41 protein-coding genes are annotated in these 43,898 nt (G+C 38.5%); 12 read left to right on the top strand and 29 right to left on the bottom strand.

Annotated features, from left to right (window positions below):
- Positions 1-252: 252 nt before the first annotated feature.
- The 4 genes from M5A78_RS22025 to M5A78_RS22010 form a co-directional block, all read right to left on the bottom strand.
- On the bottom strand, positions 253-3,597 hold the full coding sequence (locus M5A78_RS22025) for a DEAD/DEAH box helicase family protein (RefSeq protein ID WP_248737430.1): 3,345 nt from the start codon (positions 3,595-3,597) through the stop codon (positions 253-255).
- Positions 3,598-3,640: 43 nt separating this feature from the next.
- Complete coding sequence (locus M5A78_RS22020; RefSeq protein ID WP_248737429.1) at positions 3,641-4,762, bottom strand: restriction endonuclease subunit S; 1,122 nt, start codon at positions 4,760-4,762, stop codon at positions 3,641-3,643.
- Positions 4,759-6,225 carry a type I restriction-modification system subunit M gene (locus M5A78_RS22015; protein ID WP_248737428.1) on the bottom strand — a complete coding sequence of 489 codons (1,467 nt, stop codon included), beginning with the start codon at positions 6,223-6,225 and terminating at the stop codon, positions 4,759-4,761. Before M5A78_RS22015 ends, M5A78_RS22020 begins: the two co-directional genes overlap by 4 nt.
- A gap of 96 nt (positions 6,226-6,321) precedes the next feature.
- Positions 6,322-8,610 carry an AAA family ATPase gene (locus M5A78_RS22010; RefSeq protein WP_248737427.1) on the bottom strand — a complete coding sequence of 763 codons (2,289 nt, stop codon included), beginning with the start codon at positions 8,608-8,610 and terminating at the stop codon, positions 6,322-6,324.
- A gap of 401 nt (positions 8,611-9,011) precedes the next feature.
- Here M5A78_RS22010 and M5A78_RS22005 point away from each other — a divergent pair, with 401 nt between their 5' ends.
- The 7 genes from M5A78_RS22005 to M5A78_RS21975 all read left to right on the top strand — a co-directional run bounded on the left by M5A78_RS22005 (position 9,012) and on the right by M5A78_RS21975 (position 14,406).
- Positions 9,012-9,173 carry a hypothetical protein gene (locus tag M5A78_RS22005; protein WP_248737426.1) on the top strand — a complete coding sequence of 54 codons (162 nt, stop codon included), beginning with the start codon at positions 9,012-9,014 and terminating at the stop codon, positions 9,171-9,173.
- Between the two features lie 141 nt (positions 9,174-9,314).
- Positions 9,315-9,455, top strand: coding sequence for a hypothetical protein (locus M5A78_RS22000; RefSeq protein ID WP_248737425.1), 141 nt, complete (start codon positions 9,315-9,317; stop codon positions 9,453-9,455).
- A gap of 68 nt (positions 9,456-9,523) precedes the next feature.
- A complete protein-coding gene (locus M5A78_RS21995; protein ID WP_248737424.1) occupies positions 9,524-9,703 on the top strand; it encodes a hypothetical protein in 180 nt (59 codons plus the stop codon).
- Complete coding sequence (locus M5A78_RS21990) at positions 9,687-10,184, top strand: recombinase family protein (RefSeq protein ID WP_248737423.1); 498 nt, start codon at positions 9,687-9,689, stop codon at positions 10,182-10,184. Before M5A78_RS21995 ends, M5A78_RS21990 begins: the two co-directional genes overlap by 17 nt.
- An 81-nt stretch (positions 10,185-10,265) precedes the next feature.
- Positions 10,266-11,096, top strand: coding sequence for a hypothetical protein (locus M5A78_RS21985; RefSeq protein ID WP_248737422.1), 831 nt, complete (start codon positions 10,266-10,268; stop codon positions 11,094-11,096).
- Positions 11,093-12,565: a recombinase family protein gene (locus tag M5A78_RS21980; protein WP_248737421.1), complete on the top strand. Its 1,473-nt coding sequence runs from the start codon at positions 11,093-11,095 to the stop codon at positions 12,563-12,565. Before M5A78_RS21985 ends, M5A78_RS21980 begins: the two co-directional genes overlap by 4 nt.
- Before the next feature lie 248 nt (positions 12,566-12,813).
- Entirely contained in the window at positions 12,814-14,406 is a 1,593-nt protein-coding gene (locus tag M5A78_RS21975) for a recombinase family protein (RefSeq protein WP_248737420.1), read from the top strand.
- A gap of 16 nt (positions 14,407-14,422) precedes the next feature.
- Here the strand turns inward: M5A78_RS21975 and rlmD are convergent, their stop codons facing one another.
- The 5 genes from rlmD to M5A78_RS21950 all read right to left on the bottom strand — a co-directional run bounded on the left by rlmD (position 14,423) and on the right by M5A78_RS21950 (position 19,822).
- Positions 14,423-15,802, bottom strand: coding sequence for a 23S rRNA (uracil(1939)-C(5))-methyltransferase RlmD (rlmD, locus tag M5A78_RS21970; RefSeq protein WP_248737419.1), 1,380 nt, complete (start codon positions 15,800-15,802; stop codon positions 14,423-14,425).
- A gap of 757 nt (positions 15,803-16,559) precedes the next feature.
- Entirely contained in the window at positions 16,560-18,023 is a 1,464-nt protein-coding gene (locus tag M5A78_RS21965; RefSeq protein WP_248737418.1) for a nicotinate phosphoribosyltransferase, read from the bottom strand.
- A 64-nt stretch (positions 18,024-18,087) separates the two neighbouring features.
- On the bottom strand, positions 18,088-18,633 hold the full coding sequence (locus M5A78_RS21960; RefSeq protein ID WP_248737417.1) for a cysteine hydrolase family protein: 546 nt from the start codon (positions 18,631-18,633) through the stop codon (positions 18,088-18,090).
- Between the two features lie 174 nt (positions 18,634-18,807).
- Entirely contained in the window at positions 18,808-19,407 is a 600-nt protein-coding gene (locus tag M5A78_RS21955; protein ID WP_248737416.1) for a PspA/IM30 family protein, read from the bottom strand.
- 1 nt (position 19,408) lies between these two features.
- Positions 19,409-19,822 carry a hypothetical protein gene (locus M5A78_RS21950; RefSeq protein ID WP_248737415.1) on the bottom strand — a complete coding sequence of 138 codons (414 nt, stop codon included), beginning with the start codon at positions 19,820-19,822 and terminating at the stop codon, positions 19,409-19,411.
- Positions 19,823-19,901: 79 nt separating this feature from the next.
- Here M5A78_RS21950 and M5A78_RS24755 point away from each other — a divergent pair, with 79 nt between their 5' ends.
- Positions 19,902-20,036: a hypothetical protein gene (locus tag M5A78_RS24755; RefSeq protein ID WP_264760478.1), complete on the top strand. Its 135-nt coding sequence runs from the start codon at positions 19,902-19,904 to the stop codon at positions 20,034-20,036.
- A gap of 31 nt (positions 20,037-20,067) precedes the next feature.
- Here the strand turns inward: M5A78_RS24755 and M5A78_RS21945 are convergent, their stop codons facing one another.
- The 6 genes from M5A78_RS21945 to M5A78_RS21920 form a co-directional block, all read right to left on the bottom strand.
- Complete coding sequence (locus tag M5A78_RS21945; RefSeq protein WP_248737414.1) at positions 20,068-20,880, bottom strand: VOC family protein; 813 nt, start codon at positions 20,878-20,880, stop codon at positions 20,068-20,070.
- A 315-nt stretch (positions 20,881-21,195) separates the two neighbouring features.
- Entirely contained in the window at positions 21,196-21,945 is a 750-nt protein-coding gene (gene sdhB, locus M5A78_RS21940) for a succinate dehydrogenase iron-sulfur subunit (RefSeq protein WP_248737433.1), read from the bottom strand.
- A gap of 2 nt (positions 21,946-21,947) precedes the next feature.
- The gene (gene sdhA / locus M5A78_RS21935) at positions 21,948-23,711 is read right to left on the bottom strand and encodes a succinate dehydrogenase flavoprotein subunit (RefSeq protein ID WP_248737413.1); all 1,764 of its coding nucleotides are present in this window, start codon (positions 23,709-23,711) and stop codon (positions 21,948-21,950) included.
- Positions 23,712-23,735: 24 nt separating this feature from the next.
- Positions 23,736-24,350: a succinate dehydrogenase cytochrome b558 subunit gene (locus M5A78_RS21930; RefSeq protein ID WP_248737412.1), complete on the bottom strand. Its 615-nt coding sequence runs from the start codon at positions 24,348-24,350 to the stop codon at positions 23,736-23,738.
- A gap of 75 nt (positions 24,351-24,425) precedes the next feature.
- Positions 24,426-25,889: an aspartate ammonia-lyase gene (gene aspA / locus M5A78_RS21925; protein ID WP_248737411.1), complete on the bottom strand. Its 1,464-nt coding sequence runs from the start codon at positions 25,887-25,889 to the stop codon at positions 24,426-24,428.
- Between the two features lie 103 nt (positions 25,890-25,992).
- Entirely contained in the window at positions 25,993-27,306 is a 1,314-nt protein-coding gene (locus M5A78_RS21920) for an anaerobic C4-dicarboxylate transporter family protein (protein WP_248737410.1), read from the bottom strand.
- Positions 27,307-27,688: 382 nt separating this feature from the next.
- On the opposite strand from M5A78_RS21920, the gene M5A78_RS21915 reads away from it, so the two are divergent.
- Entirely contained in the window at positions 27,689-28,957 is a 1,269-nt protein-coding gene (locus M5A78_RS21915; protein WP_248737409.1) for a sensor histidine kinase, read from the top strand.
- Between the two features lie 5 nt (positions 28,958-28,962).
- Complete coding sequence (locus tag M5A78_RS21910) at positions 28,963-29,877, top strand: response regulator (RefSeq protein ID WP_248737408.1); 915 nt, start codon at positions 28,963-28,965, stop codon at positions 29,875-29,877.
- 384 nt (positions 29,878-30,261) lie between these two features.
- Here M5A78_RS21910 and M5A78_RS21905 read toward each other — a convergent pair whose 3' ends face one another.
- From M5A78_RS21905 to M5A78_RS21880, 6 genes are all read right to left on the bottom strand, one after another.
- Positions 30,262-31,203, bottom strand: a complete 942-nt coding sequence (locus tag M5A78_RS21905) for a diacylglycerol kinase (RefSeq protein WP_248737432.1) — start codon at positions 31,201-31,203, stop codon at positions 30,262-30,264.
- A gap of 164 nt (positions 31,204-31,367) precedes the next feature.
- Positions 31,368-32,291 carry a hypothetical protein gene (locus M5A78_RS21900; RefSeq protein ID WP_248737407.1) on the bottom strand — a complete coding sequence of 308 codons (924 nt, stop codon included), beginning with the start codon at positions 32,289-32,291 and terminating at the stop codon, positions 31,368-31,370.
- A gap of 84 nt (positions 32,292-32,375) precedes the next feature.
- Complete coding sequence (locus tag M5A78_RS21895) at positions 32,376-33,455, bottom strand: hypothetical protein (RefSeq protein ID WP_248737406.1); 1,080 nt, start codon at positions 33,453-33,455, stop codon at positions 32,376-32,378.
- Positions 33,452-33,988, bottom strand: coding sequence for an anti-sigma factor family protein (locus tag M5A78_RS21890; RefSeq protein WP_248737405.1), 537 nt, complete (start codon positions 33,986-33,988; stop codon positions 33,452-33,454). Before M5A78_RS21890 ends, M5A78_RS21895 begins: the two co-directional genes overlap by 4 nt.
- Positions 33,985-34,503 carry a sigma-70 family RNA polymerase sigma factor gene (locus tag M5A78_RS21885; RefSeq protein ID WP_248737404.1) on the bottom strand — a complete coding sequence of 173 codons (519 nt, stop codon included), beginning with the start codon at positions 34,501-34,503 and terminating at the stop codon, positions 33,985-33,987. Before M5A78_RS21885 ends, M5A78_RS21890 begins: the two co-directional genes overlap by 4 nt.
- Positions 34,504-34,700: 197 nt before the next feature.
- Entirely contained in the window at positions 34,701-35,483 is a 783-nt protein-coding gene (locus M5A78_RS21880) for a class I SAM-dependent methyltransferase (protein ID WP_248737403.1), read from the bottom strand.
- 111 nt (positions 35,484-35,594) lie between these two features.
- Here M5A78_RS21880 and plsY point away from each other — a divergent pair, with 111 nt between their 5' ends.
- Positions 35,595-36,215: a glycerol-3-phosphate 1-O-acyltransferase PlsY gene (gene plsY / locus M5A78_RS21875; protein WP_248737402.1), complete on the top strand. Its 621-nt coding sequence runs from the start codon at positions 35,595-35,597 to the stop codon at positions 36,213-36,215.
- A 257-nt stretch (positions 36,216-36,472) separates the two neighbouring features.
- On the opposite strand, the gene M5A78_RS21870 is transcribed toward plsY, so the two are convergent.
- Entirely contained in the window at positions 36,473-37,027 is a 555-nt protein-coding gene (locus M5A78_RS21870) for a thioredoxin family protein (protein WP_248737401.1), read from the bottom strand.
- Between the two features lie 79 nt (positions 37,028-37,106).
- Entirely contained in the window at positions 37,107-37,643 is a 537-nt protein-coding gene (locus tag M5A78_RS21865) for a DUF1697 domain-containing protein (protein ID WP_248737400.1), read from the bottom strand.
- A gap of 311 nt (positions 37,644-37,954) precedes the next feature.
- On the opposite strand from M5A78_RS21865, the gene M5A78_RS21860 reads away from it, so the two are divergent.
- A complete protein-coding gene (locus M5A78_RS21860; protein ID WP_248737399.1) occupies positions 37,955-38,386 on the top strand; it encodes a VOC family protein in 432 nt (143 codons plus the stop codon).
- Positions 38,387-38,410: 24 nt separating this feature from the next.
- On the opposite strand, the gene M5A78_RS21855 is transcribed toward M5A78_RS21860, so the two are convergent.
- The 6 genes from M5A78_RS21855 to M5A78_RS21830 form a co-directional block, all read right to left on the bottom strand.
- Positions 38,411-38,959: a GNAT family N-acetyltransferase gene (locus tag M5A78_RS21855; RefSeq protein WP_248737431.1), complete on the bottom strand. Its 549-nt coding sequence runs from the start codon at positions 38,957-38,959 to the stop codon at positions 38,411-38,413.
- Positions 38,960-39,505: 546 nt separating this feature from the next.
- Positions 39,506-40,933, bottom strand: coding sequence for an Asp-tRNA(Asn)/Glu-tRNA(Gln) amidotransferase subunit GatB (gene gatB / locus M5A78_RS21850; protein ID WP_248737398.1), 1,428 nt, complete (start codon positions 40,931-40,933; stop codon positions 39,506-39,508).
- A gap of 12 nt (positions 40,934-40,945) precedes the next feature.
- Positions 40,946-42,403, bottom strand: coding sequence for an Asp-tRNA(Asn)/Glu-tRNA(Gln) amidotransferase subunit GatA (gene gatA / locus M5A78_RS21845; protein ID WP_248737397.1), 1,458 nt, complete (start codon positions 42,401-42,403; stop codon positions 40,946-40,948).
- A 4-nt stretch (positions 42,404-42,407) separates the two neighbouring features.
- The gene (gene gatC, locus M5A78_RS21840; RefSeq protein ID WP_248737396.1) at positions 42,408-42,707 is read right to left on the bottom strand and encodes an Asp-tRNA(Asn)/Glu-tRNA(Gln) amidotransferase subunit GatC; all 300 of its coding nucleotides are present in this window, start codon (positions 42,705-42,707) and stop codon (positions 42,408-42,410) included.
- Positions 42,708-42,988: 281 nt separating this feature from the next.
- Complete coding sequence (locus tag M5A78_RS21835) at positions 42,989-43,429, bottom strand: transposase (protein WP_248737395.1); 441 nt, start codon at positions 43,427-43,429, stop codon at positions 42,989-42,991.
- A gap of 3 nt (positions 43,430-43,432) precedes the next feature.
- Positions 43,433-43,898, bottom strand: a 466-nt coding sequence (locus M5A78_RS21830; RefSeq protein WP_248737394.1) for a transposase, incomplete at its 5' end; no start/stop codon positions are given.

The raw sequence follows: 43,898 nt of genomic DNA, 5'->3' as shown, positions 1-43,898 counted from the left end.
TTCATCTGTGTATTTTTAGTTAGCATTTCATCCACCCCATTAAAATCTCTGTACCTTAATTATACAAAAAAGACCGCCGGCAAACCCGAATATTTTCGGATTTGTCGACAGTCTGAAATAACTACCTCAAGTAGGTAGTTATTTTATTTTTGTTAAGTAGAGAGAGTCAACCCTCCTCCATATTTACATTTGTTACGTAAAAAAGGACCAAACTCGGTCCATTTTTATATTCAATTATTATGAAAATTCTACTTAAGCCCCTTCATACTCCTCAACATTCCGGTTAATCATATCAATTACACGAATGATGCCACGCACATTATCCAGATTATCTCTAAATAATTCAGTTACACTTCCCAAAGAACGAAAAGGATCTTCTTGCAATATTTTCTTCTCAAGGGTTCCGTTCTTAACGACATAATCGATGATGAGTTTTACAAATCGCAATTGATTAACGTTTAGTTTTTCTTCGTTAAGGAACTCTGAAAATGCCTCATTTGCTGCTTGCTGATCTAGACCTACTATTTGTCTTACGAGTTTTGTAATTGGAGTATCGCCAAATTCTTTTTTGTAATCATCCTGTGTACCTAGTTCAGCCCAAAGGACTCCTTCAAGAGTTTGCACTTCTTGTTTGGTTAACGGCTTGTTATGACGCAGCTTATAGATGGCTGTTTGATCTAAGTGTTCCTTTAAATATTGATTAACCTTCTTCCGGTAATTTTGCAGATCATTTGAACCGTAAAATGGTGTATCTTCTTTACCGATAACTGTAAAGATGTCGGTAAAATTCGTGTAGTAATCTTTTTGATTCTCTCTCTCTAAAAACTTAACGAGCTCACGAATCGCTTCACGCACTTCATCAAGTTCAAATATATTTGCTTCTTCCCAGAATGTCTCGGATTGAACTTTTATTAATATATCCCGCTTCGCATTAATTTGCGGAATGGTGCTTAGTTTAGATAATTCTTCTGCTGTCTGCACAACACTTTTTATTGGCCTAGTTGCATTCTTTGCTGTTAGCTTTGCAAGTTCAATGGAGTACATTACACTGTCAAACCGTTTCGCAAGTTCATCATCCACAATGGAAATAATTAATGGAGAAATATGCTCCTGAATCTCACTTACATTTGTGACAGTAAGTGCTTGCCAATTCGAACGATTTTTATATTTATGGACAAATTGTAAATGCATCCTTACCTGAAAATTCTCATCATTTAACCGATGAATCTCCTGATGCACGCCATCAATTAAATCGTTTCGGTGTCGAATATACGGTTCGTCCTGAAAATCAAGTGCTTGAAGTTCTTTAATAATGTCTACTTTTAAATTAAAAATTCGTTCGGTTAACCCTACTGAAAGTTTTCCTTCAATTCCTTTTTGATTCTCTCGGAAAAACTCAAAATTTCTTAAATAGTCAAATATTAAAAAGTACTTTTTATCTTCCCCAATTCCAAATAGATCTGGACAAAGACGAGTACCACGGCCTATCATCTGCCAAAATTTCGACTTAGAACGAACCTTTTTGAAAAATACTAGATTGACGACTTCAGGAATATCGACTCCGGTATCTAACATATCCACGGATACGGCAATTTGCGGAAACTTATCCTTTGTTGAAAAATCATCAATAAGAGTCTGGACATAATCCACTTTATAATCAATTTGACGAGCAAACTTTCCGTTATACTGCGGGTAAATATGATTAAAACGTTCTACGATACGCTTAGCGTGTTTGGAATTATTAGCAAAGATAATCGTTTTACCTAGCTTATCTCCACCCTCTACCTTGATACCATTTCCCATCAGGTCATTTAAAACTTGATCAATCGTATTGTCATTAAACAACCATTGATTAATAGCCGAGTTACTGATTTCTTCGCCTTCCACCTCATCAATAGTATCTTCATATTGTTCTTTTTCTTCATCGGACAATTCATCGTAACGCACTCCATCGTCCAAGATTTTTGAAGTGGTTTCAATTGTACGATATTCAACAAGATAACCATCTTTTACTGCTAGTTCAAGTTCATAGGCATATGTTGGGGCACCTGTTTCTAAACCAAAGATATCATAAGTATTTTTATCAATCTCATCTTTGGGCGTAGCCGTTAATCCTAATATAATACCATCAAAATATTCAAAGATTGCACGGAACTTTTTGTAGATACTACGATGGCTTTCATCGACAATGATCAAATCAAAATGGCCAACAGTAAACAGTTTATTACCGTCTTTTCGTTTCGTATCATCAATCGCATTCATCATTGTTGGGTATGTTGAGAATACCATTCGGCTTAATTCAGGATTGTCTTTGTTATCAAGTAAATTACATAATGTCATACTTGAAAGTAGATTATTAAAGTTTTTCTTAGCTTGTAATACAAGAGCAGTTCTGTCCGCTAAAAACAAGACATTTTTAACCCAATTATGCCTTACTAAGACATCAACTAAAGAAACAGCAGTTCTTGTTTTTCCACTTCCAGTTGCCATAACAAGAAGTGCCTTTCTTTGCCTGGCTTGGATGGCTTCACAAACAGAAAGAATCGCTTCCTTTTGATAGTAACGATTCGAAATCTCGTCATTAATTTCAATATCAATTAATGGTCTTTGAATCGTCCGTCGGTCAATTAGTAATTGGAGGTCCGCCTTCGTATAAAAACCGGAAACTTTCCTTTCCGGATAATTCATATCATCCCAAAGACGAATATCAAATCCATTCGTAAAGAAAATTACAGGTCGTTGTCCGTGCATTTGTTCAATGCAATCTGCATATAATTTTGCCTGTTGTTTTCCCTTGTTAGCATCATACGAAGTTTTCTTTGCTTCAACTACTGCTATTATCTTACCATTGTCCCCAAGTAGAACATAATCAACAAATCCAATACCTTGATTATTGGGCATACCCGTTACTTGATACTCTACAAGAACGTCACGTCCAAACTCCCACCCTGCTAATTTAAGCTCCAGATCAATATAAATTTTTCGGGTGTTATACTCTGATAGCTCATCTACTTGGAAATCGTATTGTTCTGTATTTTCTAAACGTTTTTCAGTTAAAACCTTCCGTAGCTTTTCATTTTCTCGCATCAAGTCTTCAAGTTTGCGATCCTTCGAGCTTAACTTCTCATACAACTCTTTATATTCTTCAGGTCTTTTTCTTGGCTCTTCTCCACTCAAAAGAACTTCTTCTTTGAATTCTGACTCTGAATAATTATCAGAATAACAATAATCTAACCAATCAATAAATTGATGAAGATTGTGTAATGCTAGTACTACTTCATCTCTTGTAATAGCTGAATTGGTGTGTACTGCAACATTGCCTAATTTAATGATGTATTTCATTAAAGGAAAAAGATCTTCATCTATCATTTCCCTAAATGTTGGCTCGTGAATCAAACTCGATAAATTATCCTGATAAGGTACTTTTAATTCACTATCTGATGTATATAACCATTTAACTGAAAGCTCTAATGCACGACGAGTCAAAATCGCACAAGTAGCAGGGCTCACTTGAAGGCTTTTCTCCGCCTCCAAGCAAGCATTTGCAAAAGTATTAAATTGAGCTTTTTCTTTTAAAAACTCAAAATTGCTAAACAAATGGCTCCCCCCTAATGAGTGTCTAGTTACTTCAATTAACCAGCTAATCGTTAAATAATTCTCCTGTGAAAGCACGTTGTAAAAAAGAGTTGTAAATTTTTTCAAATTCTATTAGAGAGGTTTCTAAAGTACATAGTTGTTCCTCAATATGCTTTACAATATTTCTAAAACCTTCTTGGAGCACTCTAGGTGGACACATTACTGGTATTTTATCAAGATTAGCTCGATTTAACTTATATTGATCAATTCCAGTTACATAATTCTTTATACTTATATTATCTATATATGTTTCTAAATATCGTAAATCGCATTTTCCATTATCAGAAATTATATGAGCGTGGTTATTTACCCAAAATTTACCGGAAACTAAAAAAGCAATTGGTTTATTTCTACTTTCTAGAGCTTTTCCATCCTCAGAGATTAATAAATATTCCCCATTTAACTTGTAATCATTTATAAAGTCAACTATTCCTGTTGCTCCATAATAGGGGTAAATCCCAGATATCTTTTTCCTATCAGCATCTTTGATTGGAACCCTTTTTGAATTCTCATTATCTACAATTTCACCCAAAAGTTTTATATCCCATTTCATTGGATTAATTGTTGGGTTTCCAAACATTTCAAAAAAAACACTGCGTTTCAAGGAAGATAAAGCTTCTATTTGTGATTTACGACTATCAATAAGGAAATGAGCACTTTCTAATATTTCTACAATTTGTTTTTGCCTTACTAATGAAGGTAAATATATTTCCAAATTTTCCAGGTCTTGTTTATTAAATCCAGCTTGAGCTGCTCTTGTACCAACGTTCTTTACAAAGTTTTGAAATATATTGGATTTCAAATAATAGTATAGATATCTTTTAGTGATTTTCTGCTCATCAGGAATAGTCTTAATTATTGCAACATTATAAGCTCCTTTTCGACCGGTTAATATTTTTCCAATCGAGGCACCATATCTTGCTATCAATATGTCATCTTCTTCACAAGTCTTTAAATTTGATTTAAGTGGAACATACTCATTTTCATTTCTTTCTTGTGTAAAATCCCTTATTTGCAACATTTGAATATACCCATCTTTATATTTAGTTATCCATTCACTTTTAGGAGGTTGGGTACCTCCTTGGAAGTCACAAACTGATACTAAAGAAACAATAGCGTTGCTCACTTAATCAATCTCTCCATTTCTTCCAAACCCTTCAATATTCCTTTTTCTAATATAATTATTTTTTCTAATATAACTTCTGGTTTTTCATATTCAACTACTTCATACTCAATCTCTTTATATTTATTAATAGATAAGTCGTATCCATTATTACGAATTTCGTCCACTGAAACAAAAAAGGATTGATCTGTACGTTTCCTGCTCTTTTCACCTTCTAAGTTATGAAATCTTTCTAAAATTTCAGGAATATCATTTGCATCAATTGGATTACGTTTATCGTCTAAAGAGAATCCATCCGCTTTCATATCATAAAACCAAACGTTATCTGTACCTCCAGATCCTGTCTTTGTAAAAATCATTATTGCTGTAGAGACTCCAGCATAAGGTTTAAAGACTCCTGATGGCATCGAGATAATTGCTTCCAGTTTGTGATCATCTACGATTTCTTTACGAATGGATTTGTGTGCATTTGAACTCCCAAATAAAACGCCATCAGGAACTATCGACGCACAGCGTCCTCCTTTTTTTAGCATTCTTAAGAATAAAGCTAAGAATAATAGTTCTGTTTTCTTTGTTTTGGTCACTTTTAAAAGATCAGCAGACACTGATTCATAATCTAAAGATCCTTTAAATGGCGGATTAGCTAGAACCAGTGTATATTGTTCAGTATCTTTATTTTGTTCAGAAAGGCTGTCACGATAATCAATGTTGGGATTATCTACACCGTGAAGCATCATATTCATTGCACCAATACGCAACATTGTTCCATCCATCTCAAATCCGTGGAACATTGTTTGATTGAAATGCTCTCTAAGGCTCTGAATAAGGAACATATCATTATGATTTTCTTTTAAATACTCACCGGATGCAACAAGAAACCCTGCTGATCCAGCTGCCGGGTCCACAATTATATCCTCTGGTGTCGGCTTCATAAGCCGAACAATCATTTCAATAATATGACGCGGAGTTCTAAATTGTCCGTTCGTTCCTGCTGTCGAAAGTTTCGATAACAAGTACTCATATAAATCCCCTAAAGTATCCTTATTTCCGGTAGAGCTACTAGTTTGTAATAACCCGTTAATTCCAGCAACCACTCTTGCTAATAAAGAAGCAGTTGGTATAACAAAAATAGCATCTCTCATAAATTTTGAATAAACAGTTTGTTTCCCACCTAAATTTTTAATAAATGGAAATACTTCTTCGGATACTACTTTAAACATTTCCTCCGGACCCATATTTGAGAAGATAGACCAACGTAACTGCGGTTTATCTTTTGGAAAGATTCCTTCGAAGTCTAAACCTAATAATTCTGCATCCATCTCTTTTTTCTTTTCATTATCATCTAGCGTTTTAATATACAAAAGATACGTAAACTGCTCTATCACAGTTAACGGATTAGTTATACCTCCAGTCCAGAATGTTTCCCACACTCTATCAACTTTGTTTTTTAATTCGCCTGTAATCATCTGTACACCTCAAAATGTTATGTTTATGACTATTATACTATATAATGACCCTTATTGATTTTCCCAAATTTAACAAATAGGAATCTTTAAAAGGATTTATACCTGTTCACTTCCACTAGCAACTTGCTTCATAGCGATTTCAATCTCTGCTAGGGCTCCCTGTTCCTCTGCCATTTCTTCTGCTTCTCCATTTTTATCAATATGAATTGACTCATATTGATAATCACTCATCATCATATCAAAATGAGCTTTATGATCCTGAATATAAAATATCTTCTTAAAAACTTCGAAGTACCTATCCGCTACTTCTTCGTTACCTTCTACATACAAGTCCTCACTTATATAATGTGAACCATCATTTATCCACGAAATCAAGGAGCGGCATATCACTTTTTCTTCATATTCAAATTTATCTTCTAATTCATCGATATTTATATTTCCGAAGAACTTAAAATAATTTTCTAGAATTCTCCGCATAACATTTTGAATTGAGACTATACTTTGGTACTCTCTTATTTTTAATTCCTTCCAAAGCAATTCATAGGAGGTCTTAATTGGGTTTTCTTGATACCTTTGAATGTAGGATTTATTATTTCTCTTTCTAACAATCCAGAAGCTTCCTTCCCCGTAACTTTTCTTTCCTTGATTGAAAGTAATTTCTTTATGGAAATAAATATTATGCGTAAAAATAAATAATTGCTTAATGTCTGTGGAGTCATTTTTTATATCGAACATTATTTGTCTAACCAAGCTGCTCACCATAAAGAGAACGTTACTATCTAGACTGGAAATAGGATCATCAATAACGACTACTTTATCAGTAACTATATCTTCTTTATTATTACTACCTTTCAAAAGTTGGTAAAAATATAGGAATGTAATAAAAGTCTTTTCCCCTTCACTTAATGTATCTTTAACATCTTGACCATCTTCCCTTACAATTTTATAATTTCCTTTTTCAGAAGTTGTTGCCAATTTAAAGTTTTTAAAGCCAAAAGATTTAAGGATATTATTTATCTCATTGACTGAGTGCTCAACACTAGTGACTTGTTCTTGATATTTTAGTAGATCGTCCTCAAATTGTCTCTTATAACCATTTTTTGTTTCCCGGCTACGATCCAAACCAGTCATAGCCTTTTCAATCCTGGACTTTTTTCGGTTAAAATTATCAATGTTTGATTTGTTTTTTTCCGCAATATAACGCCACATATCATTAATTAGATTTTCTTTTTCTACTTTTACATTCTCAATCAATCGATTATTTTCATTAATTTTATTATTTGCATATGTAATCTCTGTATTTACCTCTTTTAAGAAACTTGATAGTTTGACAAGTTCTACCGATCTACTTGGTTCCTTCTTCTTTTGTTGGATTAAGAGCTGGTTCTCTTCATACTTAGATTGAATTAAACTAAGTAATTGTTGAAGTTTGTCTTTATTAATAAACGAATTTTGCTGTACTGCTACTTCACTTATCTCTGCTAATATGGATTCAATTCTCTGTTGATATTTCTCAGAAACAGTTGTTAAAGCTTCTATTTGATTTATGTAAGTTTGATCAAAATAACAATTTAATTTATCTTCAAATACACTAGGTAGCGTCTGCTGACAAAAAGGGCATATTCCTTCTGTCTCTTTTAAAATCATACTTCCTTGTTGTACCCAGTCACTGATGTTTAATTTAGATATTAAGTCAGCAATATCAACATCTTCCTTACCTATAATCTTTTGTTTTAAAATGGGGTTATTCTCTAATATCTCATCATAAGAAATACTTTTAATTAATTGAACTTTTTCAGCCGGCCTATCAAAAATAGACTCCTTTTTTAGTTTAATCTCTTCGATTGTTTTTAACTCTTTATGCATATTACTAGATTCCACTAAGCACTTTTGCATAAATTTATCTTTAGAATTTCTAAATCCCTCAATTAAATCTTTAAAATCAGTATCTATTTCTCTTTTGATTTCCCAACATTTTTCTCTGAACTCATCTATCACATTTTCTTTTTCCCTTTTCTTTTCATCATATATATCGCTTATTCTTTTGATTTCATCCTGGTGACTACGTACCTTTTCCTTTAAATCGTCTATTGTTGCTTTTAAATCAACCGAATCCTTACCTAACGTAAATATACCTTTAATTGGATTATCTAAGCGAAAATTCTCATTTACAAAGTTACGGTTATAAACATAGGTAACCATACTTTCATCTTTCCACTCTAATGAGCAGTTTTGAAAATTTTCTGGGTTACGAATAAACTCAGTAATTGTTGTTTTACCGGTTCCATTGTTACCGTATATAAAATTTATCTTTTTTAAATCATCTAGTGTAGCACCATCTTCATCGTAAGTGGCAACGCTTTTTAAACTAATTCTACTGATCATTTTTTCACTCCCTAATCCCACTAGAAAATAAGTCCTCATATACCAATTAAACCTTACCATAAAATACCATACAAGAACTGTGGTTTTATTAAAATTTAAAGAATATAATCCGTTCGATTAAATTTTGAGCTAGTAAATTAGGAATAAATTAAACAAATATTTAAACACTTAGAAATATATTAAGTTTTGTTGTTTCCTAATTTGATGAAAAAAATATTTATTTTTTCTAGAAACCTTGGTTTTTGAAAAAATTAAAGAATATAATCCGTGTGAAAAATTTAAAGCAAGAAATTTGGAAGTAATTCAACCAATAATTAAACACTTAAAAAAGATAGAGTATTGAGCTTTAGTTACATCCATTTTTCAGACATATTTATTACAGGAACAAGGAGAGATACTTTATGAAAGTTATCCGCTGCTACGCATCACAAGAAAATGCACTGAATGTAAAAACTATTATCCAAGAGTTATTAGTTTCTGAATTAGAAAGAATTATAGATCAATCAGCAAAAGATAATAATCTATTAGATAAAAATAGACAGTTACGAAGTGATTGTGCTTGAGCCATACAGAACAAGATTTTTCATTAACAAGATTAGCCCACAACAACTTTGCAGAAAAATTAGTAAGGCTACAGGAGGATGGTTACATATCTCCATTCCTACTACAGCAATTTCTAACCTATAAATATTGGAGGATTAACAATGAAAGAAAAGAACATTAAGTCTTTTCCAGGCCAGGAGAAAGGAATTATCCAAATACTTATTAAACAAAAAGATGTAGAAGAGTCTGTTCAGCTAAGATTTGATTTGGAATTTGACGATCCGTGCCCTATCAATAGTTAGTTAAGTTTCCTTAACAGTATAAAACACACCTATTTCCGTCAAAGATGAAAAACGGAGGTGTGTTGTTAATGCGGAAAAAAATTAATATAAAAACGGAATCTGAGATGAACCCTGTAGCTGATATTTGGTTTCAACAATTAATCCAGCGAATAATTGTTGAGCAATTAGATGTACCTCATCGGCTTCAGGCGAAGTTACTTTATCAAGACATCGTAAAGGAAAGAAGCAACAATGGTTCAAACAATTAAAAATAAAAACAAATTTAAGGTCTTTTTTCGAAGAGTGAGCACCATCAACCAGGATTTAGCTATGCAGGAATCTGCTGATGCTATGTACCGAGAGAATTACATCCCCGATGAGATATTAATTATGAATGAGGATGGAGTTTCTGCTAACAAACTCGATATTGAGAAACGGCCGCAAATGAAGAAACTCATTCAAATGATAATTAATTATCAAGTTGATATTATCTATGCCTTTGATCGTTCAAGATTGTTCCGGGACTTTTATGAGTCAAATTATTTCGTTTCTCTGTGTAAAAAACATAAAGTGAAGATTTTCTTTACATCGTCGGGGAACGGTCAGCAGGCAACAGATAGCACACTTCTTGAAGGAGTAATGAACATTGTAAGTGATGTTGAGGGAAAAAACATTGCTAGGCGAACTGAAGAAGCGAGAAAAAGATATCCACCCCGCAAACTTGGATATATAAAGCAAAAAGAAACCTAACAGTATAGTAAGGATCCTGCAAAAAAGGATGATTTACTCTTATATTTTTCGGCAATCAAGGAAGTTACAACACACAAAGATTTGGAACAAACTTTAAAAGAATTTAAAAAAATTCTCAAAACCACTCTAAATCAGTTATTAAAAATTGTGAAGGATCCTTTTTATGCCGGTTATGATCTGACCACAGGAAAGAACAAACTTTCACACGTTGATCCTTACCTTAGCTATGACGAATTCCAAAAGTTGCAAGCTAACAATGCCGTAATTTTATCCTATCAAGAGATAGAACAGTCACTAAAAAATCAAGATATCTATGATGTGTACTGCGGTATTTGTAGAAAGCCAATGAAATTTCACTTTAATGTCCTTGATCAAAAAGCCTGGTACTCCTGTTCACGTAAACATCCAAAAGCTTTAATAGCATCAGAAGATTTTTTTCTTATTGTTAATAAGTCTTTGGAGAAAATCATTGAGCACCTAGATACAGAACAACTACTTAAAGATTCAAGGCATTTTTTCCATTTAATTCGCAAAAGCATTGAGTTAGAACTGAAAGCATTGGAGATAAAAAAACATCACTTGATGGAAAAAATCATTTTAGAGACTGATGATTTTAGCAATTGGAGAGAGAACACTCACTACGTTGATTTAAATAAATTAGAGAATGAACAAAAGGAGTTCCTTAACCAAATAGAAGAAAAAAAAGACCTTTTATTAGAAAACGAGAGCTTGGTGGGACTAATAAAAGATTATTTACATAAATGCAGACAAGCAAATCCTTTTTTCCTTACATCGGTGCTTATCCGGAGCTTATTTGTTTATCCAAACGAGGTAAACATTGAGGTTAGCAAATTTGACTATCTACAAGATTTTCAGTCCCAATATATTTTTAACGGAGATGATTTACTTTGAAATTAGCATTTGCTTATATTCGTCGTTCTTCGTATAAACAACAAAAAAATAACAGTGTTGAAATCCAGAAACAGCATATTCAAGAATTCGCTAAACGGAATAACCTTTTTGTCCCTGTTGAACTAATTTTCATCGAAGATGTTACTAGTGCTTATTCCAAACGTGCAGCCCAACGAAAACAATTAATGAAAATGGCCGAAAAAATGGTTGAAATGAATATACCAACCGTTATTTTCCACGATATTTCTCGGATGGATCGTACCGGTTATTCATTCACGATTGATTTTTACCGACCTATGCTAGAAAAACTGCCGGAACTTGAGGTTTACACCACGGATTCAAATAAACCACTTGATCCGGAAGATACTAGTATCAAAATGAATTTCTTGTTATTTCAGCACGAATCAGAAGTAAAATCTGAGCGTGCAGTAGGAAATTTAACAACCTTTTTAGAAAATAATGAAACATTTAGACCTGGATCAAAAACTCCTTATGGATATAATCAGATAAAAAAACAAAAACACCAACAACAATTGGAACCGAATGAAAATGCGGACATTGTATCCTTCATTTTTTTTCTCTCTACCTGGGGGAAATCTTTACAAAAAATAGCCACAATCTTAAATGAAGCAGAGATTCCTTCACCTAAAGGCGGAATATGGCGGTCTAGTACAGTAGAAAACATACTTAAAAACCCAGTTTATACAGGCAAGTTAATCTGGGATGTACATAAGAGAAAAGATGATGGGCAAAAGCAATTCATTTTTGAAGAATCACATCAACCTATCATTAACAGATTCCATCTTCAATTAATCAAACAAAACAATCATCTACAAAAAACTTTTGGCCGTATAGATACACCTTTTTTATTTTTAAACAAAGTGAAATGCAGACATTGCGATCAGCCCTTAAGCACACAGAATGGCTCTACTAAAAGAAATGGAGTCAAATACGACTATCATTACTATGTATGTAAAAGTTGCGGATATAAAGTTGGCATTAAAGAAGTTCATAACAGGTTTATCCCAATAATACTAAATCGTGTAAAGGAGTCAATTTCAACAATCCAAATAAAACCTAAGACATTGGCTTTTATTAACGAAATGAGTATAGAAGTTGAACAAAATGTTGATGCAAAGCAAAAACTCTTACAAAAGCTAGAAGAAAAATTAAAGATCTCAAGAGATCTTAAAGATCGAGAACTTGAGCTAAAAATTTCGGAATTTATTCAACAACACAAAAATTCTTTAAAAGAATACACGATTTGCCAAGAAAATTTAAAGACAACTTATCAACTTGTAGAAAAGGATCAGTTCTTTTCCAGATTTAATGAGATACTGGATCATCAATTAGGACCAGATGAGAAAAGACTCATCATCCTGTATTTTGTAGACTACCTTATTCTCTCTACTGACAAGGAACCACAATTACATTTTAAATCAAATATCTTCTCCAATCTAATTGATTAACCTATCGGATGAATTGTCGAAATGTAATATTTGATTATTGGACATAGAACCGAACATTTAGCTGTTCGGAATTATCGCAAACTGAGACTATAACCAGAACCCCTATAACTAGGGGTTTCATTTGAGGCTAATTCGGTACTTTGTCCAGATTGGTATACCATTTTGGACGAAGTATCGAAAAAGTTATTATAAGTATGGACAAAGTACCGAAAATTATACATAGATTAAAACATTAAGGAGACCTATCAATGAATTTAATTACAACTCAGTTAAGACCTATGAATGTGGTCAATACTATACCTACAAACCCACCAACATCTCAATACTTTACTACTTATGGTGGTGATCGTGTTTTGAGATGTGCAATATATGCTCGTGTCTCCACAGAGATGGATTCACAAAAAACTTCTATCGATAATCAGATAGATCTATTTCGAAATTACGCTGCCCAGAATGATTGGGAGATCGTAGAGATTTATACTGACAAGCAGTCAGGAACAAAAGGAAACAGACCTGGTTTAAAGGCATTAATTGAAGACGGAAAAGCTGGTAAGTTTGATGTGATACTAGCTAAAGAACTATCAAGACTAGCTCGTAATGGAAGATTATCGTACGAACTTCGAGATATCTGTCTGCAAAACAGTATTCATATTGTATGCCTTGATAATTCGATTAATACGATTACCGGAGATGTACAAAACTTTGGTCTTTTTGCTTGGCTGTACGAAAATGAGTCAGCAACTAGCAGCCGGAGAAATAAGGCCGCCAAACGTACAAAAGCTAAAAGAGGATTATTTGTAGGTTCTAATCCACCTTATGGATATTATTCAGACAACGGTAAACTTAAAATTCGTGAAGACAACACTCCGGAAATCGTAAGACGAATTTTTAGAGAGTACTTGGATGGAAAAGGAATGGACTCAATAGCAAAAAATTTCATAGCAGAAAAGATTCCAACCCCTTCACAAATTGCTAATAAGTCTAACGCATCACCTTTATGGCACGCTACCACGATTAAAAATATCTTAAATAATCAACATTACTGTGGTGATCTTGTTCAAAACAGAACCGAAACAATTTCAGTAACAACAACAAAACGAAGAACTCATGATGTAGGCAAAGCTACGATCCAAGAAAACACTCACGAGCCTATTATCTCAAAGGAGACTTTTCAGTCCGTAAAAAAAATGCTTCAAACCCGAACACGTACAACTACTGCTCCAAAAAGTCATTTATTTACGAATGTATTGTTCTGTGAAAATTGCCAAAAAGGAATGTGGTACAAGGCTAATCAAAAAGGGTATAGATGCGGAGGAAATATTAAGTACGGTGATACTTTCTGTTTGAATAGAGTTGTTATCCGGGAGAAAGAACTAAAACATATTATCTTAGAGGATCTACAGGAGTTATTCCAATCAATTCAAGATGACGAATTTATACAGAGCTTGCAAAAAAGATTGGATCAAAAGAAGGTTTCAATAACAAACGAAATAACAAAAATCGAAAATACGGGGAAAAGAATTCGTTCCAGAAAGAAAGATTATCTTGATATGTATGCTGATAAGATTATATCTCGAGAAGAATTGGTAGAATATCGAAAGCAGATAGACCAGGAAGTAGCTGAACTCGAGACCGCAAAAATTGAATATCAAGCAAAGCTTGAAGAGTGCGAAAGTGAGAACTATGCAATTAATTTAGGTAAGAAGCTTAGAGAAGTTTCAATACTAAAAGATTTAACTCCTCAAGTCTTGCACTCATTGGTGAATAAAGTAACCTGTAGCATTGATGGTAATCTACGCATACATTACAACTTTTTAAATCCTTTCGATGAACAAGAATAGGCAACAACCCCAAGGGTTAGTTGCCTTCTTTTAAAATGAGTTGCGAGATACACTCGACGTGCGTCGTATGTGGAAACATATCCACTGGCTGCACTTCCACCGTTTTATACCCGCCATCTTCTAGAATCCGTAAATCCCGAGCCAGTGTAGCTGGATTGCAGGAAACATAAACAACTTTTTTCGGTTTCATTTCAATAATCGTTTGCAGCAAAGCCTCGTCGCAGCCTTTGCGTGGTGGATCGACGACAAGTACATCCGCAGCATTGCCCTCTTTATACCACTTCGGAATCACAACCTCTGCTTCCCCGGCTGCAAATTCTGCATTTGATATGCCATTCAATTCCGCATTTCGTTGCGCATCTTCTATTGCCTCTGGTACCACTTCCACTCCAAAAACATTACGAGCTTTTTGCGCTAAAAATAAAGAGATCGTCCCGATGCCGCAATAGGCATCAATCACGTTTTCTTCGCCGCTTAGGTCCGCATATTCCAGCGCCTTATCATATAAAACCTTTGTCTGAACAGGGTTCACTTGATAAAACGACAGCGCAGATATGGCGAATTTCACATCGCCTATGTAATCATAGATGACTTCATTTCCCCAAAGGACGGTCGTTTTTTCCCCCATAATGACGTTTGTCCGCTTCGAATTCACATTATGAACAATCGACTTCACCTTTGGCAGCCGAGCAACAATTTCCTCAACCAGCTTATTTTTCTGAGGAAGATCTGCAGTTCTCGTTATGATCACAATCATTAGCTCGCCTGTTTGCTGACCATACCGTGTCATGATATGGCGGAGCACACCTTTATGGGATTCTTCATGATAGGCAGGGATGCCAAGCTTGCTGCAAATTTCCTTTACAGCTTGAACTGCTTCATTAATTTCCGGCAGCTGAATCAAGCTTTCATCCGTATCGACAATTTCATGGCTCCGTGGTTTAAAAAATCCGGCAATCAATTTGCCGTCTTTTTCACCGACAGGTACTTGGGCCTTGTTCCGATAGTGCCATGGGCTGTCCATCCCTAAAATCGGATGAACGACTACATCCTCTAGTTTGCCGATCCGAGTAAGCACTTGGCGAACTTGATTTTCCTTGTATTGCAGCTGACCCTCATAGCTGATATGTTCTAGCTGGCAGCCGCCGTATTTGTTCTTTTCGCTACTTGCAATATCTACTCGGTATGGGCTTTTTTCAAAAAGTTCAATCAAGCGTCCAATCCCGTAGCCTTTGCCCGTCTTTATCACCTTAACTTTGGCTTTTTCACCTGGCAGGCCGTTTGGTACAAACAGCGGATAACCATCCACTTTCGCTACTCCGGCCCCGTCATGGGTTAAATCTTCAAAAACTACATCTATATAATCATTTTTGTTTACTGGTAATGGTCTGCTCATCCGTTTCTTCCTTTACTCGATTTGACTAGCTAAGATTGTAACACAAAGAAAGGCTAATTGCGAAACCTGCCGCAAGACCATAGCCCTTTTTCAACAAAAATCAAGAAATTTGTCAGAACATTTTTGTTTTCAAATATAATAAAAGTGTATATGATTAAAACAATCTCATTGGAAGGAGTGGATACTGATAAAAAAAATAGAGACCCTTTCCATTCCCTTGCTCCTTGCCTTCCTTGCTTTCAACTTTTTACACTTTTCAAACATACTTCCGCACTCGCATTCTGAAACCAAGGTAATCATCAACTTAGATGATGCTAAGGCAAAGTCACAATCGGACGATGAGAAAAAACAACTATTCGACCTGACAATACCCATTCTGCTTTCTTTGATCCTTTTAACAGTAATAATCCCACTCATTTTTTGGTCTTTTAAGTTTAACAGAAAGCATACTTTTCTAATCCCCATATTCAATCAATCAAACTACTTAATCCTCCCTCCCGAATTATAAGAGTAAACATCAAAAATAAGGGAGGAAGTAACTATGTGGATCCGCTTTTTGATAATTGGGTTCTTTTCGATATCAGCGGCAGGAATGCTTACCTACCAAGGCATTGAAATTTTCTATGCCTTTATGGATTACTTTAAACAAAAATAGAAGAGAGGCAGACTCAGGAGGAAAAATGCTGAACCCCCTTGGGCCTGCCTTTCTTTTTATCGAAAAAAAGACGCCCGATATCTTAGGACGTCCCATTACATCTTATTCCTTCATCGCCGCAACTTGCTCTTTCACTTCTTCAATGTTTTTCATCTTGTTATCCCAGCACTTTTGACTTAAGTCGAGTGGATAATCCTCTGGATTCATTATCCGCTTATACTCGTCCCATAATGCATCAAGATTTTGCTTCAGATACTCGCGGGATTCCTCTAGACAAGGCATTTCATAAACGAGATCACCGTTCACAAAAATATCTTGATGGAGCTCTTTTGCCGTAAAGTTCGTAACCACCTTATTAATATACGTATGGGTTGGATGGAACATGCGAAGCCGTTTTTCCGGCAGCTTTTCATCTTCCATTGCAATATAATCCCCTTCGGCATGGTGATTCGTATTATTGATAATCCGGTAAACCTTTTTCATCCCCGGAGTCGTTACTTTATCTGGATTTGAGGAGATCTTAATCGTATCCTCCATTTTGCCGTTCTCATCTTCAATCGAAACAATTTTATATACAGCACCAAGTGCCGCTTGATCGTAGGCGGTAATCAGCTTCGTGCCAATCCCCCAGCTATCGATTTTAGCCCCCTGCGCTTTTAAGTTGATAATTGTATGCTCATCTAAATCGCTTGACGCATAAATTTTCGCATCCGTAAATCCGGCTTTATCCAGCATTTTCCGTGCTTCCTTTGAAAGATAAGCGAGGTCACCGCTGTCTAAGCGAATCCCGATAAAATTAATCTTGTCCCCTAATTCTTTGGCCACTTTTATAGCATTTGGCACACCGAGACGAAGGGTATCATACGTATCTACTAAAAAGACACAGTCTTTATGTGATTCTGCATATTTATGAAAAGCAGTATATTCATTTTTATAGGCTTGAACCATTGAATGGGCATGGGTTCCAGCAACAGGAATACCGAACAGTTTACCTGCCCGTACATTGCTTGTGGCTTCAAAGCCAGCAAGATAAGCCGCTCTCGTTCCCCAAATCGCTGCATCCATTTCCTGTGCACGTCTTGTCCCAAATTCCATCGCCATTTCACTGCCGACAACTTGCTTGATTCTTGAGGCTTTCGTGGCAATTAATGTTTGGTAATTCACAATGTTAAGCAAAGCTGTTTCAATTAATTGGGCTTCTCCTAGTGGTGCATCCACCCGTAGAATGGGCTCATTACCAAAAACGAGCTCGCCCTCTTTCATTGAGCGAATGGTACCAGTGAAACGCATATTTTTTAGATATTCAAGAAAATCGTCTTTGTAGCCTATTTCATTTTTCAAATACTCGAGGTCTTCCTCACTAAAGCGGAAGCCTTGGATAAACTGAATGACCTTTTCTAGGCCAGCGAAAACAGCATAGCCATTTCCAAAAGGAAGCTTGCGGAAAAATAGCTCGAAGACCGCACGTTTATTATGTATCCCATCTCTCCAATACGTCTCTGCCATATTTATCTGGTATAGATCCGTATGTAGAGTAAAACTATCATCATGATAAATGTGTTTCATAATCGACCCTCCGGAGTACTATTACAGCTTTTCACCATTATAACCGATAATACCATTAAAAACACTATTTAACCGTGGCCCCGAGGGATTGTTCAAAATGTCCAAGCGCCCATTCATGCCCTGCTGGATTAAACGAAGCGACGGCATCCTTATATATAACAATTTTAAAACCTTTATTATAGGCATCTACGGCTGTGTGAAGAACGCATATATCGGTACAGACGCCAACCAGGTGTACCTCAGTAATTCCCCGTTCCCGCAATTTGATTTCGAGGTCCGTTCCTGCAAACGCAGAGTACCTCGTTTTATCCATATAAGCTACATTTTCACGCTGCTGATTCTCTTCATACACATTTTGAAGTGCACCAAACAGGTCTCTTCCGGATGTTCCACGTAGATTATGCGGCGGGAACAGCTTGGTTTCCGGATGATATTCATCTCCTTTATCATGAACATCGATGGCAAAAACAACATAATCGCCAGTCTCAATAAACGCTTTCGTCAGTTCAGCGATTTTCCCCTCAATCGCTTGTCCCGGTTCCCCGCAGGTTAACGCCACTGCATCCGCTACAAAATCATACGTATAATCGATATTGATTAACGCCTTCATTTCCCATCACCCCTTCAATTGTCTTGACTAATGTCTTTAATTTATTATACACATTTTACCAAGCAGTAAAAAGAAAAAGTTCCCAATATAGAACATCAAGAAGCATAGCGATCCGATGTTGACTTATCGAAGGGGAGAAGTGCGAAGTTCACTGGACGCTCCTCGAAAAAGCTTTTACCTTCCTGAATAATCCCTGGCCAAAGGATTGGAAAACTGACTACCAGCTGGTACCTCGGCCTCCATCATTAAAATGCGCTCTTCCGTTCGGGCTATACCTCTTGCGATGGTGTCTGTTTGAAAGGATATTGTTGATTTTTGAATTTGTTTTATAGACTGAGCAACATTAGCACGTGAAGATAAAAGGATTTTCTTATGCTGCATTTCGTTAAACTTTTCTTGCAACTGATTCAATTTTTCAATCAGGATTTGGGTTTGTTGCTTTATGGCCTCATACTGTTCCTGGTAGAGATTTAACTGATTTTCATGAGTTAGTTTTTCTTGCACGGCTAATTTCGCTATCGAATCCTCACCATGTTCAATGGCCAGTTTAGCCTGTCGAGTTCTCTTTGCAATCAATTCTCTTGTTTCCAGAATAAGCGCTGATTGTTTTTTCTCAACGAAAATTTGTCGGGCTAATGCTTTCTGACCTTTTTCAATTTCTTGCTCCATTTCTCTCGAATATTCATTCAACATGGCGATTGGATCTTCAATTCCATCCAGCAGCCCATTAATTTCAGCCTTCGTAATCGTCTTCATCCGCTTAAAAATACCCATTTTAATCATTCTCCTTTTTAGTCGTGACATTTTTTTCCCACTGATCTAAAATACTTGCATTTTGGTTGATTACCGATGTATGTGAATCCACTACAGGTGTATTGATAAACTGCTGCATCGCGGATTTCTTCGTTTTCCTTCTAAGCCATCTCACTAACAGAACCAGTACAGCTAGTCCGATAATGAGGAATAGCAGAAATCCGAACCATTGAAATTCTCCTCCATGATGAGGGCCATTCATAAAACGATGAGGCTCAAAACCGCCTTGGTGTTGCCATCCTTCTTTATGAAACCCCTGAGGTCTGCCGTCTTGACGGCGTTCACCTCCTAAAAGGTGATAGAAAAAATTAATCCCCATCATGATTGATACGATAATCGCACCCCAAATGATACCTAGCTTTACTCTAGTTTTCATCTTTCTCTTACCTCCTTTCATTACTTGATAAACTGAAGTTTAATAGAGAACGGTGAAAACTTGGTGAAAGGAAATAAAGATGATGAAATTAAATTTATGTTTTTTTATCGAAGAGAAAGTAGAAGGAACGAAGCTAGATGGTTTTATTACAACTGATGAACGATCTTTTTATATGAAACATTTTCTTTTTGAAAAAAATCAAGGCGAACAATAACATGCATTGTTCGCCTAACATCCTCAACTCCTTATTGAAATCTCCAGAAACCATTTAGCATCTCAAAAAAATGTCTTTGCTTCGTTCCTTTTAGGTTTACTAAAAAAGGTGTTTCCCCTTTTTCTTTTAAAACCTTCTCAGCGATACCTTCACTTAGTGGCTCACAGAACATCAGCTTCGTTCCATCCAAATCTAGTTTTCGACATCGTGCATGGATGGTTAGGTCTGTAAATTCCTCACTATGTGTAAGGTTAAACAATTTCCCCCATTTTGTTATGGTTTGGTCTAGGTTATTTACAATAAATCCCACACTTTCAAAAGTTGGATTTCCCACCCTATGTGACTCTATTAACCCTTGTTCCTCTAATTCTAAAAACCTCTCCTCATCCTCCTTTTCCCATTGGATAAAAAATGGAAGAGTTAGCTCGTTGGCGCCGTTTTCAGGGAAGAGGAGCGACCATCTGATTACTTGCCCATCCGCCCGAACTCGTTCACCTGGGAGTGGACCATAAACAGTAAATCCTTCTTCTTTTAGCTTTACGGCTAATTTTTCAATACTATCGGTGCGAATGGCTATTCTAGCAGGGCCTTCCCTCTTTTCTTTTGCCAGCTGCTCCACAATTTGAGTAATCAATCGATTTTCTTCTTGTTTCTCAGCAATCGATAAATTTTCAATACCTAAAAACTCAATATAACTTAATCCAAAATAGGTAAGTGAATTATAAGTTCCCCAAAATTCATGGCGCCCGCCATTGACAGCATGGATTCCTTTTTTTTGTAAAAGAGTAATTGCCTCCTCTGGCTTCTTAAAAAAACAGACAAGGTGATCAAAGGAAAATTGCATGTTGGTTCTCCTTTCTTGATAATATTTTCAAAAATTCGGATTAAATCGAGATATTCCTTCAATTTTACCATAGTTAAATTTGGGAGAAGAGCGAAGTCCACTAGCCGCTGGGCGCTCCTCGAAAAAGTTATCGCTTTTTCTTCGTACGATGATAATGCTGCTGAAGCCTTCCTTGTGGAGCTGGCCAATTCTCAAAGTTCAATGAAATAAATTTTGATACTAAAAAAAAAAGCCCGCTCCTAAAGGAACGAACCTTTCATAAACTGAATCTTTTCCCTCGATTCCCAATCCGTCATTCAGATGGTGCCTGACACCCTATCCGAAGAAGTTCTTTAACGACTGAATCGTTGTTTGTCGATTTAAATCGGCAATTGAGGTTGTGAGTGGAATCCCTTTCGGACAGACTTCCACACAATTTTGCGAGTTGCCGCAGGAGGTAAGTCCTCCTTCGCCCATAATGGCCAAAAGCCTTTCTTCCTTATGCATTGCACCAGTAGGGTGGGCATTGAACAAGCGTACCTGTGATAATGGTGCCGGACCGATGAAATTGGACTTTTCATTGACGTTCGGACAGGCCTCTAAACAGCAGCCGCAAGTCATACATTTCGATAATTCATAGGCCCATTGCCTTGTTTTTTCCGGCATTCTTGGTCCTGGACCTAAATCATGTGTCCCGTCAATCGGAATCCACGCTTTTACCTTTTTCAAGGCATTAAACATCCATGAGCGGTCAATCATTAAATCGCGCATGACAGGGAATGTCGCTAGCGGCGCAATATGAATTGGCTGGTCGAGCTGATCAATTAAGGAAGAACACGCTTGGCGCGGTTTTCCATTAATGACCATCGAGCAGGCTCCGCAAACTTCCTCTAAGCAAACAGATTCCCAAATGACTGGAGTTGTTTTTTCCCCTTTGGCGTTCACTGGATTTTTTTGAATTTCCATTAATGACGAGATGATGTTCATATTTGAACGATAAGGAACCATGAATTCTTCTGTGTACGGGGCAGATTGTGCATCCTTTTGTCTAGTTATGATTAAATGAATGGTCTTTTCGGTTCCCATCATCAGTTGGCTCCTTTCTTCGCTTTTGTATAATCTCGTTTCCGTGGTTTAATCAACGATATGTCTACTTCCTGATAAGACAATTCTGGCAGATTTGTTGCTGGATTGTATTCCGCGATTGTCGTTTTTAGCCAGTCCTCATCATTGCGGTCTGGGAATTCCGGCTTATAATGGGCCCCGCGGCTTTCGTTCCGATTATAGGCTCCAAGGGTAATCACATGTGCAAGATTAATCATGCCTTCTAATTGCCGGACAAACGAAGCACTGGAATTGCTCCATTTTGCCGTATCTTCAATGTTGATATTTTTAAAGCGTTCCGAGAATTCCTGCAGCTTTTCATACGTCATTTTTAATTTCTTATTTTCCCGAACAACGGTTACGTTTGCCGTCATGAGCTCGCCTAGTTCTTTATGAAGTAAATAGGCGTTTTCTGTTCCATCCATCGCTAAAATAGATTCATATTTTTTGTTATCTTCCACTACCTGTGCATCAAAAATAGAACTGGAAACCTGGTCGGTCGGCTTTTTAAGTCCTTGAATATATTCAAGCGCTTTTGGACCGGCTGCCATTCCGCCGTATACCGCTGATAACAATGAGTTTGCACCGAGACGGTTGGCACCGTGCTGCGAATAATCACATTCACCGGCAGCGAACAAGCCCGGGATACTGGTTTTTTGATCAAAATCGACCCATAGACCACCCATTGAATAGTGGACACCAGGGAATATTTTCATTGGTACCTTACGCGGATCATCTCCCATGAATTTTTCATAGATTTCCATAATCCCGCCAAGTTTAATATCCAACTGCTTTGCATCAATATGAGAAAGATCCAAATAAACCTTATTTTCCCCATTGATCCCAAGCTTTTGATTGATACACACATCGAAAATCTCACGGGTGGCAATATCACGCGGCACAAGATTTCCATAGGCCGGATATTTTTCTTCTAAAAAGTACCATGGCTTTCCGTCTTTATACGTCCAAACCCTACCGCCTTCACCACGTGCTGACTCACTCATGAGGCGGTTCTTATCATCTCCCGGAATAGCCGTTGGATGAATTTGAATAAATTCTCCGTTCGCATATAAAGCACCTTGCTGATATAGCCTTGCCGCTGCATAGCCCGTATTAATCGTTGAATTGGTTGACTTTCCAAAAATAATTCCAAGCCCGCCGGTTGCCATGATCACGGCATCTGCAGGAAACGACTTCATTTCCATTGTTCGTAAATTCTGTGCGGTAATTCCGCGGCAGGTACCTTCTTCATCGATGACTGCAGAGACAAACTCCCAGCTCTCGTACTTTGTTACTAAGCCCTTTACCTCGAAGCTACGCACTTGTTCATCTAGTGCATAGAGGAGCTGCTGCCCTGTCGTAGCCCCGGCAAATGCGGTTCTGTGATACTGTGTTCCGCCAAAGCGTCTGAAATCCAGCAGACCTTCAGGGGTTCGGTTAAACATAACCCCCATCCGGTCAAACATATGGATAATTTTCGGAGCAGCTTCACACATTGCTTTTACCTGCGGCTGGTTAGCCAAGAAGTCGCCTCCATACACCGAATCATCAAAGTGCTCCCATGGAGAGTCGTTCTCCCCTTTTGTATTAACTGCTCCATTGATGCCGCCCTGGGCACAAACAGAGTGAGATCGCTTAACAGGAACAACCGAGAATAAATCGACCTTCGTCCCTGCTTCTGCAATTTTTATAGCGGCCATTAATCCGGCTAAACCTCCGCCTACAATGACAATATTTCCTTTGCTCATTTGTCTGTCCTCCCTATCTAGCTATTAAGCAAATGCTAGGATTGCGCGGATCCCGATAAAGGATAATGCGATAAATAATCCGATTGCAATGTATTGTGTAACTTTTTGTGATTTAGGTGACACGGTAATTCCCCATGTGATTAAGAAAGTCCAAATTCCGTTTACAAAGTGATAAATACAAGAAACAATCCCAATGATATAAAGAGCTAGCGAAATTCCGTTATCAACGATGTCCGCCATTAAATTATAGTTGGCTTCGATTCCGTTAAATTCTACCTGTATCTTCGTTTCCCAGATATGCCAGATAATAAAAGCAAAGGCAATTAGGCCAGTGATTCGTTGTAAAAAAAACTTCCAATTTCGGAAAAAACCGTACCGGGTGACATTGTTTTTTGCCTGACGGGCAATAAAGATTCCGTACACCCCATGAAATAATAACGGGATGAAGATAATAAATAATTCTAGAAAATATTTAAACGGCAGATTCACCATAAAGTCTGCTGCTTTGTTATAAGAATCAATCCCATATGTCGCGGAATAGTTGACGCATAAGTGAACAGTCATAAATACGCCGACAGGAATAATTCCCAACAATGAATGCAGCTTACGGTAAAAATGCTGATTTTTTCCACTCTCCATTTTGCAAAACCTCCCAATGTTGCTTAAATAATGCTTAAGCGCCAAGCCCTGAAGCTAGGCGCCTAGCAATTTTCACTATGCTAAAACTAATTCTTTTTCTTCTTTTTCACGGCGTTTTTTCTCAAGTAATTCTTTTCCTGCGATTCCTGGATTGGTCATTTCAAATGGATGTAAAATAGTATCAAGTTCACTTGCTGTTAACACGCCTCGTTCAAGGACGATTTCTCTAACCGGTCTGTTTGAGACAATTGCTTCCCTTGCAATCGATGCAGCCGTTTCATAGCCAACATGCGGGTTAATAGCGGTGATAATACCAACACTATTATTCACGTAAGCTTCCATTCTCTCTTTATTAGCGGTAATACCACTTAAACAGTGCTCACGGAAGACGGTAAACACATTGGTCATGATCTTAATTGATTGTAAAAGGTTGAAAACGATGACCGGTTCCATTACGTTAAGCTCGAATTGTCCTGCCTCAGAAGCCATACTGATTGTTAAATCATTTCCTACCACCTGGAAGGCGCTTTGGTTCAAGACCTCCGCCATTACTGGATTTACTTTTCCTGGCATGATGGATGACCCTGGCTGACGGGCAGGAAGGTTGATTTCACCTAATCCACAGCGTGGACCGGATGTCATCATCCGTAAATCATTAGCAACCTTCGACATATTCAACATACAAACCTTAAGGGCAGCCGAGGCTTCCATATAAGCATCCGTATTTTGCGTTCCATCTACTAGATCCTCTGAGCCTTTGATTGGCATACCTGTTATTTCCGCCAAAAATTTAACGGTTTTTTCAATATATTCAGGCTCTGCATTTAATCCCGTTCCAACAGCTGTTGCGCCCATATTCACTTCATATAAATTCTCACGCGTCGCTTTAATTCGTTTAATGTCTCTTCTCAATACTCTTGCATAGGCTTCGAATTCTTGGCTAAGAAGAATAGGTACAGCATCCTGTAAGTGGGTGCGGCCCATTTTGATGATTCCATCAAATTCATTCGCCTTTTTCATGAATTCAAGATGAAGCTCTTCCATCGCTTTGATTAATGTTTCTAACGTCATCAGTGTTGACAAATGGATCGCAGTTGGAAAGGCGTCGTTCGTGGATTGAGCCATGTTAACATGGGAATTCGGACTGATGACCTTGTAATTTCCTTTTTGTTCACCTAGCATTTCTAGAGCCCGGTTGGCCAGAACTTCATTTGTATTCATGTTGATGGACGTTCCAGCTCCCCCTTGAATTGGATCAACGATAAATTGATCATGCAGGTTTCCTTCGATTACTTCATCCGCTGCCGCCATGATAGCCTTCGAAATTTTTGTATCCAATTGACCAATTTCAGCATTGGCAAAAGCAGATGCTTTTTTCACCATCGCCATTGCTTTTATGAGCGCTTGGTCAATTCGATATCCTGTAATTGGAAAATTCTCGACTGCTCTTATTGTTTGAACACCATAATAGGCTTCAGCTGGAACCTGTTTTTCTCCAAGGAAATCTTTTTCAATACGGAAATTCTCTGAATTACTCATACTTGTCATCTCCAATTTTTTTTAAAAACATTTATTGATTGGCGGTATCCGAAGCAGTCAGGCGACTGCCTCAAAACCGCTGCTATTTATATAAAAGCTTACTTTATAAAATAATCATACTTAATAAAATACCAATCCCAACGGAGCCAACAGTGGCAATTAACCCCGGAACCATAAAGCTGTGATTCAAAATGTATTTTCCAATTTTTGTTGTTCCTGTCCGGTCAAAGTTAATTGCAGCGACCACGGTTGGATAGTTCGGAATAAAGAAGTATCCGTTAACAGCCGGGAACATTGCTATTAATAAGGCTGGATTAATTCCAAGTGTGATTCCAAGCGGCATTAAGGTACGAACAGTTGCGGCCTGGCTATAAAGCAAGATTGAAAGGGCAAATAAGGCAATCGCGAATAACCAAGGTGCTGCCGTTACTAAATCGGAAATCGATCCGGAAATTAATGCTAGGTTGCCTTGAAAGAATGTGTCTCCCATCCAAGCAATCCCAAAGATGGCGACTACAGCTGTGGCACCGGCTTTAAAGACGCTACCGGAAACAATTTCTTCCACCTTTGGTTTACAAAAGATAATGATCAAAGCAGCAATCGTCAACATTACAATTTCAATGGCAGCCGGCATTGTCATCCGTGTGAAAGTCCCGTCGACCGTCCAGCCGGGGCGTAACGTTTCAACTGAACCCAACACGACCACTAGCACTGCTGCTAATAGGAAAAATATGACGGAAAGCTTTGCCCCTATTGTCGCTTTAAATTCCTTTTTATCCTTTTTAATTGGTGCTAATCCTGCTTCTAAACGTTTGAGGTACTCTGGGTCATTATTTAACTCTTTTCCCATTTTGCTAGAAACAAATGCAGCAATCATACATGCGATTAGTGTAGACGGAATACAAATCATTAAAATATCGAGTAAGTTAATCTTGAAATCTGTTAACATGGCAAGCAGGGCAACGGTTGCCGCCGAAATTGGACTTGCTGTAATGGCTTGCTGTGAGGCAATAACCGCAATAGACATTGGTCTTTCAGGTCTAATACCTGATTCACGGGATACCTCTGCAATGACCGGTAAAACGGCATAAGCTACGTGACCGGTGCCGGCACAAAAAGTAAAAACATAGGTAACTAGCGGTGCAATGAATGTGATCCACTTCGGATTTTTCCGCAGAGCTTTTTCAGCTAGAAAAACAAGATAATCCATTCCGCCTGCGGCCTGTAAGGCTCCAGCTGCTGATATCACAGCTAAAATCATCAGCATCACATCGATTGGCGCTGATGTCGGCTGTAGGCCAAAAACGAATACGAGAATGGCCAGTCCGACGCCGCCCATGACACCAAGGCCAACCCCGCCTAAACGCGCTCCGATAAAAATACAACCAAGAACGATTAAAAATTGAACCCAAAACATGTCGTTTACCTCCATACGGTAATGTTTTTTATAAAACGACCCCTTCAGCTTCCGTAATTCTTGACCATATCACCGGCTTTCAAGTAGTATATTTGTGAAAACATTCACAATTGATTTCGCCTTTTAAGGCTGCACTTCCAATGTGAATTCCAAATTAAAAAATAATTGCTATGAATATTGAACGTTGGAACCTCAGGACTACTTTGTAAAGCTTCCTTTGTTCACCTTGAGCATAACGCTTGAACTACAAAAAACTACAATAACTAACAAAATCAACTAGAAACTTAATAAATTTGTCATTTTTTTAATTACAAATGGCTGCAAAACATATACGATAAAATAGAGAAATAGAATTTAAGGTATCTGTACTGGAAGTGATTCTGTGCGCGAAAAATTAGTAGCCTATTTAATGTTATTCATCGTGGTCCCAATAGCTGGTGAGTTGAAGTTTTATCCGACTGAGGGCGATATTAGGGTTAGTTTGGGAACACCAGTTTTTTTCTTTTTTTTATTATTCTCTCGAAAAATTCATCCTATTCTCTCTGGACTATTGGCGGGAGTTGCAGTGGTTCTCTTTCGTATTTTCTTGTATGGAATCCAAATCGACTCCTTTCAGTTTCATGACGCCTTTTATTTATATTTTCCTGTCTTTTTTTATTACTTGATTTTCGCCATACTTTTTCACCTTTTCAAAGTAAATAGTTGGCATGAAAAACCATTTTTCATTGGCTTGTTCGGTGCCGTAATCGAGATCATTGCTAGTATAGCCGAAATAATCTGCCGCTATTTTACTGCGCATATGCCAATAACCGTCCATACCTTCGTGCTTATTGGCGGAATTGCAATTATCCGCAGCTTCTTCGTCCTCGGCTTTTTTAATATTCTTATCTTAAGAGAAACAAGATTAGCAGAAGAACAGCAGCGAAAGCGAAACGAGCAAATTTTATTATTAATTTCAAATTTATATGTAGAGATGATTCAATTGAAGAAGTCAACCAAGAACGCGGAGGAATTAACAAGTGCCTGTTATGGCCTTTATCGGGACTTAAAGGGCTTGGAAAACCATCATCAAGCTCAAGCTGCTCTAAAAATCGCCGGCCAAATGCATGAAATTAAAAAGGATAATCAGCGCATCTATGCAGGATTATCGAAATTAATGGTCAAAGAAAACCTAAGTGACAATATGGACTTAAAAGAAATTATTGAGGTAATCATTACGTCCAATAAACGATATGGGGAAATGCTCGAAAAATCCATTGATTACCAGGTAGAGATTTTGGGAGAACACCCCTATTATCGGACGGTTATCCTTTTTTCACTTGTTAACAATCTAGTATCTAATGCTGTCGAGGCAATCAATGAAAAAGGCCAGATTGAGTTAGCTGTAAGCAGAGTGGATGGCATGGTCCATATCATGGTAAGTGATAATGGCCCGGGAATATCTGAGAAAAATAAACCCTTCATTTTTGAACCAGGCTTTACCACTAAGTTTGACCAAACGGGGATAGCCTCAAATGGAATTGGTTTATCTTACATTAAGAATGTGATTGAAAATATCGGCGGAGAGCTCCAACTTTTAGATGCAGATGAGAGAAACAGAACCAGCTTTGAAATTCGCCTTCCGGTCGCAAGCTTAATAGAAAGAGGATGATAGCTTTGAAATTTTTTATTGTTGATGATTCTACTACTATTAGGGCGATGCTTTCTAATATTATCGAGGAAGAAGATTTGGGGACTGTCGCCGGGGAGGCGGAGGATGGCTCTGAAATATACGCTGATATTCTCGCTGAACAAGAAATTGATATCTTGATGATTGACTTGTTAATGCCGAATCGTGATGGAATTGAAACGATTAGAGAAATCGCTCCTTTCTTCCACGGAAAAATCATCATGATCTCCCAGGTTGAAACAAAGGATATGATTGGTGAAGCCTATTCACTAGGAGTAGACCACTATATAACAAAACCGATTAACCGGCTTGAGGTCGTCAACATCCTAAAAAAGGTATCCCATCAGCTGCAGCTAGAAAAATCGCTTATTGACATTCAAAAATCTTTAAGTCATTTAACTAACCACACACAAAAGAGAAACCCTGAAATCCATTTTCAGTCCACTCAAAATCCAATTATTCAATCTGGAAAGAACATTCTGTGTGAGCTTGGTATTATTGGAGAGAGCGGTATTAAGGATCTGCTTGATATTTTAGCGATTTTTTCACAACTAGAAAAAGACGGGGTGCGTGAAACCCCGTCGCTAAAGGATTTATATGAAAAAATAATTAAAAAACGTTTCGGACCGTCCATCTCGCCTCAGGAGGTAAGAAAAGAAATGAAAGCGGGCGAGCAGCGAATTCGCCGTACTATCCATCAAGCATTGGAGCATATTGCTTCACTTGGACTTACCGATTACACCAATCCCAAGTTTGAAAACTATTCATCCAGTTTCTTTGACTATACGCAAGTTCGAATGAAAATGCTTGAACTGGAAGGCAAGGCACAAGATGAAAACAGTCATTCTCGGATTAACATTAAAAAATTCATTCAAGCTCTTTATTGGGAAGCCAAAGGGTAACAGAGCTTTTAACTTAAGAAAAGCGCTGGAGCTAGACGGTTTTAGAAGTAAAAGTATACCTTTTTTCATAATATCAGAATTTATATCATTAGAATTTGAGAATTGTCCAGCTCCAGCGCCCAGCGGCTAGTGTACTTCGCGCTTCTCCCTACGATAAGTCAACATCGGTTCGCTACGCTCACCGTGTTTCCTTTAGCTAATCAGAATTTATTTCCTAAATTCTGAACGCATAAATTCAACTACGCCTCTGTCTTCGCCTAACGGCTTGCCAGTCGGCGAGTTTACATTTATCTCAGTCGAAGCGCTCCAGTCCATACGCCGCTAAACGGGCGCTTGCGCTTTTCTTATTAGAAAATAGCCCGCTCCTACTGGAACGGGCTTTTCTTAGCTATATCTTTGTCCCGACTCCCAGTCCGTCGGCCGGTCATTGGGACGAATGTCCGCAAGCGGCACAAACACTTCTAAATGTCGATACAGGTTTTCAAACTCTGCTGGTAATAAGCCGCCGAATTCACCATCTAAATTCAGCTGCACCTTTTCATCTGAATAAACCTTAATCCGGTTTGCCTGCGTGTAAATCAAATTCGGATCATTCACGTGTTCACCACGAACTGCTAACGAAGCAATTCGGATAAACTCTGCCAGATTTACCTTTTTCAAAATTAAAAGTGAAAACAATCCATCGTTTATCGAGGCATCCGGTGCCAGCCTTTCAAATCCGCCTATCGAATTGGTCAAGCCAACAAGAAACATCATTGCTTCCCCTTCAAATAGCTTTCCATCATACTCGATTCGAAGATGGGATGCTTTAATGGAAGGTAGCATTTCCATCCCTTTTAGATAGTAGGCAAGCTGGCCGAGCATTGTTTTTAATTTGCTTGGCACTTCGTATGTAAGCTCGGTCATTCTACCGCCGCCTGCAATATTAATAAAGTATTTGTCATTAATGCTGCCAATATCAACAGGGATCATTTCCCCTTTAGTGATAATCTCCACTGCACTGCTGACATCCCTAGGTATGTGTAGGGCACGGGCAAAATCATTCGTCGTGCCAGTTGGAATGATTCCCAACTTTGGTCGATACTCTTGATTAGCGAGGCCGTTCACCACTTCATGAATGGTTCCGTCGCCGCCTGCAGCAATGACCACATCATACTTGCGCTTAACAGCAATTCGTGCAGCATTCGTCGCGTCACCGGCACCCGTTGTCGCGTGGCAGGAAGCTTCATAACCGGCTGCCTCTAATTTTTGAAGGATTTCCGGAAGATGACGCTTAATCATTTCACGTCCTGAAGTAGGATTGTAAATCAGTCTTGCTCTTTTCATCATTCATCATCCTATTTTTGAAGTAAAAATCGGTATTTGTATAGTCTATCCAATCAATTCTATATTCTACCAATTATCATCCTTGCTTACAAACTTATTGCAAGCCAAAGTCCATAACCTATCATAACCTTTTTTTACTTTTTTGCAAAAATAAGATGTGATTGTTATTCATTCGTCTGGAGACTGACCAAATAAGCATTGGCGATGTTAATATGGTATTTGCCTTCGCCAGATTGATAAATCGCATTTTTCGGCAGCGAATGATCGGGATTTTCAGAATTGGGTTTCTCCGACAACTTCCACTCGCCATCCTTCCCCCTTACCTCCTGGGCATTCACCGCAGCTACCTTTAAATGGCTGTTTGCAACAACATCAACCACAACCGAGGAGATATTTTCAATATTCCAATCATTCGCGAGCATCCGCGGCTTTAGAATAAGGGAGTTATCATTGCCAATTACTTCAAGTTTCACATCTTTCGGAACCAAAATCGTTGCTGCAACAATCCCTTGTGAATCAAATGGCCCAATCTCATTCGGCAACGTCTTTACATTTAAATAAAGCGTGTCGCCCTTTTGTTTGGCCACAATGATATCATCTGCGCTTTGGAGTAGCTTCGTTTTTTTCGCCGTTTGTACCCGATAAGTACCGAACATCGAAACCTCTTTCTCCTCTGTTGCCTCAATTGTCATGTCATAGCCTACCGTCCTGACAACCACCCGCTTGATGCTATCATCCATTTTGTGCGAAAATGCAGGCAGCTCAAACGACCGCTCCTCCCTCGCCATGACATTTTCCACCTTGCCCATAAGCCCTGTTGTGCTTAAAAATGCAAACGCAATACCGGCAGTACCGAGCAATCCAACAAAAAAGATACTGAGAAAGTCATATTTTAATACCGGCTTTTCCTTTCGAGACAAAAATAAATAGAGCAGAATCTCAATACCAAGGACGACTAATAATACCGGCCACCACGACGTCATCACTTGAACAAGATTTAATCCAAGAAATTTTGAGAAAAAAAGGAGGAGGCCAAGGAAAACGAGCGACGCCCCCATCGAAAACGTTCCAACACGCCAAGTTCTCATATTTCTTCTCCCCCCTTACTTTTTCTAAAAAGGAACCCAATTCCCGCTCCGAGTAAGGCCAGTCCTGCTATTGCTTTTCCCCACTTACTCATGATTCTCCGCCTCCTTCTTTTGTTTGCTTCCAGTTAAAAGCTTAATCCCGCCGCCGATTAACAGCACACAGACGAGAACAGTTTGGAGGTACCCTTGGATCCAATACATAATGTCGATATTAATTAACCGATTTATTATCGGTGAGAGGGCCTTAAGCAGTACGTTCATCACTAAATAGTAGAGACCCATCAAAATCAAACCAATGCCGACCCATTTTTGATGATTAAGGAAATAGGCGATAATCGGTACATCTTCAACCTTTTCTTCCCCATATCTTGAAACCTTTTGCATTCCGTCAAAAAAGCTGTAAAACCAGATAATCGGGATTAAAAACAAGAAGATACCAAGCCGTAACACATCTAATATATACACCGAAAACAAGAACGCTGCCATTAGCTGAATCCCACGTCGTTGCAAACCAAGATAAAGGTGACCTGCACCTGGAAAAATCGAAAGGAAGGTGGCAATTGCCTTACTTTTCTTACCGTCTTCCCGCCGTAATTCAAAATCCTCATAAATCGTTCGGTCAATTAACTCCTCACCGCGTTGCTTTTTATTCACTTGTTGTACTGCGTCAAAAAAGCCGTATACCCAGATAATCGGCAAGGCCGCCAAAAAGACAAGAAATTCGCCGCGACTGGATATGGCAGTAATAAAAATGACCATGGCACCTAGACCAAAAAAGGTTGCCAATAACGTTAAGCCTCTATTCATTAAGCCAAGTTGGAAATGACCTAGGCCCGGAATAAATGATAGGACAATCGTATAAAACCGTTCTGAATCCTGATCTGCCTTGGAATTCAGGTAGTCCGGATGTGCTGCTGTAAGTGCCTTCTTTTGTTTTGAAATCTGAACGCCCATATCAATGAAACTAATCAAATAGATGACGATACCGGCCATAAAGGCTAGGACAGTCACTTCCCCATTTTGAGTAAATAATGAAATAACGGTAACAAAAGCTAGGCCAACAATCGATAGTAAGTACATCACCCCACGAAACATGGTACCGAAATAAATATGGCCCAGGCCTGGAAATAGGGATAAAGTTAAAGCCTTGGTTGGACTTTTCATTTCTTATCTGCCTCCTTTTTTTCAAGTGAATCCATCCACGCGAACGTTTTATTGATAACGCCTTCTGTCATCGAAGGCTTCTTTTCCTGAACTTGCGGACTTTCTAATGAATTTGCATATATAGCAATTGATTTAAAGGCTCCTGAGAAGGTCAATAGAATGGTTGCAACCGCCGCTAGCAGATAGTGAAATACCGCCTGCTGATAAAAAGGCTTTTTCTGGTTTGCTTTTCCAATTGGCTTTGACTGTTCCCCAGCCGTTTCTTTCGATACAACTTCCAATTTCGGGCTCATTTGTGTTTCCACATGTTCCAATGAAACCTTTTGCTTAGCGACCTCCGCCATCACAAAATCCGTAAATCCACTCTCATTTGTAAGAATCGGAAGCGATGATTCATTCTCTGCCATCGCTTGTAAATATTGATCAAGACATTGGTCGCACGTATACAAGTGACTTTCAAGTTTCTCACGGTCCTGGTCATTCAGTTCATTTTTTACGTATTGGAGCCAATCATCGTACAGGTAATGCTTCATGAAAAATCGTCCTCCTTCCAATTCTTTTTCATCCAATGGCGAGCCCGGTATAGTTTCGTTTCAATTGTTTTCACCTGAACATTCTGTTCCTCGGCCATTTGTTGATAGCTTTTTTCCGCTATATAAAAGCCGTAGATCACTTCGCGGTAATTCTCAGGTACTTCATTAAGCTTCTTCCTAACAAGGCTACGTCGATCCAGCTCAATGATTTCCCTTTCAACACTGTCCCTCGGTGTCCCTAGAGCCTGCTGTTCGAGGATATCGACGACTTCCTCTCTTCTTCTAGCCTGTTTCCGCTTTACATCTATCGCATGATTAACAGCAATTCGCGTCATCCACGTTTTAAATCCCTGATTCCCATATTGGGGGAGAGAGGTGTAAATCTTTATAAACACTTCTTGGGCGGCATCTTCTGCTTCCTTTTGATTGCGAAGGACGGCAAAGACGGTCCGGAACACGTCATTGCGGTACTTCTCAACCAAAAGGCGAAAGGCATGATCATTGCCATCCAGCACTTTTTCTATTAAAGCTGTGTCGCTAATTGTTCTCTCCCCCTTTCTCTCTAGTCAGTCACATTAATAGACGAAACGTTTTTTAAAAAACCCTACACTATTTTTAAAAAATTTATTTGTATTTTTTCATCATACCATTCTTCAATATATGGAAGGAAAATCACTAAAAAACGTGCGAAGAAATCGCACGTTCGAAAAGGTTATTCTACTACTCTCAAAATACAAACATTACATTCATGAGGAATCACGTATCGTTCTTCATCTGGCAATAAATCCACTAATTCTGCCAGCGCCTGGTTCTGGACCGTTTCCTCTAAATCTGCTAGCCACGAGATGGACTCCACTCGTTGAATCCATTCTTCCTTCGTAAAACTAACAGTATAATTCAGCTTATAAAAATCACGTAGTTCAAAGCCGTTCTTCTGCCACTCAGCAAACCATTCAACAGGAAAACCATTAATACGCTGCTTGGATTCTGCCTTCGAGCCAGCAGGTTTTAAGCCGCCTGCCACATATTTAGCTAGAACCTCGAAAGTTTTTTCGACCGCAGCCATGTCTGAGAGAAATCCAGAATCGATGACGATCAATGTTCCCCCTCGTTTCAAAATCCTCTTTACTTCCAGCATGGCTTTCTCACGATCGAACCAATGCCACGCTCGCATGACCGTTACAACATCATACTGGGAATCCCCTAGCCCAGTAGCTTCAGCTGTACCATGTAAAAACGGAATCGTAAAATTCTTTGTTTGATTAAAAGCTTTTGCCTGTTCTAGTAAAGCTAGTGATGGATCGACTCCAACAAGATCCGCTTTTCTCATCGCGATTTTCCTCGTTAACCCACCCGTTCCCGCACCAATATCTGCAACTTTTTTTCCTGCAAAAAAAATATTTCTTAGCAGCAGACTATCCATTAACGTGACGGGAATATCTTCTCTTGAACGAGCATAGCTATTAGCAACTTGGCCAAAATCAGTTTGTCTCATGTAAGAGGCTCCCTTTGTTTCCGTATAGTAATAATTTAACAAAATAATACCATTTCAATATGATAGAATGCTAGTAGATTAGGAAAATTATTGTCACATAGGAGTGTTGTCATGTTCTGGTTATTGCTTCTTGCTTCCTACTTAATTGGAAGCATACCCACCGCGCTAATTGTGGGCAAGCTGTTCTTCGGTGTCGATATCCGTGACCACGGTAGCAAAAATCCTGGCGCTACCAACACACTGAGAGTGCTTGGAAAAAAGTCAGCCATCCTTGTACTACTCATCGATCTCGCCAAAGGTGCCGTGGCAGCGTACCTGCCAATCTACTTTAACTTGGATGTTGACCCCATTTACTTTGGACTAGTCGCTGTAGTGGGTCATTGCTTTCCCATTTTTGCAGGATTTCGCGGTGGAAAAGCGATTGCAACAACCGCAGGTGCACTACTGATAGCCAACTTCCCGTTATTAGTAGTCTCTTATACTACCTTCTTTTTAGTGATTTTTTTAACGAAATATGTGTTTTTTGGGTCCATCTCGGTTGGCCTTACTATGCTCATCTATGCTCTCATTTCCACAAAACTAGAATTAGAACTTATCTTTTTATTATTCTCGTTACTCTTAATTTATCTCCATCGCTCCAACATCCGTAATCTTATTCTTGGCATTGAACCAAAAATCAATGATAAAACATTGATTAACGACCGAATCCCTCCGAAGAACAGTGGATTCTAAGAAAAGCGGATGCTCCGGGTATCGAAGCTTGTTCTTATCGAGCTAGACAATTCTCAAAGTCAAAATATTATAATTGATGAAAAGAAAGATCCCCAGTAGAAATTTCTACAGGGGATCTTTTTTACTTTCATAATCATGAATGTAAGCTGAGTGACGTCTGATTCCACTTTTTAGATTTATTACCTAAATATAAAATAAAAAGTAAATAGATAAAACCAAATATTACAAGAGAAGTGGTTACGGAAAAACCGGCTCCTTTATTTTAATAATGTATTCATAATACTATTGGAAACAGTTTTCCAAATGGCCGCATCGTTTTGGTAGGAAGTAACCAGCTCTTTATAAATCGCCATTTGCTTCTCCTGGAAATCCTCAGCATCCTTATCCGGCAACTCCGCACGCCTTTCCATCACAAGAGCCTGCACTTCAGGTGCTCTTGGTCCCCAAACTCCCACTTCATTACCTTCTTGATCGATAAAAATATAAATAGGAATCGCTCGTGACGTGCCATTGGTTAAGTATTGGTCCATCAACTCGAGATTTTGGTCACGGAGGACAAAACGCAGTTCTATAGCCGCTGCTTCGGCAATCCTCATCAAAATCGGATTATTAAGCAACGCATCCCCACACCAATCCTCTGTTAGTACAATAGCACGTAGCTTTTGTGCTCTTAATGACTCCAGTCGGCTTTTATCCTCGGAAGTTAACGCAAAACGCTCATAAATGGAAATCATTTCTTCTTTATTTCGCGTCATCGAGTCGACGTACTCCCCCCACATCATTCCTTTTTCAAACCAGCTATTTAAGTCCATCTTTCAAAAGCACCCCTTTCATTTTGTTCTATGTTAATCGTTTCATCCCCATCTGACAATTGTAACGATTTAGTTCCCTTCAAATATCTTTTGACATTGTCGATAATTTAATCACCGTTTTCCAATTACGAACCGTTGCCGGAACGCCTAACTTCGGAAGCTGAGTCGCGAGCTTCGAATCGCGGATGCTTTGACGAAAAAAGAAATAAACTTCCTTCCCGATTATGCTGCATTCATCCTGATCACTAGGAAAGTTCAACAGATAATTGATTCCTTCCGGTGACGGTTCATCAGCCAAAAAGGCAATTTGGACACTTTCACCTTCATTTAACAAGTCTGTTGAGTATGGGCAATTTTTTATTATCTGTTCGAATTCCTCAGCTGTTCTCAAGATAACAGGTACCGGAAAACCAAACGTCTTGTTTATTTCATCTTCCATTCGTTGGCTAAGATGTTTAGCATCCTCTTCTGATTCAAACAAAACATTCCCACTTTGAATATATGTTTTTACCTTTTGTAAGCCCATTGTTTCCAATAAGCTTTTCAAGTCTGCCATTTTTATTTTATGATGCCCACCAACATTGATCCCCCGTAACAATGTAATATAAATAGTCATTCATCTACCTCGCTTTTTTTCGGAATCCTCTCTCTAAATCTTACCATTTATTGGTCAAAATAAACTACAAACTAATCTTAATTCTTTAACATGAACAGTCTACCATCGACCAGTTTCTAGTTATTTCGAAACTAATCAATCGTTTGATTAGAACAGAGCATTCCCATATTCAATAAAGGTTTTTATACCGAAATAGCAAAAAAGATTGTCGTTGATTGCAATAAAAATAAATTAACAAGGTCCATTAATAAGAAGGAATATCTTAATGATTTGAAGAAAATAGAACCAATAACCTTGAATGGAGGAATATCATGATTCCACAAAAAGTAACTTTGCTTACATTAGGTGCATTCGATTTACCGGTTCTTCGGAAATTTTATCAATCTTTAGGTTGGGAAGAGACTGAAATGAGCTCTGATCAATACGCTGTCTTTAAAACCGCAGGTGTTTTGCTTTCATTATTTCCGATTGAAGAGTTAGCTAAGGATGCCGGTATTGAACTAACAACATCCCCTGATACCTATCGCCCAGTCACCTTTGCCATTAACGTTGATCAACCAGAACAGGTTGACACAACTATTGAAGAAATTCGAGATGCTGGTGGGAAAATATTGAGAGAGCCTAGTGATGCCTTTTGGGGCGGACGCACTGCCTATTTTGCCGACCCTGAAAACAACCTTTGGGAAGTGGCGTGGAATCCAGCGTCTATTTTTGATGAGCGCGGGGCAATGATATCTTTTTAAAAAACAACGCTAGGATGATCGATCCTAGCGTTTTCTGTTCCAATCTTCAGCCAACATTCCATAAACGATATGGTCAACATAATGATCATATAACCATTCGACTTGTCTAATGCAGCCTTCATTTACAAAGCCCAATCTTTCGGGAATACCTCTGCTTTTTCTATTCACTGCGGCCGCTCTTATTTCTACCCGGTTTAATTTCAACTCGCTAATAGCGTAGTCCGTCAAAGCACGGGCTGTTTTCGTCATTATTCCATTACCTTGGTATTCAGCAGCAAGCCAATAACCAATAGTCGCAGTCTTGTTCGACCAGTTGGTAACGTTGAAGCCAGCCGTTCCGACAATTTCCCCTTTGTAAAGAATAACCCAATTCATACTCTTATTCTCGGCATGACCTTGTAAACACATTTGAATAAAACCTATTGTATCGTCAACCTTGGTTGTCGTATCCAGCCATGGGAGCCATTCTCGTAAGTGTCCTCTACTTTGATCTGTTAGCTCAAATATTCTTTCAGCATCCTTTAACTCTATTAACTTTAAAGAAACCTCATCATCAATCCTATGGATAAACATCATACTCACCCTCTTCGCAATTGTCTTATTCTGTATGTTATCACATATTTTCATAAAATAAGGAAAATTATCAAAAAGGTAAAGATCAATAAATATTCTACCCCTTCCGTGATTTCTACAAAACTATTTTTCAACAAGTTTTTTAATAGATTTATTCTGAAAAGCCCATGATATCAAAGCCTGTTACATCTTTAATCAAACGATTAATTAGTATCGAAAAAACTAATCAAACGTTTGATTAAAATGGCATTAATGTTTATAAATAAAGGCTTTCCCTTCAAATCCCCCAAAAATTATGTCGACAACTGAAGCTATCTTTTTTCATAGGAATGAAAAATATGGTGAGAATTGTCTATTCTCCGGAACAAATACACACTTCGACAAGTTATCCTATGTTTCCTGATTAACCAAACGTTTGATTAGATGTAGGATATACTCTTGAAGCAAAAGGACTTTTTCCCGGGAAATGGTGAAAAGATTGTCGAAGATTGATTCGACTTTTTCTGGACAAAAATAGCCGGCAGAGAAAATTCTGCCAGCTGTCGGTTAACGCTTTTGCAATTCCTGTTGCAACAATTGATTGACCATTTGTGGATTGGCCTGACCCTTTGTCGCCTTCATCAATTGACCAACAAGGAAGCCAACTGCTTTATTTTTACCATTTTTAAAGTCTTCAATTGATTGCGGATTGGCATCAAGAACCTCAGCAATTATCTTGAGGAGCGTTCCTTCATCAGAAATTTGCACAAGACCTTTATCCTTTACGATTTGTTCAGCGTTGCCACCATTTTCAATTAACTCTTTAAAAACCGTCTTAGCGATCTTCGAGGAAATCGTTCCGTTTTCAATCAACTTAATCATGCCTGCAAGTCCCTCAGGTGTTAATGCCACTTGATCAAGTTCTTTTTGCTCAGCATTCAAATAAGCGGAAACATCACCCATGATCCAGTTAGAAGCCAACTTTGCATCTGCACCACCAGTTACGGTCGACTCAAAGAAATCAGCCATTTCCTTTGTAATGGTCAACACCTTTGCATCATAAACGGGTAATCCAAGTTCTTCTACATAACGCTTTTGGCGCTGGTCTGGTAACTCTGGGATTTCAGTACGAATCCGCTCTTTCCAGTCCTCATCAATGAATAAATCAAGTAAGTCTGGCTCAGGGAAGTAACGATAATCATCCGAACCTTCTTTGACACGCATAAGTAGTGTAGCACCCGTTGCTTCATCAAAACGGCGTGTTTCCTGATCAATTTCCCCACCTGAAGATACCACTTCACGTTGACGCTTTTCTTCGTACTCAAGGCCTTTGCGAACAAAATTGAACGAGTTCAAGTTTTTCAATTCCGTCTTCGTTCCGAATTCCTCTTGTCCGACAGGACGAATTGAGATATTGGCATCACAGCGAAGCGAGCCTTCTTCCATCTTACAATCAGAAACGCCTGTGTATTGAATAATGGACTTTAATTTTTCAAGATAGGCATAGGCCTCATCAGGTGTACGAATATCCGGTTCAGACACGATTTCCACTAGTGGAGTACCTTGGCGGTTATAATCTACTAAAGAATAACCTTTGCCATGGTTCAGTTTTCCAGCATCCTCTTCCAGATGAATTCTCGTAATTCCAATTCGTTTTGTATAACCATTAACCTCAATCTCTATCCAGCCATGCTCGCCAATCGGCTTGTCAAATTGCGAGATCTGATAGGCCTTCGGATTATCTGGGTAAAAATAGTTTTTACGGTCAAATTTCGTGTGCGTCGCAACTTCACAATTTAACGCCATCGCCGCTTTCATCCCGAACTCAACGGCTTTTTTATTAAGAACAGGTAATACACCCGGATAGCCAAGGTCGATCACACTTGTATTCGTATTTGGTTCAGCGCCAAAATGGTTTGGGCTAGCTGAGAAGATTTTTGACTCTGTTTTTAACTCAACATGGACTTCAAGTCCGATCACTGTTTCAAATTCCATCGTTTTCACCCCCTACAATTCTGGCTTCTGTTTATGAAAGTCTGTTGCCTGCTCAAAAGCATGGGCAACGCGATAAATAGTTGCTTCATCAAAATACTTGCCGATGATTTGTAAGCCCAATGGCAGACCAGCGTCAAAGCCGCATGGAACAGAGATTCCCGGTAAGCCTGCTAGATTCAAAGGAATCGTTAAAATATCATTCGCGTACATGGTTAACGGATCCTCGATATTTTCGCCAATTTTAAAAGCCGATGTAGGCGTTGTTGGCCCGACAATCACATCATATTTGGCAAACACATCTTCAAAGTCCTTCTTAATCAATGTCCGAACCTGCTGTGCCTTTTTATAATATGCATCATAGTAGCCTGAACTTAGCGCAAACGTTCCGAGCATAATCCGGCGTTTCACTTCATCGCCAAAGCCTTCTGCTCGTGTCTTTTTATATAAATCGATTAAACTTTCAGCATCTGGGGTGCGATAACCATAACGGACCCCATCAAAACGGGCGAGGTTTGCTGATGCTTCTGATGAAGATAGTAAATAATAGGCGGCAAGAGCATACTTCGAATGCGGCAGTGATACCTCTTCCCAAACAGCTCCAAGATCCTCAAGAACCTTTAACGCTGCTAGCACAGATTGACGAACCGTTTCGTTGACACCCTCACTTAGATACTCTTTTGGTACGGCTATTTTAAGATCCTTCACATCACCTGTTAAGGCGCTAGCAAAGTTTGGAATGTCTACATTTGCTGATGTTGAGTCCATTGGGTCAAGCCCAGATATAGCTTGAAGTAAGTAGGCGTTGTCCTCAACCGTTCTAGTAATTGGCCCAATCTGATCAAGTGAGGAAGCAAAGGCGACAAGACCGAAGCGGGAAACACGTCCATAGGTTGGCTTTAATCCGACGACACCACAAAAAGCAGCAGGCTGGCGAATGGAACCGCCTGTATCAGAACCAAGCGAGAATAATACTTCTCCTGCAGCAACTGATGCTGCTGAACCCCCTGAGGATCCACCTGGTACCCTGTCAAGATTCCAGGGATTCTTGGTCTTTTTATAAGCCGAATTTTCGTTAGAGGAACCCATGGCAAACTCGTCCATGTTTAGCTTGCCTATCGTCACAGTTTCCGCTTGTTGTAGCTTTTGAACAACGGTTGCGTCATAAATTGGATCAAAGTTTTCGAGAATCTTACTTGCACAGGTTGTTCGTAAGCCTTTTGTAACGATATTGTCCTTAACGCCAATCGGCATACCAAAAAGCAAGCCTTTTGCGGCGTCAGTGTTGAGCTTCTCATCAAGTGATTTCGCTGATTGTCGTGCTCGTTCTTCATCAAAGGTTAAAAAGGCTTGGACTTTATCCTCAACCTGACCAATTCTCTTAAACGATTCATCAACAAGGTCAGTAACTGTTAGTTCTTTTTTATGTAAAAGCTCATGAATATCTGAAACTTTATAATCAAATAGACTCACCTTTTCAATCCTCCTTCCCCATGATCGATGGGACTTTAATCTGCCCATCCTGATGATCTGGTGCATTTTTCAGTACCTCTTCACGCGGTAACCCTTGTTGTGGAATATCTTCACGCAATACATTTTTCATATCAAGGACATGGTTTGTCGGCTCCACATTTTCTGTATCCAGTTCATTTAACTGTTCTGCAAAGGTAATAATAGCGTCAAGCTGTTTTGTGAACATTTCCGCTTCTTCTTCAGTGATTGCCAGGCGAGCCAAGTTTGCAACATGTTTCACCTGCACATTTGAAATTCGTGACATCTATGTTGACCTCCAATCCCAATGTTATTTTAATATTGATGATACCAAACTTTTCCGCGTTACCGCAATGATTGCTTTAACAGTATTAACAAGAGAGCGGTCTCTTGATCGTTTTTTTTGAAAAATAAATCTATTTTTCTGTTATTGACTTCTCCCCATGGATAAATCCAGAGGATTCTTTTTTAAACCTTCATCAAAGCCGCCTGTTAGTCGGGGCTTCCAGGTCTTACTGCTTCTCCAGTTCATTACGACATGAGTGAAAAACACATACCGCAGCCCAATCATAGGCACTGCGCCACTGCCCTTTTAGCCCCATTGTGCGAGACAATGGGGGTTAAAAGGACTCGGCGATACTTTGTATCTTCTATTTTAGGTAGTTCTCGATTTTTCTTGAATTGTTTATTGATAGACTTGTCCAAAATATTCACGGCACCCACTAGATCCCGATGTCCTTTCGCAACACACGGACAGTGGAAGTTTCGATTCCATTGTTTACTGAATTCTCCGCATGAAGGGCACGTACCGGAAGTATAGGACTCTTCCACAAGTTGGACTTTGACGCCTCGAAGTTTCAATTTGTATGTTATTTTTTCAATCAATTGCCCAAAACTCCAATTGGACAATTGCTGCCGAATTTCTTTTCTTGTTTTCTTTTTCTTCTTCGTATTCTTTTGAACGCCATCCGGTGTTCCGATATAGAGTGCTTTAATGTGGTTTTCCACACACTAATCGGTGACCATTTTCGAAATCGTATGCAATAGGTACTCGATTCTCCGTTCCAGTTTTTCTAAAAAACGGCGTTTACGCAAAATGAGTTTTTGCCTTTTGTTCGAACCTGGCTTTTTCCGGCCAATGAGCTTCTGAAGCTCTTTTAACTTTTTGTTTCTGTAGCGCTGTAACGAGCGAAGTTCTCTTCCTGTGACAATGAAGTGATTTTTTCCGTTACTTAAAACAGCCGCATGTATGAGCCCTAAATCACAGCCAGCTTCCTTATTACCTTGTACTTGCTTTTGTTTTGGTACTTCCACTGCTATATGCATCCAGTATTGATCTTTGTGCCAAACGATTTCGGCACTTTTTATTGTATGGAAATCAATGTGCTTTGGTTGAGGGATCACTAAGGGGGATTGTTGTTTTCCATTGCTAAACAGCAGCTTTTTATCCTTGCATTTAATAGCTGCTTTTTTATAT

Origin of the sequence: Neobacillus rhizosphaerae (assembly GCF_937468385.1) — a bacterium.
Lineage (GTDB): Bacteria > Bacillota > Bacilli > Bacillales > Cytobacillaceae > Neobacillus > Neobacillus rhizosphaerae.
The sequence above is the reverse complement of the archived record's forward strand: the minus strand, read 5'-3'. Positions and strand labels throughout refer to the sequence as shown.

What these genes read in the sequence shown, in the direction of transcription:
- M5A78_RS21855 (WP_248737431.1), bottom strand. Translation starts at nt 38,959, where the DNA reads ATGTTTATCCATAGGATTGATGATGAGGTTTCTTTAAAGTTAATAGAG.
- M5A78_RS21905 (WP_248737432.1), bottom strand. Translation starts at nt 31,203, where the DNA reads ATGAAAAGAGCAAGACTGATTTACAATCCTACTTCAGGACGTGAAATG.
- M5A78_RS21955 (WP_248737416.1), bottom strand. Translation starts at nt 19,407, where the DNA reads ATGGGTATTTTTAAGCGGATGAAGACGATTACGAAGGCTGAAATTAAT.
- gatC (WP_248737396.1), bottom strand. Translation starts at nt 42,707, where the DNA reads ATGTCACGAATTTCAAATGTGCAGGTGAAACATGTTGCAAACTTGGCT.
- aspA (WP_248737411.1), bottom strand. Translation starts at nt 25,889, where the DNA reads ATGAGTAATTCAGAGAATTTCCGTATTGAAAAAGATTTCCTTGGAGAA.
- M5A78_RS21930 (WP_248737412.1), bottom strand. Translation starts at nt 24,350, where the DNA reads ATGGAGAGTGGAAAAAATCAGCATTTTTACCGTAAGCTGCATTCATTG.
- gatB (WP_248737398.1), bottom strand. Translation starts at nt 40,933, where the DNA reads ATGGAATTTGAAACAGTGATCGGACTTGAAGTCCATGTTGAGTTAAAA.
- M5A78_RS21975 (WP_248737420.1), top strand. Translation starts at nt 12,814, where the DNA reads ATGAATTTAATTACAACTCAGTTAAGACCTATGAATGTGGTCAATACT.
- M5A78_RS22005 (WP_248737426.1), top strand. Translation starts at nt 9,012, where the DNA reads ATGAAAGTTATCCGCTGCTACGCATCACAAGAAAATGCACTGAATGTA.
- M5A78_RS21880 (WP_248737403.1), bottom strand. Translation starts at nt 35,483, where the DNA reads ATGAGACAAACTGATTTTGGCCAAGTTGCTAATAGCTATGCTCGTTCA.
- M5A78_RS21950 (WP_248737415.1), bottom strand. Translation starts at nt 19,822, where the DNA reads ATGAAAACTAGAGTAAAGCTAGGTATCATTTGGGGTGCGATTATCGTA.
- sdhA (WP_248737413.1), bottom strand. Translation starts at nt 23,711, where the DNA reads ATGAGCAAAGGAAATATTGTCATTGTAGGCGGAGGTTTAGCCGGATTA.
- M5A78_RS22010 (WP_248737427.1), bottom strand. Translation starts at nt 8,610, where the DNA reads ATGATCAGTAGAATTAGTTTAAAAAGCGTTGCCACTTACGATGAAGAT.
- plsY (WP_248737402.1), top strand. Translation starts at nt 35,595, where the DNA reads ATGTTCTGGTTATTGCTTCTTGCTTCCTACTTAATTGGAAGCATACCC.
- M5A78_RS21870 (WP_248737401.1), bottom strand. Translation starts at nt 37,027, where the DNA reads ATGGACTTAAATAGCTGGTTTGAAAAAGGAATGATGTGGGGGGAGTAC.
- M5A78_RS21860 (WP_248737399.1), top strand. Translation starts at nt 37,955, where the DNA reads ATGATTCCACAAAAAGTAACTTTGCTTACATTAGGTGCATTCGATTTA.
- sdhB (WP_248737433.1), bottom strand. Translation starts at nt 21,945, where the DNA reads ATGGGAACCGAAAAGACCATTCATTTAATCATAACTAGACAAAAGGAT.
- M5A78_RS21900 (WP_248737407.1), bottom strand. Translation starts at nt 32,291, where the DNA reads ATGAGAACTTGGCGTGTTGGAACGTTTTCGATGGGGGCGTCGCTCGTT.
- rlmD (WP_248737419.1), bottom strand. Translation starts at nt 15,802, where the DNA reads ATGAGCAGACCATTACCAGTAAACAAAAATGATTATATAGATGTAGTT.
- M5A78_RS21890 (WP_248737405.1), bottom strand. Translation starts at nt 33,988, where the DNA reads ATGAAGCATTACCTGTACGATGATTGGCTCCAATACGTAAAAAATGAA.
- M5A78_RS22015 (WP_248737428.1), bottom strand. Translation starts at nt 6,225, where the DNA reads ATGATTACAGGCGAATTAAAAAACAAAGTTGATAGAGTGTGGGAAACA.
- M5A78_RS21965 (WP_248737418.1), bottom strand. Translation starts at nt 18,023, where the DNA reads ATGAAACACATTTATCATGATGATAGTTTTACTCTACATACGGATCTA.
- M5A78_RS21920 (WP_248737410.1), bottom strand. Translation starts at nt 27,306, where the DNA reads ATGTTTTGGGTTCAATTTTTAATCGTTCTTGGTTGTATTTTTATCGGA.
- M5A78_RS21960 (WP_248737417.1), bottom strand. Translation starts at nt 18,633, where the DNA reads ATGAAGGCGTTAATCAATATCGATTATACGTATGATTTTGTAGCGGAT.
- M5A78_RS22000 (WP_248737425.1), top strand. Translation starts at nt 9,315, where the DNA reads ATGAAAGAAAAGAACATTAAGTCTTTTCCAGGCCAGGAGAAAGGAATT.
- M5A78_RS21895 (WP_248737406.1), bottom strand. Translation starts at nt 33,455, where the DNA reads ATGAAAAGTCCAACCAAGGCTTTAACTTTATCCCTATTTCCAGGCCTG.
- M5A78_RS21995 (WP_248737424.1), top strand. Translation starts at nt 9,524, where the DNA reads ATGCGGAAAAAAATTAATATAAAAACGGAATCTGAGATGAACCCTGTA.
- M5A78_RS21990 (WP_248737423.1), top strand. Translation starts at nt 9,687, where the DNA reads ATGGTTCAAACAATTAAAAATAAAAACAAATTTAAGGTCTTTTTTCGA.
- M5A78_RS21945 (WP_248737414.1), bottom strand. Translation starts at nt 20,880, where the DNA reads ATGCAATTTTCCTTTGATCACCTTGTCTGTTTTTTTAAGAAGCCAGAG.
- M5A78_RS21865 (WP_248737400.1), bottom strand. Translation starts at nt 37,643, where the DNA reads ATGACTATTTATATTACATTGTTACGGGGGATCAATGTTGGTGGGCAT.
- M5A78_RS24755 (WP_264760478.1), top strand. Translation starts at nt 19,902, where the DNA reads ATGATGAAATTAAATTTATGTTTTTTTATCGAAGAGAAAGTAGAAGGA.